Origin of the sequence: Novacetimonas hansenii, from assembly GCF_014843995.1 — a bacterium.
GTDB classification, from domain to species: Bacteria; Pseudomonadota; Alphaproteobacteria; order Acetobacterales; family Acetobacteraceae; genus Novacetimonas; species Novacetimonas hansenii.
Genome location: NZ_CP062147.1, coordinates 57672 through 114876, shown reverse-complemented (window position 1 = coordinate 114876; position 57205 = coordinate 57672). Strand labels below are relative to the sequence as shown.

At 61.9% G+C, this 57205-nt stretch carries 51 protein-coding genes and 1 pseudogene (2 of these 52 only partly in view); 37 read left to right on the top strand and 15 right to left on the bottom strand.

What is annotated here, in order from left to right; all coding sequences use genetic code 11:
* Positions 1-1407 carry the 3' portion of an alpha,alpha-trehalase TreF gene (gene treF, locus IFJ82_RS00485; protein WP_408901707.1) on the top strand. Its footprint begins 1017 nt before the window's first position, so the window shows 1407 of its 2424 coding nt (coding positions 1018-2424); its start codon lies beyond the left edge, outside the window; it ends in the stop codon at positions 1405-1407.
* Between the two features lie 356 nt (positions 1408-1763).
* Here treF and IFJ82_RS00480 read toward each other — a convergent pair whose 3' ends face one another.
* Positions 1764-2864 carry a COX15/CtaA family protein gene (locus IFJ82_RS00480; protein ID WP_062808445.1) on the bottom strand — a complete coding sequence of 367 codons (1101 nt, stop codon included), beginning with the start codon at positions 2862-2864 and terminating at the stop codon, positions 1764-1766.
* A 193-nt stretch (positions 2865-3057) separates the two neighbouring features.
* On the opposite strand from IFJ82_RS00480, the gene IFJ82_RS00475 reads away from it, so the two are divergent.
* From IFJ82_RS00475 to IFJ82_RS00460, 4 genes are all read left to right on the top strand, one after another.
* Positions 3058-3840, top strand: coding sequence for a TVP38/TMEM64 family protein (locus IFJ82_RS00475; protein ID WP_225578720.1), 783 nt, complete (start codon positions 3058-3060; stop codon positions 3838-3840).
* Positions 3841-4031: 191 nt separating this feature from the next.
* Positions 4032-5360: a multidrug effflux MFS transporter gene (locus IFJ82_RS00470; protein ID WP_003616986.1), complete on the top strand. Its 1329-nt coding sequence runs from the start codon at positions 4032-4034 to the stop codon at positions 5358-5360.
* Positions 5361-5541: 181 nt separating this feature from the next.
* Entirely contained in the window at positions 5542-6072 is a 531-nt protein-coding gene (locus IFJ82_RS00465) for an adenine phosphoribosyltransferase (protein ID WP_040511267.1), read from the top strand.
* 157 nt (positions 6073-6229) lie between these two features.
* Entirely contained in the window at positions 6230-8464 is a 2235-nt protein-coding gene (locus IFJ82_RS00460) for an FUSC family protein (RefSeq protein WP_062808447.1), read from the top strand.
* Positions 8465-8857: 393 nt separating this feature from the next.
* Here IFJ82_RS00460 and accC read toward each other — a convergent pair whose 3' ends face one another.
* Genes accC through aroQ form a run of 3 tightly spaced genes read right to left on the bottom strand, consistent with a single transcriptional unit; the run spans position 8858 to position 11123 of the window.
* Positions 8858-10207, bottom strand: a complete 1350-nt coding sequence (gene accC, locus IFJ82_RS00455; protein WP_003616993.1) for an acetyl-CoA carboxylase biotin carboxylase subunit — start codon at positions 10205-10207, stop codon at positions 8858-8860.
* Positions 10207-10671, bottom strand: coding sequence for an acetyl-CoA carboxylase biotin carboxyl carrier protein (gene accB / locus IFJ82_RS00450; RefSeq protein ID WP_003616994.1), 465 nt, complete (start codon positions 10669-10671; stop codon positions 10207-10209). The genes accC and accB overlap by 1 nt, the downstream gene beginning before the upstream one ends.
* A complete protein-coding gene (gene aroQ / locus IFJ82_RS00445) occupies positions 10668-11123 on the bottom strand; it encodes a type II 3-dehydroquinate dehydratase (RefSeq protein WP_003616996.1) in 456 nt (151 codons plus the stop codon). The genes accB and aroQ overlap by 4 nt, the downstream gene beginning before the upstream one ends.
* 327 nt (positions 11124-11450) lie before the next feature.
* On the opposite strand from aroQ, the gene IFJ82_RS00440 reads away from it, so the two are divergent.
* Positions 11451-11981, top strand: a complete 531-nt coding sequence (locus IFJ82_RS00440; RefSeq protein WP_062809741.1) for a septal ring lytic transglycosylase RlpA family protein — start codon at positions 11451-11453, stop codon at positions 11979-11981.
* Here the strand turns inward: IFJ82_RS00440 and IFJ82_RS00435 are convergent.
* Positions 11953-12921, bottom strand: coding sequence for a YihY/virulence factor BrkB family protein (locus tag IFJ82_RS00435; RefSeq protein ID WP_080545487.1), 969 nt, complete (start codon positions 12919-12921; stop codon positions 11953-11955). The two genes, IFJ82_RS00440 and IFJ82_RS00435, sit on opposite strands and share 29 nt — an antisense overlap.
* A 487-nt stretch (positions 12922-13408) precedes the next feature.
* On the opposite strand from IFJ82_RS00435, the gene IFJ82_RS00430 reads away from it, so the two are divergent.
* Together IFJ82_RS00430 and IFJ82_RS00425 are read left to right on the top strand one after the other, a co-directional pair.
* Positions 13409-14539 (top strand): type III PLP-dependent enzyme, encoded by a 1131-nt coding sequence (locus tag IFJ82_RS00430; RefSeq protein WP_192265217.1) that lies wholly within the window; start codon positions 13409-13411, stop codon positions 14537-14539.
* Positions 14540-15137: 598 nt separating this feature from the next.
* Complete coding sequence (locus IFJ82_RS00425; RefSeq protein ID WP_003617004.1) at positions 15138-15533, top strand: copper resistance CopC family protein; 396 nt, start codon at positions 15138-15140, stop codon at positions 15531-15533.
* A 91-nt stretch (positions 15534-15624) separates the two neighbouring features.
* Here IFJ82_RS00425 and ccmB read toward each other — a convergent pair whose 3' ends face one another.
* A complete protein-coding gene (gene ccmB, locus IFJ82_RS00420) occupies positions 15625-16305 on the bottom strand; it encodes a heme exporter protein CcmB (protein ID WP_003617006.1) in 681 nt (226 codons plus the stop codon).
* A pseudogene (ccmA, locus tag IFJ82_RS00415) lies at positions 16302-16916 on the bottom strand (heme ABC exporter ATP-binding protein CcmA); the annotation flags it as partial. The pseudogene ccmA and the gene ccmB, both read right to left, overlap by 4 nt.
* 303 nt (positions 16917-17219) lie before the next feature.
* On the opposite strand from ccmA, the gene acnA reads away from it, so the two are divergent.
* Entirely contained in the window at positions 17220-19913 is a 2694-nt protein-coding gene (gene acnA / locus IFJ82_RS00410; protein ID WP_003617010.1) for an aconitate hydratase AcnA, read from the top strand.
* A gap of 256 nt (positions 19914-20169) precedes the next feature.
* The gene (locus IFJ82_RS00405; protein WP_003617012.1) at positions 20170-21063 is read left to right on the top strand and encodes a LysR family transcriptional regulator; all 894 of its coding nucleotides are present in this window, start codon (positions 20170-20172) and stop codon (positions 21061-21063) included.
* Between the two features lie 399 nt (positions 21064-21462).
* Here the strand turns inward: IFJ82_RS00405 and IFJ82_RS00400 are convergent, their stop codons facing one another.
* The 3 genes from IFJ82_RS00400 to IFJ82_RS00390 form a co-directional block, all read right to left on the bottom strand.
* The gene (locus IFJ82_RS00400) at positions 21463-22401 is read right to left on the bottom strand and encodes a hypothetical protein (protein WP_003617013.1); all 939 of its coding nucleotides are present in this window, start codon (positions 22399-22401) and stop codon (positions 21463-21465) included.
* 168 nt (positions 22402-22569) lie between these two features.
* Complete coding sequence (locus IFJ82_RS00395; protein WP_003617015.1) at positions 22570-23838, bottom strand: AAA family ATPase; 1269 nt, start codon at positions 23836-23838, stop codon at positions 22570-22572.
* Positions 23835-24470 (bottom strand): hypothetical protein, encoded by a 636-nt coding sequence (locus IFJ82_RS00390; RefSeq protein ID WP_003617016.1) that lies wholly within the window; start codon positions 24468-24470, stop codon positions 23835-23837. The genes IFJ82_RS00395 and IFJ82_RS00390 overlap by 4 nt, the downstream gene beginning before the upstream one ends.
* A gap of 216 nt (positions 24471-24686) precedes the next feature.
* Between IFJ82_RS00390 and rimP the strand changes: the two genes are divergently transcribed.
* The 5 genes from rimP to rbfA are packed head-to-tail and all read left to right on the top strand — an operon-like array spanning position 24687 to position 30684.
* Entirely contained in the window at positions 24687-25319 is a 633-nt protein-coding gene (gene rimP / locus IFJ82_RS00385) for a ribosome maturation factor RimP (RefSeq protein WP_003617017.1), read from the top strand.
* A gap of 20 nt (positions 25320-25339) precedes the next feature.
* Positions 25340-26890, top strand: a complete 1551-nt coding sequence (gene nusA / locus IFJ82_RS00380; RefSeq protein WP_003617019.1) for a transcription termination factor NusA — start codon at positions 25340-25342, stop codon at positions 26888-26890.
* On the top strand, positions 26853-27545 hold the full coding sequence (locus IFJ82_RS00375; RefSeq protein ID WP_225578719.1) for an RNA-binding protein: 693 nt from the start codon (positions 26853-26855) through the stop codon (positions 27543-27545). The genes nusA and IFJ82_RS00375 overlap by 38 nt, the downstream gene beginning before the upstream one ends.
* On the top strand, positions 27542-30247 hold the full coding sequence (gene infB / locus IFJ82_RS00370) for a translation initiation factor IF-2 (protein ID WP_192265215.1): 2706 nt from the start codon (positions 27542-27544) through the stop codon (positions 30245-30247). The genes IFJ82_RS00375 and infB overlap by 4 nt, the downstream gene beginning before the upstream one ends.
* On the top strand, positions 30244-30684 hold the full coding sequence (rbfA, locus tag IFJ82_RS00365; RefSeq protein ID WP_003617025.1) for a 30S ribosome-binding factor RbfA: 441 nt from the start codon (positions 30244-30246) through the stop codon (positions 30682-30684). The genes infB and rbfA overlap by 4 nt, the downstream gene beginning before the upstream one ends.
* A 431-nt stretch (positions 30685-31115) precedes the next feature.
* Here the strand turns inward: rbfA and IFJ82_RS00360 are convergent, their stop codons facing one another.
* On the bottom strand, positions 31116-32084 hold the full coding sequence (locus IFJ82_RS00360; protein WP_003617026.1) for an MlaD family protein: 969 nt from the start codon (positions 32082-32084) through the stop codon (positions 31116-31118).
* Positions 32085-32343: 259 nt separating this feature from the next.
* Between IFJ82_RS00360 and truB the strand changes: the two genes are divergently transcribed.
* Together truB and rpsO are read left to right on the top strand one after the other, a co-directional pair.
* A complete protein-coding gene (truB, locus tag IFJ82_RS00355) occupies positions 32344-33264 on the top strand; it encodes a tRNA pseudouridine(55) synthase TruB (protein WP_003617028.1) in 921 nt (306 codons plus the stop codon).
* A 33-nt stretch (positions 33265-33297) separates the two neighbouring features.
* Entirely contained in the window at positions 33298-33567 is a 270-nt protein-coding gene (gene rpsO, locus IFJ82_RS00350) for a 30S ribosomal protein S15 (RefSeq protein ID WP_003617029.1), read from the top strand.
* Here the strand turns inward: rpsO and IFJ82_RS00345 are convergent.
* Positions 33542-33805 carry a hypothetical protein gene (locus IFJ82_RS00345; RefSeq protein ID WP_040510345.1) on the bottom strand — a complete coding sequence of 88 codons (264 nt, stop codon included), beginning with the start codon at positions 33803-33805 and terminating at the stop codon, positions 33542-33544. The two genes, rpsO and IFJ82_RS00345, sit on opposite strands and share 26 nt — an antisense overlap.
* A 64-nt stretch (positions 33806-33869) precedes the next feature.
* On the opposite strand from IFJ82_RS00345, the gene pnp reads away from it, so the two are divergent.
* Complete coding sequence (gene pnp / locus IFJ82_RS00340; protein ID WP_003617031.1) at positions 33870-36002, top strand: polyribonucleotide nucleotidyltransferase; 2133 nt, start codon at positions 33870-33872, stop codon at positions 36000-36002.
* 119 nt (positions 36003-36121) lie between these two features.
* Positions 36122-37540 carry an NAD(P)H-dependent flavin oxidoreductase gene (locus IFJ82_RS00335; RefSeq protein WP_003617033.1) on the top strand — a complete coding sequence of 473 codons (1419 nt, stop codon included), beginning with the start codon at positions 36122-36124 and terminating at the stop codon, positions 37538-37540.
* Between the two features lie 291 nt (positions 37541-37831).
* On the opposite strand, the gene rdgB is transcribed toward IFJ82_RS00335, so the two are convergent.
* Together rdgB and rph are read right to left on the bottom strand one after the other, a co-directional pair.
* A complete protein-coding gene (gene rdgB / locus IFJ82_RS00330; protein ID WP_003617034.1) occupies positions 37832-38449 on the bottom strand; it encodes an RdgB/HAM1 family non-canonical purine NTP pyrophosphatase in 618 nt (205 codons plus the stop codon).
* The gene (gene rph / locus IFJ82_RS00325; RefSeq protein ID WP_003617035.1) at positions 38446-39174 is read right to left on the bottom strand and encodes a ribonuclease PH; all 729 of its coding nucleotides are present in this window, start codon (positions 39172-39174) and stop codon (positions 38446-38448) included. Before rph ends, rdgB begins: the two co-directional genes overlap by 4 nt.
* A 258-nt stretch (positions 39175-39432) precedes the next feature.
* On the opposite strand from rph, the gene hrcA reads away from it, so the two are divergent.
* From hrcA to IFJ82_RS00260, 14 genes are all read left to right on the top strand, one after another.
* Complete coding sequence (gene hrcA / locus IFJ82_RS00320) at positions 39433-40503, top strand: heat-inducible transcriptional repressor HrcA (protein WP_192265213.1); 1071 nt, start codon at positions 39433-39435, stop codon at positions 40501-40503.
* A 246-nt stretch (positions 40504-40749) separates the two neighbouring features.
* The gene (locus IFJ82_RS00315) at positions 40750-41634 is read left to right on the top strand and encodes an aldo/keto reductase (RefSeq protein ID WP_075595134.1); all 885 of its coding nucleotides are present in this window, start codon (positions 40750-40752) and stop codon (positions 41632-41634) included.
* 123 nt (positions 41635-41757) lie between these two features.
* On the top strand, positions 41758-44505 hold the full coding sequence (locus tag IFJ82_RS00310; protein WP_192265211.1) for a penicillin-binding protein 1A: 2748 nt from the start codon (positions 41758-41760) through the stop codon (positions 44503-44505).
* Positions 44506-44604: 99 nt separating this feature from the next.
* Positions 44605-45736 (top strand): peptide chain release factor 2 gene (gene prfB / locus IFJ82_RS00305; protein ID WP_110550018.1). Its coding sequence is split into 2 segments (ribosomal slippage): positions 44605-44673 and positions 44675-45736, totalling 1131 coding nucleotides; the frame shifts between segments, so codons are not numbered across the junction.
* 215 nt (positions 45737-45951) lie between these two features.
* The gene (locus tag IFJ82_RS00300) at positions 45952-46335 is read left to right on the top strand and encodes a hypothetical protein (RefSeq protein WP_081378632.1); all 384 of its coding nucleotides are present in this window, start codon (positions 45952-45954) and stop codon (positions 46333-46335) included.
* A gap of 104 nt (positions 46336-46439) precedes the next feature.
* On the top strand, positions 46440-47207 hold the full coding sequence (locus tag IFJ82_RS00295; RefSeq protein ID WP_003617049.1) for a MotA/TolQ/ExbB proton channel family protein: 768 nt from the start codon (positions 46440-46442) through the stop codon (positions 47205-47207).
* A 263-nt stretch (positions 47208-47470) separates the two neighbouring features.
* Positions 47471-48685: a tetratricopeptide repeat protein gene (locus IFJ82_RS00290; protein WP_062809742.1), complete on the top strand. Its 1215-nt coding sequence runs from the start codon at positions 47471-47473 to the stop codon at positions 48683-48685.
* A gap of 42 nt (positions 48686-48727) precedes the next feature.
* Positions 48728-48862 carry a hypothetical protein gene (locus IFJ82_RS15840; protein WP_275403445.1) on the top strand — a complete coding sequence of 45 codons (135 nt, stop codon included), beginning with the start codon at positions 48728-48730 and terminating at the stop codon, positions 48860-48862.
* Between the two features lie 339 nt (positions 48863-49201).
* Positions 49202-49978, top strand: coding sequence for a response regulator (locus IFJ82_RS00285; RefSeq protein ID WP_003617054.1), 777 nt, complete (start codon positions 49202-49204; stop codon positions 49976-49978).
* Between the two features lie 350 nt (positions 49979-50328).
* On the top strand, positions 50329-51720 hold the full coding sequence (locus tag IFJ82_RS00280) for an ATP-binding protein (protein ID WP_075624805.1): 1392 nt from the start codon (positions 50329-50331) through the stop codon (positions 51718-51720).
* A 180-nt stretch (positions 51721-51900) separates the two neighbouring features.
* Positions 51901-52464, top strand: a complete 564-nt coding sequence (locus IFJ82_RS00275; protein WP_192265209.1) for a NifU family protein — start codon at positions 51901-51903, stop codon at positions 52462-52464.
* Positions 52465-52486: 22 nt separating this feature from the next.
* A complete protein-coding gene (locus IFJ82_RS00270; RefSeq protein ID WP_192265208.1) occupies positions 52487-53071 on the top strand; it encodes a malonic semialdehyde reductase in 585 nt (194 codons plus the stop codon).
* A 3-nt stretch (positions 53072-53074) separates the two neighbouring features.
* On the top strand, positions 53075-53806 hold the full coding sequence (gene tsaB, locus IFJ82_RS00265; protein ID WP_192265206.1) for a tRNA (adenosine(37)-N6)-threonylcarbamoyltransferase complex dimerization subunit type 1 TsaB: 732 nt from the start codon (positions 53075-53077) through the stop codon (positions 53804-53806).
* Entirely contained in the window at positions 53803-54354 is a 552-nt protein-coding gene (locus IFJ82_RS00260) for a GNAT family N-acetyltransferase (RefSeq protein ID WP_225578718.1), read from the top strand. Before tsaB ends, IFJ82_RS00260 begins: the two co-directional genes overlap by 4 nt.
* Positions 54355-54357: 3 nt before the next feature.
* Here IFJ82_RS00260 and IFJ82_RS00255 read toward each other — a convergent pair whose 3' ends face one another.
* The gene (locus IFJ82_RS00255; protein WP_003617068.1) at positions 54358-54603 is read right to left on the bottom strand and encodes a sulfurtransferase TusA family protein; all 246 of its coding nucleotides are present in this window, start codon (positions 54601-54603) and stop codon (positions 54358-54360) included.
* Between the two features lie 90 nt (positions 54604-54693).
* On the opposite strand from IFJ82_RS00255, the gene IFJ82_RS00250 reads away from it, so the two are divergent.
* The 4 genes in view from IFJ82_RS00250 to lnt are tightly spaced (at most 46 nt apart) and all read left to right on the top strand, a layout consistent with a single transcriptional unit that may run on beyond the window.
* Positions 54694-55098: a MucR family transcriptional regulator gene (locus IFJ82_RS00250; protein ID WP_003617070.1), complete on the top strand. Its 405-nt coding sequence runs from the start codon at positions 54694-54696 to the stop codon at positions 55096-55098.
* 46 nt (positions 55099-55144) lie between these two features.
* Positions 55145-55636, top strand: a complete 492-nt coding sequence (locus IFJ82_RS00245; protein WP_192265198.1) for a Fur family transcriptional regulator — start codon at positions 55145-55147, stop codon at positions 55634-55636.
* A complete protein-coding gene (locus IFJ82_RS00240; protein ID WP_003617073.1) occupies positions 55633-56478 on the top strand; it encodes a GNAT family N-acetyltransferase in 846 nt (281 codons plus the stop codon). The genes IFJ82_RS00245 and IFJ82_RS00240 overlap by 4 nt, the downstream gene beginning before the upstream one ends.
* 42 nt (positions 56479-56520) lie before the next feature.
* A protein-coding gene (gene lnt / locus IFJ82_RS00235; protein WP_192265196.1) for an apolipoprotein N-acyltransferase crosses the window boundary here: on the top strand, positions 56521-57205 show its start. The gene runs 899 nt beyond the window's last position; 685 of the gene's 1584 nt are visible here — the first part of the coding sequence; its start codon is at positions 56521-56523; the stop codon falls past the right edge of the window.

Genomic DNA, 57205 nt, shown 5'->3' with positions numbered 1-57205 from the left:
CTGCGGGCCGGGTCGGAAACGGGGTGGGACTTTACCTCGCGCTGGCTGGCGGACGGACATACGCTGTCAACCATCCACACGACGGACCTGCTGACGGTGGAACTGAACTGCCTGATCCCGCATCTGGCGCAGACGCTGTCGCATGCCTATGCCCTGAAGGGGGACAAGGAAGCTGCCGCGCGATATGCCCGCATCGCGGATGAACGGGTCGCGGCCATGCAGCGTATCCTGTGGGATGAACGTCGTGCCGCCTATATCGATTATGACTGGAAGAAGGGCGAATCGACTTCCATCCTGTCGGGGGCGACGGCCATGCCGCTGTTCCTGCAGATGGCGACCCCCGAACAGGCCAAGGCCGTGGCAGAGACGATCCGCAAGAACCTGCTGAAGGTCGGTGGCCTGGTTGCCACCGAACGCACCAACAGCGGGCAGCAGTGGGATGCCCCCAATGGCTGGGCGCCGTTGCAGTGGATGGCGGTCAAGGGGCTGAACCAGTACGGGTACGACGAACTTGCCAGTGATATCGCCGCGCGTTGGATGGGACGTGTGATCGGTACGTACGAAAAATCCGGTGTGCTTTTGGAAAAATATGATGTTTCCAACCCCTATATCAGCCCCAAGGGCGGCAAAGGGGGGGGCGAATACCCGATGCAGATCGGGTTCGGCTGGACCAATGGCACGCTGCTGGGCCTGATGGATCGTTATCCGCAGAATACGCGCGTGGTGCTGGATCATAACCCTGCCGCCGATCTGCCGGATCGTCCGACGGTGCGCGCCCTGCCGCCAATGAACGCCTATGGCGTGCAGAGCGACAAGGACACGATTGATCGTTATAACCTGCCGCTTGTCACGGTGATGCCGCGCCCGGTTGCCCCCACGCCCTCCCTGCCGCAGGTATCGAGTGTGGGTGAAAGTGCCCCAACCCCCCCGTCCAGCGCACCACCGGTGCAGCCGACACCATCCGCCACGGTGGCGGCCACACCGAAACCTGCGATGCCCGCGACCATTGCGACGTCAGGACCTGCCGCTTCCGCCCCGCCACAGTCGCCCGCCGAAGCATCCACTGTGACACCCCACGGGGCCGCCACAGCCGGGGAGGGAACCACACCCGCCGTCGCACATGACGGCGCGCCGCAACAGGTGGAAGCGCCAGCAGCCCCTGATGCCGCCCCGTCCACCCCGACCAGTCCGTCAGTAACAGCGTCGGCACCTGCATCGCAGTCCACAACGCCGCAGCCCACAACGTCCCAGTCCACAGTGCCGCAGCCGCCAGCAGGGGCATCCGCCGTGCCACCGGTTACGGCACAGCCCCGTGCGCAGCATGATGATCCGATGCCAACCCTGCCGCCACATGTCACGGATGCGCCAAAGGAGAGTACCGCCACACCCCAACCTGCCGCGCATTGAGCACGGCAGGGGCGTTACAGACGCAAAAGGGTAAAAATTGCTGGCGAAGCTTTGGTCAGGGAAAACTTTGGAAAAGCCATTGCCTTCGTGGCAGGAAGCTGCCGCCGACGCTGCCATTATCCTGATCGGCGGGTTGGTGTTAAGAGACTGTTTGAAAAGTCAGGATCGATAACATCCTGAAATTATAAAGGTTTTTGGTGAAGCTTTTTCCAAAAAGCTTCAGAAGACGCCGCCTTTTTCGATCAAAAGGCAGCACCCAAAAACTTGTCCTGTTTTTTATCAATGACTTGTTTTCAAACAATCTCTAAGACAGCCCGCCGGATTACCGGGACATGGGACGCCGGGTGATGGGGGGATCAGACCCGGCCAACCCCGCGCAGACGGTGGAGGACCATAATCGCGGTGGTCAGCAGCAGTGCGGCACAGGTCTGGTGGATGGTCGCCGCCCAGACCGGCACCACCAGCAACAGCGTGGTCACGCCCAGTGCGTATTGCACCAGCACCATCCATCCCATCAGCATCAGTGCGTTATGTGCCCCCTGTCCCAATGCCGGGGTACGCAGGCCAAGGAAGATCATCCCGCCGATCATTGCCGCCGTGCAGGTTGCCAGCAGGCGGTGGTCGAACTGGATGGCGGGAATATTTTCGAACCAGTTGAGCCAGAAGGGATGCAGTCGCGCATATCCCGCCGGGATCAGGTGCCCATCCATCAGCGGGAATGTGTTGTAAGAGAAGCCCGCATGTGTCCCGGCGGTAAACCCGCCCGCGATGACGGTGATCCCGATAAAACAGCAGATGGCCCACGCCATGCGGTGGATGCGCACGACCTGTGTTGTGGCGGGGATGAATTGCGCTTCGGGTGCGCGGGCCGAAAGCGCGGTCCACAGGATGGCGATATATAACGCGAACGCGCAGCACAGATGCAGCACAAGACGCACCGGCGCCACGGCGGTACTGTCGGGATTGAACCCCGACGCCACCATGAACCATCCGATCGCCCCCTGAAGCCCGCCCAGCACGAAGAACAGCAGCAACCGTGCGATCAGGCGGCGCGACAGGACACCGGTAATGGCGAACCAGATCAGCGGCAGCAGGAGCACCATCCCCATCAGCCGCCCCCAGAAGCGGTGAATCCATTCCGCCCAGAAAATCTTCTGGAACCCGGCGAGACCGAAGCCGTCATGCAGGATTTTGTATTGCGGGATGGTTTTGTACAGTTCGAACTGGCGTTCCCATTCCGCATGTGACAGCGGTGGGATCATGCCGGTAATCGGCCGCCAGTCCATGATGGACAGGCCCGATCCCGTCAGGCGGGTATACCCACCCAGCGCGATCATGCCGAGCAGCATGAAGCAGATGGCGAACAGCCAGTTCGAGACCCGGCGGCGGTCATGCGCGTTGGCCGGGAAAACGGAGTCGCGGCCCTTGGCGAGGCCAGAGGAAGGATGTGCGGACATATGGCGGATTTAGACTGGCCTTGCACGCCGCCGCAAGGCAATGCTAGGGCGCGGGTAAGGTTTTCGTGTCTGCCGCACGCCCATGGCATGACTGACCGGTCGGGCCATGCCCGGCCCAGGCCACCGGGTCCGCATATGCCGGTCCGTGCGATCCCGCCCGCATGATATCGTAACAGAGGATGTTTTTCCCCGCGTGACGCGATCCTGCCCCCCCCCGACACCCACGCTGCCTGGCACCCCCGATGCCCCATCCCCCACAACGGTTGCGCCGCGCGTGGGCGCGCGGGTGCTGCTGCGTCCTGCATTGATGCTTGCCATGGCGGTGGCATTGGTGGTGGCGGTGCGTTTCATGCCGGTGTTGCATGTGGGGGCGGGTACGGGGCTGGGTAAGGGGCTGGGTGCCGGAATGGGCGATATCGGCATGCTGCGCGACGGGGTGTGGGGCCGGATATGGTTCGTGCTGGCGGGGGCTGCCTTCTGTGCGCTGGGCCTGCCACGACAGGCGGTCTGTCTTGCGGCGGGCATGGCCTATGGCACGGTGCAGGGGATGACGCTTGCCACCTGCGCCACGGTTGCGGGGGGGATGGTGGATTTCCTTGTCGCACGGGTGATGGGGCGTATGGGGGGGACCGCGCGCCTGCCATCGCGTGTGCGTGACATGTGCGCCCGCCTTGGCCGCCCCCTGCGTGAACGGACATTCACCTGCGTGCTGGTGCTGCGCCTGCTGCCGGTGGGATCGGCCATGATGCTCAGTATCGCGGCCGGCCTTGCGGGCGCGCGGGTGGCGGGGTTTATTGCGGCCACGGCGCTGGGCAGCCTGCCGCAGACGGCGGTGTTCGTCCTGATGGGGGGCGGGACAGAGGTGAACCATCAGTGGCAGGTTGCGTTGGCTGTCGGGCTGTTCGTGATTTCGGGCCTTGGCGGGGTCTGGCTGTTGCGTGGGAGCCAGATCGCGCGTGCGGATCGTACCACATGAACAGTTTGAAAAAATGTTTTAGGTATCGTCGTGTTTTTCTGTCTTTACGGATGGTTGACGCGACGCGCATGCACGCGCGATACCTTCAATGAGCGAAATGCTGGAATGCCGGAATAGATGGTGAAAATTCCCGGTGTCGTCGGCTAGATACTTTCGCAATCCTTGCTTCCCTTGATTTCTGGAGTGCCGTCATGGGCTCTTCCGCACTCGCGGCGCAGTCATCCGATGCATCCGTTGGCAAGACAGCCGGCAGGTCCATGGGGTGGATTGCCATCCTGCTGGGGGTCCTGACCGCGGTCGGGCCCGTTTCGACGGACATTTACCTGCCGGCCTTCCCCGAACTGGAAAAGTCGCTGCATGCGCGCGTGGGTTCCGCGCAGATGACGCTGGCGATCTGGTTCGTGGGTCTGGCCATCGGGCAGATCACGATGGGCCCCGTTTCCGACCGGTTCGGCCGGCGCATTCCGATGCTGCTGGGAACGTTCGTCTATACCCTGGCCTCTGTCGGGTGTGCGGTGGCGACGGATATCTATACTTTCTCCGCATTCCGCCTCATCGCGTCGCTTGGCGCTTCGGCCAGCCTGATTATACCGAGTGCGTGCGTGCGCGATATGTCGCATGGCAATGAATCCGCGCGCATGATGTCGCGCCTGGTGCTGGTGATGGGGGTCGTGCCGATCCTTGCCCCCACATTGGGGGGGATGGTGCTGTCATTCACGACATGGCGGTCGATCTTCTGGGCGGCGGCGGTATATGGCGTGGTGTGCATGCTGCTGATCTGGCGTGTCCTGCCTGAAACGCTGAAGCCGGAAAATCGCAGCGAACTGTCCCCCGTGACGCTGTGCAGCCGCTATCTGCTGCTGGTGCGTGACCGTGGGTTTTTCACCAATGCGATGATTGCCGGTTTTTCGTGCTTCATGTCCTTTACCTATCTTTCGGCCGCGCCGTCGGTGTTCATTCACCAGTTCGGCCTGTCCCCCGCGCATTTCGGCATGATGTTCGGCGTGTTCGCCGTGTGCATGATCGGTGCGTCGCAGCTTAACGGCATGCTGGTGGGGCGGATCGATGCGACGCGCATCCTTGGCATTTCGGTGATTGTCGCCCTTGTCGGCACGATCGGCATGACGCTGGTTGCCAGCCTGATTGCGGAAACGACAAAGGCGGGTGGCCATCCGTCCATCGGTCTGATGGTTGCATTGGTGGGGGCGATGATGTTCTCGCTGGGGACGACAGGTATCATCGGACCGAACGCCACGGTGGGTGCGCTGGCGGATCATCCCCGCCTTGCGGGAAGTGCGTCGGCCTTTGTCGGGACGCTGCAATATGTGCTGGGTGCGCTGGCGGGGGCGATCGTTGGCATGCTGCCGTCGAATACGCCCGTCCCGATGGCGGCGGTCATGATGGCGGGTGCGGTGGTCATGCTGTTGATGGTGGTGTTGCGCCCGCGCCGCCCGGCGGAAGGCGCCCTGGCGGATGTCCCCCCTGCGGACGGCGCGGCGACGGGCCGTCCCACGCCATGACATCCGGCGCACACAGGTGCGCCGCGCGACAAAAGAGGTCATGGCGGGGTTGCCGTCCGGCGGCGCGGCGGCTACAGGCGACGTGCATCGCGCGCCCGTTACAACGGGCGTAATTTACGGGACCGGGATGTCCGCAGGACGCCCCGGCCCGGAAACAGGTTTGCGGGAATATAGACAGGCCATGACCACGTCCTCCATCGATCTGAAGCAGTACATCCGGGGCATTCCCGATTTTCCAAAGCCGGGTATCCTGTTCTACGATATCTCGACCCTGATGCGGAATGCGGATGCGTGGCAGATTGCGATGGGACGCCTGACGGCGGCGGTCGCGCCATGGTCGGTCGATATGCTGGCCGCCATTGAATCGCGTGGCTTCCTTACCGCGGCCCCTCTGGCCAGCCGCCTGGGCTGTGGCCTGGTGATGCTGCGTAAGCCGGGCAAGCTGCCGGGGCAGACGATTTCCTATGATTATGACCTCGAATACGGCACGGATTCGCTGCATATCCAGGCCGACGCGATCGTGCCGGGGCAGCGCGTCGTCGTAATGGACGACCTGCTTGCGACGGGTGGGACGCTGGCCGCCTCCATCGCGCTGCTGCGCAAGGTCGGGGCAGAGGTCGTCGGAGCCGCCACCCTGATCGAGCTCCGTTCGCTGGGCGGGCGTGACCGCCTTGACGTGCCGGTCAAGACGCTGGTGGCCTACGACGACTGACCGGTATCGCAGCTTTGCTGGCGTGGCCGTCTTGCAATATACAGTTTCATGAACGCTGATATACCGGACATCACATGTCGGTGTTGCGGCAACACGTGTAAAGTGTACCTGAAACTGCATAGTCGTTTTTCATATCTCAGGGAGCGCGGATGCCGGGATGAATAGTCTTGAGCTCTCCCTGATACAGTTCCAGACCCGGATCGTCGCCTTTCTGCGGCGTCTGTGGCCCCCCGGTGCCGCGATCCGTCAGGATCATCTGCGCTGGCTGTTCGCACCGGGCCTGTTCACCTTCGGCTATGCCCTGCGAACGACCATCACTTCGCTGATTGCGCTGGGTATTGCGCTGTGGTGGGAACTCGGCAGCCCGCAATGGGCTGCGCTGACGGTGTGGATGGTGGCGCAGGGCACACGCGGCAAGAGCGTGGCCAAGGCGCGATGGCACCTGTTTGGCATGGTGGTGGGCACGATCTGTGCCGTGCTGCTGGTGGCGGCATTTCCGCAGGCGCCGCTGATGTTCATCCTGCTGCTTGCGGGCGGGATCGGGATGTTCTGCTTTATCGGCACGCTGCTGCCCGGCCCTGCGACGATGACGAATTATCGCATCCATGGCATGCGGGCGAGCGGGTTTACCTATGCCATCATCTCGCTCGACGGGATTGCCGACCCACAGCATATCTTCATGACCGCGATGTCGCGCGCGACCTATATCGTGCTGGGCATCGTGTTGGAAAGCACGGTTTCCTCCCTGTTCCAGTACCGGTTGGGCGCACGGGCGCAGGACCGTCTGACCGCCAATTTCCTTACGGCCATCAACGGGGCGGGCCAGACACTGGCCTCGCTTTTGTCGGGGGACCGTGACGTACTGCAGAAATCACGTCAGGTCTTTGCCAATATCACCACGCTAAGTGACCAGATCGAGTTCGCCGAGGTGGAGATGGGCGCGCAGCGCGGGCATGAGGGCGACCATGCGCGCGCCGCCCTGGCCCGTGTGGCGATGCTGCTGTCACGTGGGCTGGACCTTGCGGCGCTGTTGCGGATTCCGGGCAACATGCCCGGCGCCGCCTTTAACGCCACATCCGCCAAGGTGCAGGCGTTCTTGCGTGACATGGCGGGGCAACTGGAAACGACGGATGACATCCATCCCGTCCTGGCCGAACTTGCGGCGTTGCAGGCCGAATGCCGGCAGAGTGTCGCCGATTCCCTCGAAGATGAAATGGGCAGTGCGACGCGCGATCCGGCCCCGCCCGCCGTGGCGCATATCCTTGCGCAGCAGCGCATGCTGCATTACGGGCTGGGGGAGATGCTGGACGAACTTGAACAGGCCATCATCCAGTTCGACGCCAGCCGCCATCCGTTGCGTCATGACCATTTCCATTATCGGATCAAGACCTTCCGCGACTGGCAGCAGGCCTTTACCAATAGCCTGCGTGCCTCGGTCACGATATTCGGGGCGGGGCTGATCTGGATTGCGACGGCATGGTCGGCGGGCCTGACCTTCATGATGTTCGTCGCCATCGTATGCAGTCTGTTCGCGACGCTGGAAAAGCCTGCCCTGGCGACCAAGGCGTTCCTTGGCGGTGCGATCTGGGCCAGTGTCATGGCCGGGGTATTGGTGCTGTGGGTGCTGCCAACGCCATCGACGTATGAAGTCATGGCCATGTGCCTGATGATTCCCATGTTGATGGGGGGGCTGGCCTTTGCCTATCCCGCGCTGATCCTGGGGGCGGTGTCGTATAACCTGTTCATGCCGATCCTGCTGGGGCCGGGGAATCAGTCGCGCCTTGACGAAGTTTCATTCTTCAACACGGCGATGCCCCTGATCTTTGGCCTGTGGTATGCGATGTGGGTCTTCCGCCTTGTGCTGCCGTTCGATACCAACGACATGCGCTGGCAGATGCGCACCAGTATCCTCAGCGGCCTGCGCCACGTCGCGCGGGCGCGCACGTTGCCCACCACGTTGTATGTGGTGGAACGTAATGTGGACCGTTTCGTGCGGTTGCTGACGAATGCGGAAAACACGCCTGATGTGATTATTGATTCCTACCTGCAGGGTATCCTGTCGGCCATGACGATCGGCCTGAACATCATACGCCTGCGTGGTATCCTTGAACGCAACCTGTTACCGCCGGGCGCGCAGCAGGTGTTGGGCGAGATGATGGCCCGCATGGCGCAGTTCAGCGGGCGGTATGGGGGGCATTACGGTCGCACGGCGCGTGCCACGAAGTTGGCCATCGCCCATATCCAGAACATGACACAGCAGGAAGAAAACCTTGGCATCCGGCTGGAGATGAACGGGGCGCTGGTGTGCCTGTATGTGATTTCGTACGAACTCGACAACAACCAGAAATTCTTTGATGCCTCGAGCCCGTATCTGGACCCGGTCCTGAGCTGAACTGGAATGCTCAGCATCCGATCAGGACGGTTTGGAAACAGATCATTGATAAAAAATCAGAAAAGTTTTTGGGTGCCGCCTTTTTTCAAAAAGGCGGCGTCTTTCTGAAGCTTTTTGAGGAGAGATTCAGAAAAAAACCTTTGAAATTTCAGGATATTATTGATCCTGACGTTTCAAACAGTCTCTAAAAATTTTGTGGAATATTCCCCAAGATGCGTTCAGGCACGCAGCCTTTGATGGCAGGGTAACATCCAAAAAACCTGGTGGTTTTTATCAGGTGGGATGTTCCTGGTTCAGCCTGGTGACGTGCGGACGTAAAAAGGGCCAGGGGGATTTTACCCCGCTGGCCCTTTGGTCCGGCTTTTGGCTCGGCTGCGTCGGTCTGGGGCGGGGTTATTCCGCCTTCTGGGCCGCGACGAATTTTTCCAGCCAGTGGATGGTATAATCACCCGAGCGGAACTGCGGATCGTCAAGGATCTTCAGGTGCAGCGGGATGACCGTCTTCACCCCTTCGATCACGAACTCATCAAGCGCGCGGCGCATGCGCTGGATCGCTTCAAGACGCGTGGGCGCACGCACGATCAGCTTGGCGATCATGCTGTCGTAATAGGGCGGGACGCGGTATCCGGCATACAGCGCGCTGTCCACGCGCACGCCAAGGCCACCGGGCGGGTGAAAGACACTGATGGTGCCGGGCGTCGGCATGAAGGTCAGCGGGTCTTCGGCATTGATGCGGCATTCGATCGCATGGCCGGAGAAATGGATGTCCTTCTGGCCATATCCCAAGGGTTCACCTGCGGCGATGCGGATCTGTTCGCGCACAAGGTCAACGTCACAGACCATTTCCGTCACCGGATGTTCCACCTGAAGGCGGGTATTCATCTCGATAAAGCAGAACTGCCCGTCCTGATACAGGAACTCCAGCGTGCCGGCATTGCGGTAGCCCAGCTTTTTAAGCGCGGAGGTCGCGATTTCGCCGATTTCGTCACGCTGCTGCGCGTTGAGTGCTGGCGAGCCTGCTTCTTCCAGCAGCTTCTGGTGGCGGCGCTGCAAGGAGCAGTCGCGTTCCCCGAAATGCACGACATCGCCATGGGTGTCCGCCATGACCTGAAGTTCGATGTGGCGCGGCCGGTCGAGATATTTTTCGAGGTAGACCTCGTCATTGCCAAACGCGGCGCGGGCCTCTGTGCGGGCGACGCTCCATGCTTCTTCCAGGTCGTCAGCGGTGGCGGCAACCTTCATGCCGCGCCCGCCGCCGCCTGCCGCCGCCTTGATCAGCACGGGATAGCCGACCTTGTCCGCCACGATACGTGCCTGTTCAAGGTTTTCCAGCGCCCCGTCGGACCCCGGCACCAACGGCACACCCAGCGCGCGCATGGTCGTCTTGGCGGTGATCTTGTCACCCATCATGCGGATATGGTCGGCGGTCGGACCGATGAAGGTCAGGCCGTGGGCCTCCACCGTTTCAGCGAAATCCGCATTTTCCGACAGGAAGCCATAGCCGGGATGGATGGCATCCGCCCCCGTGATGGTGGCTGCCGACAGGATGGCCGCGACATTGAGATACGACTCACGGCTTGCAGGTGGGCCGATGCACACGGCCTCATCCGCGAGGCGGACATGCATGGCGTCCGAATCGGCGGTGGAATGCACGGCAACGGTGGGGATACCCAGTTCGCGGCAGGCCCGCAGGATGCGCAGGGCGATCTCGCCGCGATTGGCGATCAGGATCTTGGAAAACATTACTCTATGATGGCCAGGACTTCGCCGTATTCAACCGGCTCGCCCGAGGGGACGAGGATCTTGGTCAGGGTGCCCGCGCGCGGCGCCTTGATCTGATTGAAGGTCTTCATCGCCTCAATCAGCATCAGGGTCTGGCCGGCAGTGACCTGCTGGCCTTCGGTCACGAACGGCGGTGCGGACGGGTCCGGTGTCAGATAGGCCACGCCGACCATCGGGCTGGTGACAGCGCCGGGATGTTTCGACAGGTCGGCGGGGGGGGCTGCAACCGGTGCCGGTGCCGCGACCGGGGCGGGGGCCGCCACCGGCAGCGCCGCAGGGGCGACGGCATGCGTTGCGACAGGGGCCGCGCGCACGACGCGAACGCGGCTGTCCTTTTCCGCGATCTCGATTTCGGTCAGGCCTGTTTCGGTCAGAATTTCGGCCAATGCCCGAATGGCATCCGCATCCACGAGCAGTCGGCTCATTGATCGTCCTCGTCCAGAATCATGTCGGTCATCGCATGCAGCGCCAGCGCATATCCCCGCACGCCAAGCCCGCAGATGACGCCGATGGCGGCGCGGGAGACGTAGGAGGTATGGCGAAACGCCTCACGGCGATGAATGTTGGAAATATGGACCTCGATCACCGGCAGATCGACCGCCAGAAGGGCGTCAAGGACCGCGATGGAGGTATGGGAATAGGCCGCCGGGTTGATGATGATGCCGCGTGCGCGGCCCCGGCATTCCTGAATCCATGAAACGAGTTCCCCTTCGCCGTTGGTCTGGCGAAAATCAATCGCCACGTCGAGCTGCTCCGCAGCCTGAACGCAGACCTGTTCGACATCATCAAGGGTTGCGACGCCGTACACTTCGGGCTGCCGCAGGCCAAGCATGTTGAGGTTGGGGCCGTTGAGAACGGCAATCAGGGGACGCTCCATAATGACAGGCGCCGTAGCATGCCCTTCGCCGCGATCCAAGCCTGTTCTGCATTCGGGGGCGAATCGAATGTGATCCATCCCTGAACGCATGCCCCATGGATGGGGCCGCGCCATGGGGGATGAACGGTTTTTCCGCGTTAAGGAACCGGGTTAAGGATCTGGGGGATAGGCAATAATTCCTCAATAGATATAAAGAGGACTTTTGCATTCATAATATCATGTGCCCACGCATACCTGAATCAGGCTGGTCGCGTTCATGTATATTATGTAATGGTTCCCGCCATGATTGTCGGACCCACTCCTATACAGCCGCGAATGCGGTGGCGAATGCCGGATTTTCTGGCATGGGGCCTGTCATGTCTGCTGGTGATCTGCCTTGGTCTGTCATGTGGTGTTTCCGATGCCCATGGCGCGTCACGACATATGTCGCGCCATGTCAGGCATGGCGTTCATCATGCCGTGATCCGGCATGGTGTTTCGACCACCCATCGGCACCATCATCCCCTGCGTCGCCTGCCGGGCCTGCCTGCGATGAAAACGGTTTCGTCCACATGGTCGCAGCATGGCCTGGCAAGCTGGTATGGCACGCGTCGCGAAATCGGCCACCGCACCGCGTCGGGGGACATGTTCGATCCGGGCGCGATGACAGCGGCGCACCGGCAGTTGCCGCTGGGGACGCGGGTGCGGATTCGGGCACCTTCCACTGGTCGGTCTGTCGTTGTCACGATCAATGACCGCGGGCCTTATCGTGGCCGGCGGGTCATCGACCTGTCACCGGCGGCCGCGCGTGAACTCGGCCTTCTGGACCGGGGGACGACGATGGTGGATATTACGACCCTTCCCCCTGGGGAGGGGTAGCACGCGCGTCCGCGTCGTGCGGGGCATGGCGTGCAGATCTGCGCGCGATGGACCATCCTTCCATCTGTGGGCCATTGTCACGCAGGCACATCTGGATTTCCAGCCCGGCGTTCAGTTCCGCACCAAGCAGCACGACATAGGCCGAGACATAGAACCACATCATGGTGGCCACGAATGCGCCCAGGGGCCCATAGGTCGCGCCGTAACCCGCGATATGGCTGACATAATAGGAAAACCCGAACGAGGTCAGCAGCCATAGCAGGGTTGCGGCCACCGATCCGGGCAGGATGCAGCGCCATGACGGACTTCGCCGGTTGGGGCCGAATCGGTAAAGCAGCGAACATCCCGACAGTACGAACAGCAGCATCAGCGCCGGTCCCCCCATGCGCACCAGCAGTTCGAGCGAACCCGGTGGCGGCGCGAGGGAGAGTTTTTGCGGCAGGTAATCCAGCAGGATCGGCAGCGCCACCATCAGTGCAAGTGTCAGGATACCGCCACAGATCGCACACAGCGTCATGATCATGCCCATAGCCTGAAACCGCAGGAAACTCCGGGTTTCGGGTGTATTATAGGCCACGTTCATCGCCAGCAGGAGCGAACGCGTCGCCGCCGAGGCCGACCACATGGCGATGGTGGTCGAAACGATCAGGTTAAGTGTCAGCGACGAATGCGATTGCGCCACAAGGACATGGATACGATCGCAGATCAGGTCATACGCGGCGGGCGGCAACAGATTGCGCAGCACCACAAGCTGCGGCTCCACCGTCTGTGGATCAAACAATAGCCCATAGATGGAAATCATCGTGCTCATGGCCGGGAACAGCGACAGCGTGGCGTAGAACGCGCACCCCGCGGCCGCCAGCGTGATCTGGTCGGACGCAATGTTGGTCGCCACCTGTTTCATGACGGGCAGGATGTGACGGTGCAGGGCGTCATTCATGTCCGGGGCATTCTTTGTGGCGCGTCCGGCGACGGGGGGCGCGGGGGTGACGGATGGTGTCACCTCGATCTGGTCTGGGGAAGAAGAGATCAATGCGTTGTCCAGGTTCTGGTCACTTGGGTCCCGGCTGTCGGCACCGGGCGACGCCATTCCCGCGCCCCGGTCCTGCGTCCCTGCCGGGGACGGAAAATGAATCACGACAATATTTTGGTCGGTTTCGCCCACCTTAAACGAAAAAGGTGATGATGAGGCGAATTTTTCTATTGCGTTATGGGCGTATTGTCCTCATATGCGCTCCCTACGCAACAACGCACGTGCCACTGGCCCTCTGAGGTTACGCAACGACGTCAAGCGTTCTGGCAATCGGGGCCTGCTGCTTGGGCCCCTCACTGGTCGCTGGTCCGTTAGACCGTTTCGCAACATCTGTCCGTTTGTTCAGTACTCCATACTTGCATCCGGACGGCAGAACAGAAGGGATTTGGGTGCGATGACTCCCAAAATCGCCCGTTATCTGGCTGAGCAGTCCCCTGCGACGCCTTGCCTTGTCGTCGACGTCGATCGTGTCGAGGAACGTTACAGCGCCCTGCATGCGGCGCTTCCGCTTGCGCGTATCTATTACGCGGTCAAGGCGAATCCGGCTCCGGCCATCCTCGACCGTCTGGTGGGCCTTGGGTCTGCCTTTGACGCCGCGTCGTGGGAAGAAATCCAGATGTGCCTGCGCGCCGGTGCCGCGCCGCAGGACATCTCGTTCGGCAACACCGTCAAGAAGGTGTCGGCCATTGCGCAGGCGTATGAGGCAGGCATCGACATGTTTGCCTTTGATTGCGCCGAAGAGCTGGAGAAGCTGGCGCGTCATGCACCCGGCGCGCGTGTTTACTGCCGCCTGATCGTGGAAAACGAGGGCGCGGACTGGCCGCTGTCGCGCAAGTTCGGCACGACGCTGGACAATGCGCGTGACCTGATGCTGCGCGCGCGCGATATGGGGATGGACCCGTATGGCCTGTCCTTCCATGTCGGTAGCCAGCAGACCGAGACCGGGGCCTATGAAGCTGCGATCGCACGTGTCGGCATGCTGTTCACGGACCTGAAGGCCGCCGGGCTGGAACTGCGCATGGTTAATCTGGGTGGTGGCTTCCCGATCCGCTATCGTGATGACGTGCCGGGTATCGACCGTTTCGCGCTGGCGATCAGCCACGCGATGACAGAGCATTTCGGCAATGACCTGCCTGAAATGATCGTGGAGCCAGGGCGTTTCATCGTGGGTGATGCGGGTGTGGTTTCGTCCGAGGTCGTATTGGTCAGCCGTCGCGGCATCAATGATGGTGTGCGGTGGGTCTATCTCGATATCGGCCGTTTCGGTGGTCTGGCTGAAACCGAAGGTGAGGCGATCCGTTATGGCATCCGCACCCCGCATGACGGGATGGCGACAGGCCCGGTGGCCATTGCCGGACCGACCTGCGACGGGGCGGACATCATGTATGAAAAGACGCCGTACAACCTGCCATTGGGGCTGGAGTCGGGCGACCGGGTCGAATTGCTCTCTACCGGGGCGTACGTCTCGACCTATTGCTCCACCGGGTTCAACGGGCTTGCACCGCTGAGTGAGCATTACATCTGACGGGCCTTAATTGTCCTGAAGATCGTAAAAAACTGTTTAAAAGCCGTATATTACGAGAATCAACGAAATTTTTTGGATGCCGCCTTACTGTAGTAAGGCGGCATCTTTTTTTGAAAAAATTCCACCACGAACTCTGATGCGGCTGCGGGACTGTTTGACGAAACAGGACTGTTAACCTGTTGGGGATAAAAGAATTTCAGGTGAGGCTTTCGCCAGGCAGCCTCACAAAGACAAAGCCTTTCCTGAAGATAAGGCGATATCTGGAAATTGTTGCCCTTTGCTCAAAGATTGTTTGCAAACAAGTCCTTGATAAAAAACAAGAAAAGTTTCTGGGCGCTGCCTTTCGATCGAAAAAGGCGGCGTCTTCTGAAGCTTTTTAGAAAAAGCTTCACCAAAAACATTTATAATTTCAGTATGTTATCGAGGATGACTTTTTAAACGGTCTCTTATCAAGGACCTGTTTTCAGACACTCCCTTGACCTGTTCACGCAGGCCTTGGGGGAGGCGGTGTGGGATGGATCCCCAGGGCTGTCCCTTTTTTATTTCGTGCGGCACGATAGAACATCCCCCGTCTGCTATCTTCTGTCGGGGGCATGTCATGCGTCATTCATTTTCCATCCTGCCAATGTGCCTTGCCGCCGGGCTGTTCTGTCTGGGGCTGGGGCGGTCGGCATGGGCGAATCCGTCGCTGGTGCATGCAATGCCTGCCGCGCATCAGGCCGTGGCGGCGGGAACGGTGACGATCCGGCTGGATTTCAATGCGGTCATTGACCCGTTTCCTACCCGACTCGTGCTGCTTGGGCCAAGCGGCGTGCCGCAACTCCTGCTGGCATCGCCCAAGGATGATGAACAGCAGGTCATTACGGTGGATGTACCGCTGACCATACCCGGCGATTATGTCCTGCAATGGCGGGCCGGGGGGAAAGGAAGCGGTACCAGCCATGGCGACGTGCCGTTTCGCGTTGTCGCGGCCACGGCGGGTGCAGCCCGCTGAACAGATAATGCGGGTTCAGCTACGGCCTTTTACGGCAGGGGGCGTCTTGCGAAGCTTTCTGGACAAAAAGCTTCATCAGGAATTTTATGGGTTACTCCACCGCCGCCCGCAGGCCCGCCCCTGCCGCCAGCGGGCATAGGGGGATCGCCGCCGCCAGGAATGCCGCCAGCAGTTCAAGGTCCGGCCCCCACGACAGCCCTGTCTGTGCCGCATCCAGCGCCGCCGCCCCGAAAATCAGCGCCGGCGTCGTCAGTGGCAGCACAAGCAGCGGCAGCAGCACACCCCCGCGCCGCGCGCCCAGTACGACCGATGCCGCCATCCCGCCGATCAGCGACAGGATGAGCGTCCCAAGCAGCAACCCGATCAGCAGGATCGGCAGGCTGTCTGATGGCATGCCCAGCATGATGCCCAAAGGCGCCGCCGCCGCCAGCAGCGGCAGGCCGGTCGTCAGCCAGTGTGCCAGCATCTTGGCCAGTGCGATCAACGCAGGCGGCAGGCCGGTCATCATCAACTGGTCCAGCGACCCGTCCTCCAGCTCTGACCCGAACAGGCGGTCGAGCGGAAGCAGTGCTGCCAACAGGGCACAGACCCAGACAATTCCCGGCGCCATGTGGCGCAGCAGTTCCGGCGATGGCCCCAGCGCCAGCGGGAACAGCGCGCCCGCCAGGATGAAGAACAGAACGGACCCCAGCGTGTCGGCCCCATGGCGCAGGGCGAGGCGCAGGTCACGTTCAAGGATGGCGAGGATCAGGGTCGGAGTCTGAAGCGTCAAAACAGGTCGTCCTCGGGGAAATCCTCCATTGTCTGGGGGATATCGGATTCGTTCAGTCCCGGCAGCGCCAGCGATTTTGCATCCGGCAGAGGGAGGGGAACGTGAGTAGTTGCGATCACGATTCCGCCAGCTTCGCGATGGGTGCGGAAAAGCGTTTCCAGAAGTCCCATCGTGTTGCTGTCAAGGCCGAGGCTGGGTTCATCAAGCAGCCATAGCGGCGCACGCGCCAGCAGGACACGCGCCAGTGCGGCACGGCGTTTCTGCCCCGCCGACAACATGCGTGCAGGCAGTTCGGACAGTCCGGAAATATTAAGTGCGGACATGCAAGAATATGGATCACCCCCACTGGCCCGCGCCGCAAGCATCAGGTTTTCCAGCAGCGTCAGGCCCGGCTTGAGCGCGTCCTGATGGCCAAGATAGGCCACCCGTTCGGCATGGCGTGAACGGTCGGCCAGCGCATCGACACCTGACCACAGCACATGGCCGCCTTCCGGTTTGCGCAGCCCGGCCAGTACCCGCAGCAATGTGGACTTCCCAGCCCCGTTCGGGCCGGTCAGCAGCAGCGCATCACCCGCGTCGAGCGCAAGTCCAACCTGGTCCAGAACAAGGCGTTCCCCGCGAAAAACCGAGATATTTTCCACTTTCAGCAGGGGCGTGTTCCTGGGGGCAAAGGCAGTGATGGTCGGGTCCTCCGCATGGGTGCGATCGGGGTGGGGCGCAGGGGGGATGAAACCCGATCCCGCGTTCTTGTTACCGGGGCCTTCTTGTGTCGGCCCCGCGTCCGGGTATGTTCTACCACCGTTGGGAGATCAAGCCGGTTATCCACTGAAAGGTCACGCCACGCCTGTCTGTTCACGTGGCGGGAGGGCTTCGGTGGATGGATCGCGGCTGATGCCTCGGAGGAAACAAAGCCAATGAAGACGGTTGGGCACGACTCACTGAAAACGGGCCGCACACTTGAAGTGGACGGCAAGACCTATCACTATTTTTCCATCCCCGAAGCCGAGAAAACAATCGGCGACGTCGCACGACTGCCGGTCAGCCTGAAGGTGCTGCTGGAAAACGTCCTGCGGTTCGAGGACGGCCATTCCTATACGGTTGACGACGCCAAGGCGATCGCCGGCTGGCTGCCGAAGGGCAGCTCCACCAAGGAAGTGCCGTTCAAGCCCGCACGCATCCTGATGCAGGACTTTACCGGCGTTCCCGCCGTTGTCGACCTTGCGGCGATGCGTGATGGTATCCTCAAGCTCAAGGGAGACCCGCAGAAGGTCAACCCGCTGGTGCCCGTCAACCTTGTGATCGATCATTCGGTCATGGTGGACGTCGCGGGATCGCCCGAAGCGCTGCAGGATAACGTCACGATCGAATTCGAACGTAACGGCGAACGTTATGCCTTCCTGCGCTGGGGCCAGGAAGCGTTCGAAAACTTCTCGGTCGTGCCGCCGGGCACGGGTATCTGCCATCAGGTGAACCTGGAATACATCGCGCAGGCGGTGTGGACGGCGCATGTCGGTGGCAAGGACTATGCCTATCCCGACACCCTGTTCGGCACCGACAGCCACACGACCATGGTCAACGGCATGGGCGTCCTGGGCTGGGGTGTTGGCGGGATCGAGGCCGAGGCCGCGATGCTGGGCCAGCCCATCGCCATGCTGATCCCCGATGTCATCGGGTTCAAGATGACCGGCAAGCTGCCTGAGGGCGTGACCGCCACCGATCTGGTGCTGACGGTGACGCAGATGCTGCGCAAGAAGGGCGTCGTCGGCAAGTTCGTCGAGTTCTTTGGTCCTGCCCTTGACCACCTGCCGGTGGCCGACCGTGCGACCATTGCGAACATGGCCCCGGAATACGGCGCGACCTGCGGCTTCTTCCCCGTCGATGACCTGACGCTGGATTACCTGCGCCAGACCGGTCGCGAGGAACACCGCATCAAGCTGACGGCGGAATACCTCAAGGCGCAGGGCATGTTCCGTCATCCCCATTCGGAACACCCCGTGTTTACCGACACGCTGGAACTCGACCTTGCAACCATCGTGCCGTCGATCGCCGGGCCGAAGCGTCCGCAGGACCGCGTTGTCCTCAAGGGTGCCGACAAGGCGTTCGAGACGGAGCTGACCGGTGGTCTGGGCGTGCCCGAAGCCGACAAGAACAAGAAGGCGCCTGTCGCGGGCACCAACTATGAACTGGGTCACGGCGATATCGTGATCGCGGCGATCACGTCGTGCACCAACACCTCCAACCCGGCGGTGCTGATCGCGGCGGGTCTGGTGGCGAAAAAAGCCCGTGCGCTGGGCCTGAAGCCCAAGCCGTGGGTGAAGACGTCGCTGGCGCCGGGTTCGCAGGTCGTCACCGACTACCTGACGCGCGCTGGCCTTCAGGAAGAACTCGACGCGATGGGCTTCAATACCGTCGGGTATGGCTGCACCACGTGTATCGGCAATTCCGGCCCGCTTGAGGACCACATTGTCGACGCCATCGAGAACAACAAGCTCGTGGCCGTGTCCGTCCTGTCGGGCAACCGTAACTTTGAGGGACGCATCTCCCCCAACGTGCGCGCCAACTACCTTGCCAGCCCGCCGCTGGTGGTTGCGTATTCCCTGCTGGGAACCATCCGCGAGGACCTGACGACCGCGTCGCTGGGCACGTCCAAGGATGGCAAGCCGGTGTACCTGAAGGACATCTGGCCCACCAACCACGAGATCGCCGCCCTGATGGGATCTGCCATCACGCGTGACGAGTTCATCAAGCGTTACAAGCACGTCAGCCAGGGCACCAAGGAATGGCAGAACCTGAAGGTCGCGACGGGTTCCGAAACCTATGCATGGGATGCGGCATCCACCTATGTGCAGGACCCGCCGTACTTCCAGGACATCACGCCTGAGCCGAAGTCCCGTGGCGACATCATCGGCGCGCGCATCCTTGCGCTGCTGGGTGACAACATCACGACCGACCACATCTCGCCCGCTGGCGCGATCAAGGAAAGCTCCCCCGCGGGCAAGTATCTTGAAGCCCATGGCGTCGCGAAGAAGGACTTCAACTCCTACGGTTCGCGTCGTGGCAATGATCGCGTGATGGTGCGTGGCACATTCGCCAACATCCGCATCAAGAACGAGATGGTTCCGGGCACCGAGGGTGGTATTTCCAAGCACTATCCCGACGGCAAGGAAGGCTCCATCTACGACGTGGCGATGGAGTACAAGAAGGAAGGCACGCCGCTGGTCGTCTTTGGCGGCAAGGAATACGGCATGGGGTCGTCGCGCGACTGGGCGGCGAAGGGAACCCTGCTGTTGGGTGTGCGTGCGGTCGTTGCTGAAAGCTTCGAGCGTATCCATCGTTCCAACCTGGTGGGCATGGGCGTCCTGCCGCTGCTGTTCAAGGACGGCACGACGCGCAAGACGCTGGGCCTGAAGGGCGATGAAGTCATCGAAATCAAGGGGCTGGACAACATCACCCCGCGCATGACGATGACGATGACCATCACCCGTGCCGATGGGTCCAAGCAGGAAGTGCCCCTGCTGTGCCGTGTCGATACGCTGGACGAGGTCGAGTATTTCCGCAATGGCGGCATTCTCCAGACCGTTCTGCGTGGCATGACCAAGGTCGCCTGATCCACACAGGGCGGCTGCCGGGTTAACCGGCATATGTAAAAAAAGACGGCGGTCCGTTTGACGGGCCGCCGTTTTTTTATGCCCTTCTATGGGAATCCGATCCGGGCAAGGGGACTGAAAACCGCAGAATTTCCCCTCTTTGCAGAACCTTGCAAGAAACACATGTCGGCGGTGCTTTTACGCTATATTGTGTATAAATACGGCATCGTTTAAAACTATATATGATGTAATAACATGCTGCACGTACCGGGGCCCCATGGATCTGCTCTCTGCCTTGCACAGCTTCGTTCGCGTGGCTGCCACTGGATCGTTTTCCGCCGTTTCACGTGAAACCGGGGCAAGCCAGCCTACGATATCGCGTCATATCGCGTTGCTGGAGGCACATTATGGCGCCACCCTGTTCGCGCGTACGACCCGCAGCCTGATGATGACAGAGGATGGGCGCAGCCTGTTGCCCCATGCCTATGAGGTGCTGGAAATACTGGAGACGGCGGAAACCGCACTGGGCCGCCGCCGGGCGTCGGTTTCCGGGTTGGTCCGGCTGGGCATTACGACGGCGTTTGGCCTGTATCTGACCGGCAAGCTGGGAAAATTGCTGGAGGAACATCCCGACCTGTCGGTTGAACTGGTCATGCGTGACGGGTTTGGCGATCTGGTGGAGGAGGGACTCGACCTTGCCGTTCGGGTTGGGTCCATTGCCGAAGGTTCACTGATTGCACGGCGACTCGGGTCGGTCCGGCGTTATGTCGTGGCGTCCAGCGATTATCTTGCGCGGCGCGGTACCCCCGTGCATCCGCGTGACCTGCTTAACCACCCCTGCATTGCCTACAGCTATGGTGGGTCGCGCCATGACTGGCATTTCGATTGCAAGGGGGAAGAGAATGTCGTCGCTGCGAGTGGCCCCTTCCGCGCCAATAGTAGCGAGGCCGTATTGCAGGCGGTACGTTCCGGGCTGGGAATCGGGATGCTTCCTTCCTTTCAGGTGGAGGAGGATGTCGCCAGTGGGCGGCTGATCCATCTGTTCCCTGAATGGACGGTGCCGGAAATGCCGTTTTATGCAGTACATACCGGCCCGCGTACCCTGCCGTTGCGCACCCGCACGGTGCTTGATTTCCTGATCGATATTTCAGACGTGCTGCGACAGGGATGAACCGGTTGCAGGCTGCCCGCCTGATCCCATGACCATGCGCTGCTGTTGGGGATAGGCAGGTTTGTGTGTCCCCGCGCTTGTGTCGTCATCCCTGCCAAAGCAGCCTGTCATAAGGGAAGCCTGCCCATATCAGGGCAGGAGGCAGGCTTATTGCTTAAATGATGACGGATGATGCTTTTTCGCCGTCATGTCGGCGTTTCGGCAATAGCCCTTGGCAGGTAGTTTGAAAAGTCAGGACCAATAACATCCTGAAATCATAAAGGTTTTTGGTGAAGCTTTTTCCAAAAAGCTTCAGAAGACGCCGCCTTTTTGAAAAAAGGCGGCACCCAAAAACCTTTATTGTTTTTTCAATGATTTGTTTCCAAACGCTTGGTTTTCTCTGTCAGTCAGGTCTGGCGCTCAGTCCAGCGAAGTGCTGGCGTCTTTCGTGTCGGTCGGGGCTGCCGGGTCCTGCGATGCGCGGGCACGCTGCTCATCGCTTGAGGCCATCATATCGCTGTTGAAGCCGTCATGCAGGATGTGCGCCCATGTTTCCATCCAGCTATTGCCATGCTGTACGAAGCTGAGGGCCGCAGGATGCTGCGGCAGTGCTTCCTTGGCCCAGTCATCGGGGCTTTGCAGTGTGGCAGTCTTTGCATTGGAAACCGGGTTAAGGAAAATCGTCACCGTTTCGACATTGACTGTATGGTCGGGCGAAGGTGACGCAAGGGTCCAGCTTGCCTTGTACAGGACATTGGGCAGCGTAAAGCCAAGTTCCTTCAAGCGATTGGCGATAAGGGCAGTGCGGGTGATGGAGGTGGGATACACCGCCGCCGTAAACCAGCATTCCGCGCCCGGCGGTTTTGCGGGCATGATATGGGCGGCAAGGTTGCGGTCGTCATGGCAACTTGAATCCATCGACAGCGCGGCGCTTTCCGGCAGGGCCTGTGTGCTGGCCTCTGCCCCGATCAGGCCGGTGACAACATGGTCATGTACCCGGACAAGGATATTTTCCAATATCTCGCCATGTGGGCCGGTAATGACGTTCATGACGGGATGCCACACCCCCGCAGGCAGCGGCAGGATGCGGCCCGCGAACGGGATTGCCTTGGTCAGGCGATCGGTAATCGGCATCATCGTCACGACCCCATCATCGCCGCCACCCGCATTATCGGCGGGAGGGGCGTCATTCATGCCCAGCGCATGATGGATGCGTTGCGTAATGTTCTGCACGCCCGGCCACAGACGCCCGAGATACGCAGGCGGGAAGACCAGCATCAGGATCGAAAAGATGAAAATGGAATACAGGCACAGACGCCATATCGGGGCACGATGCCAGAGGCGGGAGAAAGCAGACATTCCGGGTTTTCATATCCTGACGCGACATCCAACCCGGCCAGAGCAGGGGGGGATGATAGAATAAGGCCACTTGTCGTATGTTGCGGTTGTCCGTGCCCACACGGCGATCAGGGGACGCCACGATCGCGGGTGGTTCCGGCCCCTGGCAACACAGGGGCCGAGGGCGGATTACTTGATGATGCGTGCCTTCTGGGCCTCGCTGTCATTGGCGACTTCGGCGACGACACCATCTTCGTTCGATACGATGCGGACCAGTTTCGCACCCTGCTGCTGCGCGGTGATAAGCGAGTCGCTGATCATGTCCTCGATGGAGCGTGCAAGGTCGCGGGCGCTGGCGGCCGGGCCCATGCGGTCTTGGCGGCGCATGACCTGGAACAGCAGCGACGGGTCGATGCCCCCGGTTTCCACCTTCAGGCCATAGCTGTCGATCATCGCTTCGATCTCCAGCGCGGAGACACGGGCGATATCCAGCCCTTCAAGCGCGCGGAAGACAAAGATCCGGTCCAGACGGTTCAGCACTTCGGGTGCAAAGCCTGCCTGGCGCAGGGCCTCGACAGATTCGGCACGCATCTTGTCGGGCTCGTCACTCAGCCGGTCGGCGATTTCCGAGAGTTCATCCGTCGCGATGTTGGAGGTCAGGATGAAGATGCAGCGCACGGTGGAAATGTGCTGCCCCGTGGAAGCCTCGGTGACATGGCCGTCGTTCCAGGCCGTCAGGAACTTCTTGAACACATCGGGATGCGCCTTCTCGATTTCATCGAGAAGCACGACCGCATCAGGCTTTTCCTTCAGGCCGCCCGTCAGCTTTCCATAGGTGTCGGAGCCGACATACCCCTTGGGAGAGCCGAAAAGCTGTGTCGCGGCATGAGGGGAGCTCATCTGCGTCATGTCGAAGTTCAGCAATGGCCGGTCAAGCTGTCGCGCAAGCTGCTTGGCCAGATAGGTCTTGCCGGTGCCCGGCGGCCCGGCCAGCAGGAAGATGCCCACCGGCTTGCCACGGACATGCAGCGCCAGCCTGCGTCGCAGCTGTGCGGCAATGTCCTCACATACCTGGTCCTGGCCGATGACGCGTGCGCGCAGGCTCGCGGCCAGTTCCTCGGCATCTATGATGGTTTCTTTCTGCTCGCGCGCCAGCATTTCTTCCAGCGCACTACGATTGGTCAGTCTGGCCAGTACGTCCATCATCCATCCCCGTCTGCGTCGGAGTCCCTTTCTGGCCAGTCTCTCTGCACGGTTTTCGAACCAGAGTCCGGCCAGCGTCAAAAATGCGCTACCCACGGCTATGACCGGATAGGCTGGCGCACACCATTCCATGAAATGCCGTATGCTGGCGAGTGAAAGATGCAAGGCCGCGGCGGCCTGTATGCTGCCCAGTATCAGGAATATGACCATGATGACCGGCAACATGCGTTCAAAAGCCGGATACAGCGCCTTCATTGAACGACGACCCCGATAACAAGTTGTCCATCCTTGTACAGCACCGGCAACGGTGTCGGTCCGGGGACGAAGATCGCCCCGGCATGCAATCCCGTGGCCCCCGGGTCGCTGACGGGACGGATCGTGACTTCGCCCGCGATGCGGATCGGCAGGACAACCGTGCGCGGCTGTCCCGTCAGGTGCACCATCTGCGTCAGGCCCATGGATTCCACGCTGACGACCGAACTGCCTGTGCCCATGTCATATAACGGCATTTCCGCAAGGACGATCTCATGGCGTTTCAGCGCCGCAAGGATCGCGTTTTTCTGGTTGATGTCGAACGACGTGAATTGCAGCATGTCCGCCGCGCGGTCCGGTGCGATCATGGGCATTTCACCCAGCAGGTCCGCATGCGCGCGGGTGTGGTCCACCACGGCGCGCAGCCCGCCGCTGGCGCTGTCGCCCCCCTGTCCCGCCAGTGCGGTTGGGGTGCCCCCCGCATTGCCACCATCGCTGGTGCCCGATGCGCCGCCAAGGCTGTGGACGCCAAACCCGCCCGCCACGACAGCCGCCAGCAGTCCCGCCACCACCATGCGGCGGCTGCCGGTCTGGCGTTGTGGCTGGCGGGATGGTTCCGTCGGCGGGGCGGACATCGGCGTCATGTTATTATAATGAGGGGGCCGGCAGGGGGTGGCAAGCGTTTAAGACGCGCACAATGTTACCCATGGCTTAAAAAAGCGTTCACATACGCATTTCCCATCCCTGCATTATATAGAACTTGCGAACTGGCGGATCATGGCCTAAGTATTCGGGCAATTCCTTCAATTTACGATTATTTGGGGGGTGGCCGCAGGGCCGCCTTTTTTGCATTGGACGCAGATCTGCCTTCCCTGACCGGCCTTGACGCCCGCATTGCCGACATGATCGGCCCTGCGCTGGTGGATATGGGGTTCGAGCTTGTCCGCGTTGCGGTCATGGGCCGCGAATCCCCCACGGTCCAGATCATGGCCGACCGTGCCGATGGTTCGCAGATCACCATTAATGACTGTGAACAGATCAGTCACGCGGTCGGTGCAATCCTGGATGTGGAAGACCCGCTGTCGGGGGAGTGGACGCTGGAGGTCTCATCCGCCGGGATCGACCGTCCCCTGACGCGCCCCAAGGACTGGGACCGTTATGCCGGTCACTTGGCAAAGGCGGAGATGAATATGCCCGTCGATGGCCGCAAGCGGTTTTCGGGCATCGTGCTGGGCGCGCGCGACGGGCATGGGCTGATGCGCCTTGACGACGGGGCCGAGGTGGCGTTGCCTTTCGAGGAGATGCGCAAGGCGCGGCTGGTGCTGACCGATGCGCTGATCGAGGCGAGCGCACGTATGGCGCATCCCGGCGAAGATGCGTCGCAGACCGATACTGATGAGGACCCGACGGCCGAGTCGCCGGACGGGATGTTGGAACAGACTCGCGGTCGGCGTGGCGGCAAGCCGTCGCGCAAGGCCCACTGAAAGACGCTCTGGAGACCCTGATGGATACGTCCGTTTCCCGTCCTGAACTGTTGCTGGTGGCGGATGCCGTCGCGCGTGAGAAGTCGATCGACCGCGAAGAAGTGCTCGAGGCGATGGAGCAGGCCATCCAGAAGGCCGGCCGCGCCAAGTACGGCCACGAGAAGGACATTCGCGCCACCATCGACCGCAAGACCGGCGACGTCCGCCTGTCGCGCTGGACCGAAGCGGTAGAGGAAGTGGAGAACGAGGAAACGCAGATCCCGCTCCATATCGCGCGTAAGTTCCGGCCGGAAATCCAGTTGGGCGAACATCTGATCGACCCGTTGCCGCCGATCGATTTCGGGCGCATCGCCGCCCAGACGGCCAAGCAGGTCATTGTCCAGCGCGTGCGCGAATATGAGCGCAAGCGCCAGTATAACGACTTCAAGGACCGCGTGGGCGAGATCGTCAACGGCACCGTCAAGCGTACCGAATACGGCAACCTGATGGTGGAAATCGGCAGTTCCGAGGCGCTGTTGCGGCGCGATGAACTGATCCCGCGCGAAAGCTTCCGCAATTCAGATCGCGTGCGTGCCTATATCTATGACGTGCGTGACGAACCGCGTGGGCCGCAGATTTTCCTGTCGCGTACGCATCCGGCATTCCTTGCCAAGCTGTTTGCGCAGGAAGTGCCCGAAATTTATGACGGGATCATCGAGATCAAGGCCGTGGCCCGCGATCCCGGTTCGCGCGCCAAGATGGCGGTGATTTCACGCGATGCCTCCATCGACCCGGTTGGCGCGTGCGTCGGTATGCGCGGGTCGCGCGTGCAGGCCGTGGTACAGGAACTGCAGGGCGAGAAAATCGACATCATCCCGTGGAGCCCGCAGGCCGCGACCTTCGTGGTCAACGCGCTGGCGCCCGCGGAAGTCAGCAAGGTGGTGATGGATGAAGAGGCCGGCAGGGTCGAAGTGGTCGTCCCGGACGAGCAGCTCAGCCTTGCCATCGGTCGTCGTGGTCAGAATGTGCGCCTTGCCAGCCAGTTGACGCGCTGGGATATCGACATCCTGACCGAAGCCGAGGAATCGGAGCGCCGACAGGAAGAATTCCGCCGCCGCAGCAACCAGTTTGTCGAGGCGCTTGACGTTGATGACGTGATCGCGGGCCTGCTGGTGACAGAAGGTTTCCATTCGATCGAGGAACTGGCCTTCGCCGATGCCGACGAACTGGCCGGGATCGAAGGCTTTGACGAGGATGTCGCCAGTGAACTGGTGCGTCGCGCCGAAGGTTTCCTTGCGCGTCGCGAAGAGGAAATGGACGAAAAGCGCCGTGCCCTTGGGGTATCGGACGATATCGCGGCCCTTGGAGTCTTTACGGTCCAGATGCTGGTGACGCTGGGTGAAAAGGGCGTCAAGACGCTTGATGACCTTGCGGATCTGGCGGGTGATGAACTGGTCGATATCCTTGGCGGCGATGCGATTGACGAGGAGGCGGCCAACGAAATCATCATGGCCGCACGTGCGCACTGGTTCGAGGGTGACGAGTCGGGGGCGGATGAAGCCCCTGAACAGCAGGAGAATTCCGACGTCTGAGGAATATCCCATAGAAGATCACGAGGAGCAGGAAGAGCGCGGCCCACTGCGCCGTTGCGCGGTAACGCGTGAACGCCTGCCCCGTGAAACGATGGTCCGGTTTGTCATTTCGCCAGACCGGATCGTGACCCCCGATCTTTCCGCGCGTCTGCCCGGACGGGGAATTTGGTTGAGCGCACGGCGGGATGTGCTAGAAACGGCACAGACGCGTGGCGCGTTTGCACGTGCCGCGCGCGGACAGGTTGTCATTCCGCCTGATCTGGCCCATCTGATTGAAGATGGACTGGAACGCAGGATGATGGATGTCCTGGGACTTGCACGGCGGGCCGGACAGGTTGTCTGTGGTTTTGCCAAGGTGCGGGAATGGGTCGTGGGCGGTCGCGCAGCACTGGTTGTCCAGGCGGCGGACGGGAGCCCGGACGAGAGGATGAGAGTTTTGTCCGGTGCACGGGATCTTCCGGTTGCGGTGGTTCCTACGGCATTGGCGCTGGGTGCGGCATTCGGCCGTGACCATGTCGTACATGCAGCGATGCTGCATGGCGAACTGGCACGTCGTTTCCGTGTCGAGAATGAACGTTTTGCGGGACTGTCCGGCAGGATGGGACCGAATTCGGCGGATAAGTCCGTCGGACGGTGTGAACAGGCGGGTACATGAGCGAAGGCAACGATCAGGATCAGGGTAAGGGACGCTTGTCCCTGCGGCCGGCGGGCCGGAGGGAGGTCGGACGGACGGTCGATGCCGGTTCCGTCAGGCAAAGCTTCAGCCATGGTCGTTCAAAGGTGGTTCAGGTAGAGGTGCGCAAGAAGCGCGGTGCCGGGACTCCAGGCAGCGGGTCAGGTCCGGCGGGTGGCCGTTCCGGTGGTCGCGCCGGTGCCGGACGGGCGCTGACGGCGGCTGAACTGGCCACGCGCCAGCGCGTGCTCGAAGAGCAGCGTCAGGCCGCGATCCAGCGGGAAAAGGACCGGCGCGAACAGGAAAAGATCACGATCCTGTCCGCCGCCGAGGAAGCACGGCGCAAGGAAGAAGACGCCCGTCGCGAAGCTGAGGAAAGCGAACGCGCCCGGGCCGAGGCCGAAGCGCGCGAGCGTGAGGAAAAGCAGGCCCGCGCCGCCAGTGCGGCACAGGCCCCGGCCCCGGCCGTCACCCCGGTCGCGCCGGTGGTGGAACCTCCTGGCCCGGTCGTGTCGGCCACGCCCATTCCTGGCGAGGTGACGCTTGCGCCGCCGATGGAACGTCTGCGTCCGCTGGCTGAACGTGCAATCATGCCGTCCAAGCCTGTAACGCCGTCGCGTCCTGCACCTGCGCGCACCGCTTCGGCGGCGGCGCCGGCGGAAACGCTGCGCCTGCGTTCAGGCCGTGCCGAAGGGGCGGAGGAAGAACGCCGCCCCAGCCGTCGCCCCGGTGGCAATGTCGCGCCGGGACGCCGTCCATCGGGCGGGGCAAAGAAGAATGACAGCCGTCGTTCGGGCCGCATCGACGTGCAGGCTGCGATCGAGGGTGATGACGACAAGACGCGTTCACTGGCGTCGGTCCGTCGCCAGCGTGAACGTGAACGCCGCCAGGCGGAACTGGAACGCCTGCGTTCGGATCAGGTCCGTGTCGTGCGTGACGTTATCCTGCCTGAAACGATTACGGTGCAGGAACTGGCCAACCGCATGGCCGCCCGTCAGGGCGAGGTCATCAAGGCGCTGATGAAGATGGGCGTCATGGCGACCGTCACGCAGTCGCTGGATGCCGACACGGCTGAACTGGTTGTGCAGGAATTCGGCCATCGTGTCCGTCGTGTCGCCGATAGCGATGTCGAACTGGGCATCGAGGGCATCGAGGACAGGCCGGATGACCTGCGGCCACGGCCACCGGTTGTCACGGTCATGGGCCATGTTGATCACGGCAAGACCTCGTTGCTTGATGCGCTGCGCACCACCGATGTCGCCACTGGCGAAGCGGGGGGCATCACGCAGCATATCGGTGCGTATCAGGTGACATTGGCGTCGGGTGCGAAAATCACCTTCATCGATACCCCCGGCCATGAAGCCTTTACGGCGATGCGTGCCCGTGGCGCGTCGGTGACGGATGTTGTCGTGCTGGTCGTGGCGGCGGATGACGGCGTCATGCCGCAGACGATCGAGGCCATCAAGCACGCCAAGGCGGCAGATGCCCCGATCATCGTTGCGATCAACAAGTGCGACAAGCCGGGTGCGAACCCCGACCGGGTCCGTCAGGAACTGCTGTCGCACGAGATCGTCGTCGAAGGCATGGGGGGCGACACGCAGGATATCGAGGTCTCCGCCCTCAAGCGCACGGGTCTCGACAAACTGGAAGAGGCGATCCTGCTGCAGGCCGAAATGCTCGACCTGAAGGCGAATCCGGATCGCATGGCCGAAGGCGCGGTTATCGAAAGCCGTCTTGATCGTGGGCGTGGCCCGGTGGCCACAATTCTGGTCCAGAAGGGCACGCTGCATCGTGGTGACATCGTGGTGGCTGGCGCCGAATGGGGCCGGGTGCGTGCGATGATCGACGATCGCAACCGTCAGATTCAGGATGCAGGCCCGTCGATGCCGGTCGAGGTGCTGGGCATTACCGGGGTTCCGGGTGCGGGCGAGCAGTTCGTCGTCGTTGACAACGAAAATCGTGCCCGTGAGATTTCGGAGTTCCGTCAGCGCGTGATCAAGGAACGCACCGCGGCAGGCCAGACGGCCGCGCGTGGCACCCTTGACCAGATGCTGGCCCGGATTCAGGCCGGTGCGCAGAAGGAAGTCGCGGTCCTTATCAAGGCCGATGTGCAGGGATCTGCCGAAGCATTGCAGATCACGGTGCAGAAGCTGGAGCATGAGGAAGTCAAGATTCGCGTCCTTAACGCGGGTGTTGGCCAGATCACCGAAAGCGACGTGCAGCTTGCCAAGGCATCGGGCGCGGTCATTATCGCGTTCAACGTCCGTGCAACGGCACAGGCTCGCGAACTGGCGCAGCGTGAAGGCGTGGATATCCGCTATTATTCGATCATCTATCAGGTGGCCGATGATGTGGAGCAGCTGGTGCGCGGCAAGATTGCGCCGAAACACCGCGAGAAGTTCCTGGGGTATGCCGAAATCCGTCAGGTGTTCGACATTACCCGCGTGGGCAAGGTTGCCGGTTGTTATGTCACCGAAGGCGTGGTCAAGCGTGGTTGTGGCGTGCGACTGCTGCGTGACAACGTGGTCATTCATGAAGGCGAGCTGAGCCAGCTCAAGCGCTTTAAGGATGATGTGAAGGAAGTGGCGCGCGGTTATGAATGCGGCCTGTCCTTTGCCGGTTATAATGACCTTCGCGAAGGCGATATGGTCGAGTGCTTTGAAATGGAACTGGTTCCGGCATGAGCCGCCATTCTTCAAGGGACAAGGTAAAGACCACCGGACCGGCAGGGAAACTTGCCGGTCAAGGTGCGTCTGGCCCCTCGCAACGTCAGTTGCGCGTGGCCGAAGAAATCCGTCGTGTGCTGGCGGATATTTTCGCGCGTGTTGAATTCCGTGATCCCGAACTGGTTGATGCCCGCATCACTGTGACCGAGGTACGGATTTCGCCTGACCTGAAGCACGCGACCGTTTTCGTCGCACGGCTGGGACGTAGCGATATTGAGGCGCTTTTGCCTGCGCTCAAGCGGGTTTCATCCTTCCTGCGTTCCCGCCTGTCGCATATGGTGCGCCTGCGTGGGGTGCCGGATCTGCATTTCCAGCCGGATACGGCGCTGGATTATGCAATGCATGTGGATGATCTGTTGCGTGACCCTGCCGTGGCGCGTGACCTTGAAGATTGAGGGGATGCCCTGAATAAGGCAGATCTGTGGATACCCTCAGCCTCACACAGGTTTCCGGTGAGGCTTTTGCCAGAAAGCTTTGAAAGGCGTTACTTTTTAAAAATTCGCCATCTGGAAACCTGTTGTTTTTAGAGACTGTTTGAAAAGTCAGTCTCAATAACATCCTGAAATCATAAAGATTTTTGGTGAAGCTTTTTCCAAAAAGCTTCAGAAGACGCCGCATTTTTGAAAAAAGGCGGCATCCAGAAACTTTTCCTATTTTTGATTAACACCACCCCGGATCGTCATCTCTTTCATGACAAGCCGCAGGTTTTGGGTTCCTGCGGGCCAGGAACCTGTTCCCTATGGGGAAAATCAGGCAGGGGCACTGCTCTGGACCGGCCAAAGGGCATGGCCCTTTGGCAACCATGACATGTCAGTGTTATGCCGCGTCAGTTGCGACGTCCCATCAGCAGAAGCTGGGGATTACGCTCCACATCGGTTGCAAAACCGCGCAGGGCGGATGCAGCGGCGGCCAGGTCACGCAGCGAGGAATCAAGGTTGGCGCGATCCGCCGAACTCGGGGCCGTGATGTCATGCAGCCCCGCCAGTGTCTGGCGTGCCTCTGTCACGGTGTTGTTCGAATTGATCAGCAGGTCATGCAGTTCGGCGCCGCGCGAATCAAGTTGCTGCGTGCCGCTGTTGGCAAGCCGGTCGATCGACGACAGTGTCACGTCCAGCCGCTTGTCGAGATCACGGATCGTATCGGTTGCGGTATCGACGGTCACGCGGCTGCGGTCGGATGTTTCCTTCACGCTTGTCACCAGCGGGGGCAGGTCCTTGTCCAGACGCTCTGCAAGGCTGCGGATGCTGACCAGCATTTCATCGGCGTTGGTTGCGATCGTCTTCAGCGGCAGGGTCGTCAGCGTATCGGTCAGCTTCTGCATTTCCGATTCGCGCACCGGGATTTCCGTCAGGTCCGACATGCCCGGATGCAGGCGCGCAGGTGTCGCGGGGTCGAATGACAGGTCGATTTCCTCCTGTCCCGTGACAAAGCTCTGCATATGCAGTTCCGCGCGCAGGCCATGCTGGATCAGGTCCGGCAGCCCCTCGGCGGTCAGGCCCTGGCTGTGTTCGGTGGATTTCGTGCGGTCCGCGCGCAACTGGATCGTGACGGGGATATACGCCTTGTGGGAGGCGGGATCGAACTTGATCCCGATCTTTTCCACCGCGCCGACCTGTACACCCTCAAGCGTGACGGGGGCACCGATTCCCAGTCCGTTGATGGCCCCGTCGAAAATCACGACGGCGTTGTTGGTGGCGGAAAACGGGTGAAATTTGCCGAACAGGACGACTGCCGCGACCCCCAGCAGCGCACCACCCAACACGAAAGCGCCGACCGTGGTCTGCCGTTCTGCCATGTGTTCAGGTCTCCCTACGACGCAATATTAAAGAGGTTTCAGTCCAATCCGCCTTACGCGACGGGTCATCAAGGATGGCACCGGAACGCCTGTCGCGAAAGCGGGACCGCCGGATGGCTGGCATGTTCCCGCCGGGGCGTTTTATCATACGCGGGCGCAACGGCCATCCCCATGGCGCAAGAATTAGGCCATTGCCCCGTTCCGGCGCGTCGTTTACACGCACGGGCCTTGGTTCTTTGGCAAAAAGGTTCTTGTGCTGATGCGACGCAGGCGTGGACGCCCGATTGATGGCTGGCTGATTGTGGACAAGCCGTCAGGAATGACGTCAACGCAGGTGGTCGGCCGTGTCCGCTATCTGTTTGACGCGTGCAAGGCCGGGCATGGCGGAACGCTGGACCCGCTGGCGACCGGCCTTCTGCCCGTTGCCTTTGGTGCGGCGACAAAGACTGTCCCCTATGTCATGGACGGCACCAAGCGGTATCACTTTACCCTGCGCATCGGTGAGGCACGTGATAGTGATGATGCCGATGGTGTCGTGACCGAAACATCGGACGTGCGCCCCGACAATGCGGCGTTCGAGGCGGCGCTGGCGGCCTTTCGTGGCGATATCATGCAGATCCCCCCGGTGTTTTCCGCGCTCAAGGTCGGGGGGGAGCGCGCCTATGACATGGCGCGTGACGGGCGTCCGCCCGACCTGCCGCCGCGACCGGCGCGTATCGACCGTTTTGAACTGATTGCGCGTCCCGATGCGGATACGGCGATCTTTGAGGTGGAATCCGGCAAGGGCGTGTACATGCGGTCTTTGGCGCGTGATATCGCGCGTGCATGCGGGACCGTGGGCCATGTTGCGGCGCTGCGGCGGCTGCAGGTGGGGCCTTTTGGGGAATCGGATGCGATTGTGCTGGACAAAATCGTCGCCAGCGCCGACAACGCGCCTGCCTCGCCGGATCTGCTGCTTCCGGTCGCGACCGCGCTGGACGACATCCCGGCGCTGGCCCTGACCCCGGAAGAAGCAGAATCCCTGTCGCATGGGCAGGCGCTCAGCCTGCTTGATCTGATGGGCCGGATTCCAGATGCCGTCGATCCCCGCAGCGGGGTCGTGCGCGCGATGGACGGGGCGCGTGTCGTGGGCCTGTGCCGTCCGGTTGATGGATGGTTGCGGCCCGTGCGCATGCTGTAAACCACGACCATCTCTTTTGAACGGAGCATCCCGATGTCGATTACCCCCGAACGCCGCACGGCGCTTATTGATGAATACCAGACCGCAGCCAAGGACACCGGTTCGCCGGAAGTACAGGTTGCGCTGCTGACGGAACGGATCGTCAACCTGACCGAGCACCTGAAGACCCATGCGAAGGATTTCCATTCGCGTCGTGGCCTGCTGATGCTGGTGGGTCGCCGCCGCCGCCTGCTGGATTATGTCAAGCGCAAGAGCCAGACCCGTTATGAAACGCTGATCAAGCGTCTGGGCCTGCGTCGCTGATTTGCGGCATGGCGGGATCGCATTCATAATGCGCCCGCCACGGATATTGCGCGGTTGCGGGGCGGTGGCGTCCCGTGCCGCGCATCCGTGCATTTTCGTGGCATTCAATGGTGGATGTCGCAAACACACGCTGCCGACACGACGGCGGAGACACCCGGACAGGGTCGCAGCGTTTCAGGCCACATGGTGTATTGGCGGCAGGCCCGTCATCGCTCCATGCCGTCCGAGGCGCTGCCATCGATATCCCAATGTTCGGTCCGCTCTGCTCCGTTTGCGGTAGCCAACGGACAGGAACTGTCTGCATGTTTGATTATTTCCGTACTGAGATCGAGTGGGGCGGCCGTCCCCTTATCCTCGAAACGGGCAAGATTGCGCGCCAGGCTGATGGCGCGGTTGTCGTCACCTATGGCGATACGGTCGTGCTGTGCACCGCCGTCGGCGCGAAAAGCGTCAAGCCGGGGCAGGATTTCTTCCCGCTGACGGTCAACTATCAGGAAAAGGCCTATGCCGCGGGCAAGATCCCCGGTGGCTTCTTCAAGCGCGAAGGCCGTCCGTCCGAGGCCGAAGTCCTCAATTCACGCCTGATCGACCGGCCGATCCGTCCGCTGTTCCCCGACAATTTCCGCAACGAGGTGCAGGTTGTCGCCACGGTGCTGAGCCATGACATGGAAAATGATCCGGCGATCGTGGCGCTGATCGGCTGTTCGGCCGCGCTGACACTGTCGGGTGTTCCGTTCTTCGGCCCGGTTGGCGCATGCCGCGTGGGTTATATTGATGGCAAGTATGTCCTGAACCCGACCATCGCGCAGACGAAGGAAAGCGCGCTTGACCTCGTCGTCGCAGGCACCGAGGAAGGTGTGCTGATGGTCGAGTCCGAGGCCGCTGAACTGAGCGAGAAGGTCATGCTCGGCGCGGTGACGTTCGGGCACGAGGCATTCCAGGACGTGATCGACGCGATCATCGAGCTTGCTGAACACGCGGCGAAGGCACCGTGGGATCTGGTCGAGCCGAGTGCAGAAGAAATCAAGCTGCGCAAGAAGATCGAGAAGCTGGGCCGCAAGGCAATCGCCGAGGCGTACCAGGAACGCGTCAAGCAGGTGCGTTACAAGAAGGTTGCCGCTGCGAAGGACGCGATCCTCGCCAAGCTCGACCCGGCAGAAGCCGAAGCCGCGAAGCCGCTGCTCAAGGAACTCGAAGCCAACGTCGTGCGCTCTGCCGTGTTGGAGACGGGGCATCGCATTGATGGCCGCGACCTCAAGACAATCCGCCCGATCGTTTCCGAGGTCGGCATCCTGCCGCGTGCGCATGGCTCCGCCCTGTTCACCCGTGGCGAGACGCAGGCCCTTGTCATCGCGACGCTTGGCACCGGTCAGGATGAACAGGTGATCGACGCGCTTGAAGGTGAATACCGCACCAATTTCATGCTGCATTACAACTTCCCCCCGTTCTCGGTCGGGGAATGTGGTCGCATGGGCTCGCCGGGGCGTCGTGAAATCGGTCATGGCAAGCTGGCATGGCGTGCGATCCACCCGCTGCTGCCGGGTAAGGATACCTTCCCGTACACGATGCGCGTCGTGTCCGAAATCACCGAAAGCAATGGTTCGTCCTCCATGGCCACGGTGTGCGGCACGTCGCTGGCGCTGATGGATGCGGGCGTTCCGCTGAAGCGTCCGGTCGCGGGCATCGCGATGGGCCTGATCAAGGAAGAGGAAGAATTCGCGGTCCTGTCCGATATCCTTGGTGACGAGGATCACCTCGGCGATATGGACTTCAAGGTTGCGGGTACGGAAAACGGCATCACCGCCCTGCAGATGGACATCAAGATCACGTCCATCACGCCCGAGATCATGGAAATCGCGCTTGATCAGGCACGCGGTGGCCGCATGCACATCCTTGGCGAGATGTCCAAGGCGCTGACGGAAGGGCGTTCGGATGTGTCGTCTTCCGCGCCGAAGATCACCACGATTTCGGTGCCGAAGGAAAAGATCCGCGACGTGATCGGGCAGGGTGGCAAGGTCATCCGCGAGATCGTGGAATATTCGGGTGCAAAGATCGACATCAACGACGATGGCACGATCATGATCGCCGCGTCTTCTGACGAACAGGCGGAAAAGGCGATCGAGCGTATCCGCGGCATCGTGGCCGAGCCCGAGATCGGCAAGATCTATAACGGCAAGGTGGTCAAGACGGCTGATTTCGGTGCGTTCGTGAACTTCCTTGGTCCGCGTGACGGTCTTGTCCACATCTCCGAACTGGCGCAGGGGCGTGTCGCGAAGACCACCGATGTCGTCAAGCAGGGTGATGAAGTGAAGGTGAAGGTCCTGGGGTTTGATGACCGCGGCAAGGTGAAGTTGTCCATGCGGGTTGTCGATCAGGAAACCGGTGCCGATATCGGTGAAGCGGTTGGCGCAAAGGCCGGGCGCACCGCGCGCTGATACGGATATCGCGGGCACGACCGACCTGAGGGATCACGGGCGCGGGGCATGACCCCGGGCCCGTGGTTCCCGCGACATGGCCGGTGTGGACCGGTTTTACAGATGACGATGGAATGACGATGAAGGCGATCAACACGATCCGGATGGGTGGGGTGGATATCCTGCCCCTGGTCGAGGGGGGAAAAGGGGTTTCGATCTCCACCGGGGCCTCGTCCGGGCATTGGGCCGGGGCGGGCGGTGCTGGTACGGTATCGATCGTGAATGCCGATTCGTACGATGCCGACGGAAATGTCGTGCCCCAGATCTATCGGGGGCGCACCCGTCTTGAAAAGCATGAGGAACTGATCGACTACGCCATCAGGGGTGGTATCGATCAGGTGCGCATCGCCCACGAGGTCGCGGGTGGCAAGGGACGCATCCACGCCAATATCCTGTGGGAAATGGGCGGGGCCGAACGTGTGATCCGTGGCGTGCTGGAAGGTACGAAGGGCCTGATCAACGGCCTGACATGTGGCGCGGGCATGCCCTATCGCCTGTCGGACATCGCCACTGAATACGGTGTGTATTATTACCCCATCGTGTCGTCGGCACGTGCGTTCAACGCATTGTGGCGGCGTTCATATCACAAGAGTGCGGACCTGCTTGGTGGTGTGGTGTACGAGGATCCGTGGCGCGCGGGCGGGCATAATGGCCTGTCGAACACGGAAAATCCCCTCGCCCCCGAAGATCCGTTGCCGCGTGTGCTGGCATTGCGCAAGCAGATGCGTGCCTTTGGCCTTGATGAGACCCCCATTATCATGGCGGGTGGCGTCTGGTGTCTGGAGGAATGGCAGGACTGGATTGACAATCCCGACCTTGGGCCTGTGGCGTTCCAGTTCGGTACGCGCCCATTGCTGACGCGTGAAAGCCCCATTCCCGATGTATGGAAACAGCGGCTGATGACGCTGAAGAAGGGGGATGTGTTCCTTAACCGCTTCTCCCCGACCGGTTTCTATTCCTCGGCGGTGAATAACGACTTCCTGCGCGAACTGCGGGCGCGTTCCGAACGCCAGATTGCGTTTTCCACCGAACCCGTGGGCGAACACGCGACGGCGTTCAGCGTGGGGGCGCGTGGCCGCGTCGTGTACGTAACCCATCCCGATAGCGAGCATGCCGCCCTGTGGCAGCGTGAAGGCTATACGGAGGGGCTGCGCACGCCGGACAATACGCTGGTGTTCGTCACGCCGGAAAAGGCGCGCGAAATCCTGTCCGACCAGGCGGCCTGCATGGGGTGCCTGTCGGAATGCCGCTTTTCCAACTGGAGCCAGAGGGCCCCGTCCTATACCAACGGGCACAAGGCTGACCCGCGTTCGTACTGTATCCAGAAGACACTCCAGACCGTGGCGCATGCCCATGGTCCCGATGCGGGCGATGTCATGGAACACAACCTGATGTTCGGTGGCACCAATGCGTGGCGTTTTGCGACCGATCCTTTCTATGCCAACGGGTTCGTGCCCACTGTGGCGCAGCTTGTCGAACGGATCATGACCGGACGCTGACGGACCTGCCGTGCTGTCGCCGGACAGGAACGGACCTGAAAAAAAGCCCTGCCACGTTTGCGTGGCAGGGCTTTTTTATTGGCGAGGATGAATTGTGTGACGCAACGGCGTTCCCGGTTGCGTCCCTTGGGCTGCCCCATGGGCTATCCTCATGGACGGCCCGCAGGGTGTCCAGAATTGGGGCGTCCAGAATTGGGACGCCCCGTGTTGACCGGTCGCCTGATGTCAGGGCCGGTGACACGATCCAGCTTTTTCTGGCCCAGCTTTTTTTTAGGCGATGACGCATGGAGATCACGCGGGTTGCAGGCATCCCTCCCGAAAAAGGCGGAAGGCACGGCCCCGGTGGCTGATGGTGTTTTTCTGTGTTTCCGTCATTTCCGCAAAGGTAAGGGGGCTGCCCTCGGGGGCGAAGATCGGGTCATAGCCATGGCCATGTGTTCCGCGTGGCGGCCAGACGACCTGCCCGTCGATGCGTCCCTCGAATGTTGTGCTCTGTCCGTCCGGCCATGCCAGACACAGGACAGAGATGAACCATGCCGTCCGGTCGGGGGTATCGCCCATCAGGTCATGGATACGGCGCATGACGGCGGGGAAGTCCTTGTCCGGACCGGCCCAGCGCGCCGACAGGATGCCCGGATCACCATTGAGCGCACTGACGCAGAATCCTGAATCATCAGCCAGTGCAGGCAGGCCCGCCGCCTGCGCCGCCGCCAGCGCCTTGATTTCGGCATTCCCAGCAAAGGTCGTGGCGGTTTCTTCCGGCTCCGGCAGGTTCAGCGTCGCGGCAGAGATAACCTTGATCCCATACCCGGACAGCAGCGCGGAAAACTCCACCAGCTTGCCTGCATTATGGCTGGCAAGGACGAGGGTATCCCCCCGACGCAGCCCGCGTGCCTGCACGGGGCTCATGCCGTCACCGCCTGCGCCACCGCGTCGCGCTGGATTTCAAACAGCTGTGCTGTCCCCACCTGCGCCAGACGCATCAGTTCGTTGAACTGTTCCTGTGAAAAGGGGGCCTGTTCCGCCGTCCCCTGGATTTCGACGATGCCGCCGGTTTCGGTCAGCACGAAATTGGCGTCCGCCACGGCATTGCTGTCTTCGGCGTAATCAAGGTCCAGCACCGCACCCGCCCCCGTCAGGCCGCATGATACTGCCGCCACCTGCGCCGTGATTGGCAGGGCCGGGATCACATTCGCCCGCACCAGTCCGTCAAGTGCGAGACGCAGCGCAACCCACGCGCCGGTGATGGCGGCACAGCGCGTGCCGCCATCGGCGTTGAGCACGTCGCAATCCACCGTGATGGAGATTTCGCCCAAGGCCCGCAGATCTATCCCCGCACGCAGCGCACGTGCAATCAGGCGCTGGATTTCATGTGTGCGGCCACCCTGTTTCCCCTTTGCGGCCTCACGCGGGCCACGGCTGTGGGTTGCGCGCGGCAGCATGCCATATTCGGCTGTAACCCATCCCTGTCCCTTGCCCCGCAGGAACGGGGGGACACGGGATTCAATGCTGGCGGCGCACAGAACCTCGGTCCCGCCCATGCGGATCAGCGCGGACCCTTCGGCATGGCGGGCAAAGCCGGTCTGTATGGAAACGGGGCGAAGGGCGTCAATGGCGCGGCCGGATGGGCGCATGAAGGAAACTCCCGATGAAATCGTGTCTCGCGGCATAGCGCGCAACCCCCGTTCTTTCCAGTCCCGTCCCCGCCAGTCCCGTCCCCGGCCGGTGTGTCGCGGGCGCGGGCCGGTGTGGGAATTGTGGGGGCGGGGCGCAATCATGTGATTGTCGCAACAATACGTTGTGCCTATCCTTGTCACCGACCCATGCCCGCGCCAGATCAGAAGGCGGGACATCGTGGCTGTTTATATCTGCGCGCAAGGAGGGAGAACGCCATGGATATCGGAGTACTGTCTTCGCGTCCCGCCCTGCCGCCGGGGCTGGATGCGCGTTCCGCCGCGATATTGCGCGAAATTGTGGAGCAGTATGTCGAAACCGGCGACCCGGTTGGATCGCGCACCCTGTCGCGTCGCCTGCCGCTGTCGCTGTCACCTGCGACGATCCGCAATATCATGGCCGACCTGACCGAGGCGGGATTACTGTTTTCGCCCCATACCTCTGCCGGGCGCCTGCCGACGGAAAAGGGTGTGCGCCTGTTCGTCGATGGCCTGTTGCAGTTCGGCAGCCTGAGCGAGGATGAGCGCGAGACGATCACCCGCGCGCTGGAGGTCCGGGGGCGTTCGCTACAGGACATGCTGGGGGAGGCATCGTTGATGCTGTCGGGCCTGTCCTCGGCCGCGGGGCTGGTCCTTGCCCCCAAGAGCGATGGCACCATCAAGCATATCGAGTTCGTCGCCCTCGGTCCGGGCCGCGCGCTGGTCATTCTGGTCGGGTCCGACGGGCAGGTGGAAAACCGCGTGATCGAAATCCCCTCTGGCCTGCCGCCCTCTGCGCTGGTGGAGGCGGGGAACTACCTCAATGCGCACCTGTCGGGCCGGACGCTCGACATCCTGCGTGACAAGGTCAGCGGTGACATCGCGGCCAACCGTACCGAACTCGATCAGTTGACGACAGAGGTGGTGGCCAGCGGCCTTGCCACGTGGAGTGATGCGGAAGAACGTGGCGGGACGCTGTTCATCCGGGGGCAGGCGCGGCTGTTGTCAGATGTGACGGAGATCGAGCGGCTTTCGACCATCCAGATGCTGTTCGACCGGCTGGAAACGCAGGAGACGATGTTGCGGCTGCTCGACCTTGCGTGCGAATCCGAGGGGGTGCGGATATTCATCGGTGCGGAAAGCGGCCTGTTCGGGATGGCCGGGATGTCGGTGGTGATGGCGCCCGCACGTACTGATTCCAACCGCATCGTTGGTGCGATCGGTGTCATCGGCCCGACGCGGATCAATTACGGGCGCATCATTCCCGTGGTGGATTACACCGCGCGCGTGATCGGGCGCATGCTGGGCTGAAACATGAAAATTCTGCGGCCGCCTCGTCCCTGAACAGGGCGGTGCCTTGCAAGGCTTTTTGAAAACAGGCTTCACTTGACACTTCTGACCCCCCCGGTTTTCCCCTGACCCGCCGTACCCTGCATGGGGCACGGGGCAGCGTGCGCACAGGGGAGGGTCCGTGCAGCCCGTCATTTCCCTGCCCGTTATCAGGTGCCCGTCATCAGGTGACAGGCTGTTGCGTGGAAATAGGCAAGGAGTAACGCCATGACCGTATCCCCATCACGTCCCGGCGGCACATTCCGTATTGGCGGTGAACTTGAGGTCGCGCGCCTTGGGTTCGGGGCGATGCGCATCACGGGGCCGGGCATCTGGGGCGAACCCGCCGACCGTGATGCCGCCCTTGCCACGTTGCGGCTGCTGCCTGAACTTGGCGTGAACTTCATCGACACAGCCGACGCCTATGGCCCTTTCGTCAGTGAAGACCTGATTCACGAGGCCCTGTCGCCTTACAAGGGCCTGGTGATTGCGACCAAGGGTGGCCATACCCGCCATGGCCCCGACCTCTGGCGCCCGGTGGGCAACCCTGATTACCTGCGCCAGTGTGTGATGATGAGCATGCGTCGCCTGGGTGTGGAACGCATCGACCTGTGGCAGCTTCACCGCGTCGGCCCCGACACCACGCCTGAACGGCAGTTTGAAGAGATCGCCACGATGCGCGCGCAGGGGCTGATCCGCCATGTCGGCCTGTCAGAAGTCACGGTGGAGATGATCGAGCGCGCGCGGCTGTATTTCCCGGTTGCGACGGTGCAGAACCGCTTCAACCTTGTGAACCGCTATTCTGAGGCGGTGCTTGATTACTGCACGCGCGAACGGATCGGCTTTATCCCGTGGGCCCCGCTGGCGGCAGGGGGGCTTGCGCGGGGGGATAATGTGCTGACACGCGTGGCGCAGTCGCGCGGCGTCACCACGGGGCAGGTGGCGCTGGCGTGGCTGTTGCGGCGTTCGCCGGTCATGCTGCCCATTCCCGGCACCTCCCGCCCCGATCACGCCCGTGCCAATGCGCAGGCCGCGACATTGGTGCTGACGGATGCGGAATTCGACGCGCTTGACCGTGATGGCCGCGCGGAATGGGACCGCCTGCGCGCCTGATCCTGAACGGGCTGTCATGCGTGTGTTGCGGATCGGGGGCGACGTGGGCGCCGGACGGTGCTAGGACAGGGGCAGACCAACAGGGGGCCAGACCACAGTCCCTATTTCCCTATTGGATACCGGATGACGCTTGCTGACGGATCGGGCCGCGATGGCCGGGTGGATGGAACCTCTGACGCCACGCGTGATGGCGGGCGGCCGGACGGGCGGCGTCCGCGTCCCCCCACGGGTGGCCGGCGCCCGCGTTATCGCCTGGTGCGCAGGCTGGCGGGCGGGGTGCTGGGTGTCGTGCTGCTGGCCGGTGGGGTTGGCGGTGTCGTCGCGTGGCAGGAATATTCACGCCTGGCCGAAGGGCTGCCGACTGTTGACGGGCTGCGTACCTATCAGCCCCCGGTGATGAGCCGCCTTTATTCCGGCGATGACCAGATCATGGCCGAACTCGCGGCGGAGCGGCGGATCTTCGTTCCCTACAGCGCGATTCCCGAACGTGTGCGCAACGCCTTCCTTGCGGCGGAGGATCAGAAGTTCTTCACCCATGGCGGGGTGGACCCGCTGGCGATCATCCGCGCGGGCCTGACGGACCTGATGATGCACGGCTCCAAACACCGGCCGATCGGTGCGTCCACCATCACGCAGCAGGTGGCGCGCATCATGCTGCTGGGCTCCAACGCCGTGTCGATGGAACGCAAGGCCAAGGAGGCGCTGCTGGCGATGCGGCTGGAACAGACGCTTTCCAAGCAGCAGATCCTCGAAATCTACCTCAATGAAATCTATCTTGGCGACGGGGCGTACGGCATCGGGGCCGCCGCGCAGACCTATTTCAACAAGCCGCTGGACCAGCTTGACAATGCGGAAGCCGCCTTCCTTGGCGCGTTGCCCAAATCGCCCACCAACTACAATCCCGTGCGCTTTCCGCAGGCTGCGACCGGGCGGCGCAACTGGGTGCTGGAACGTATGGCCGACCTGCATGCCATCACCCCGCAGGAAGCCCGTGCGGCGGAACAGGAACCCCTGATCCCCGCCTCCTTCACCCGTCCCGGCCCGGTTCCCGGTTCCGAATGGTTTTCGGAGGAGGTGCGCCGCCAGTTGATCGATAAATACGGCATCAATTCCACCATGGAAGGTGGCCTTTCGGTCCATACCAGCATGGACCCGCACCTGCAGCAGGTGGCGACGACGGCCCTGCATGAAGGGCTGATGCGTTATGACCGTGCCCATGGCGGCTGGCGCGGGCCGGTCACGCATCTGGACGATGTGGACCCGCATGGGGACTGGGCCAGCGCACTGGCGCGGGTCGGGGCGCCGGCCTCCATGCTGACGACGTGGCGTCTTGCGGTCGTGCTTTCGGCGGCGACGGGGCAGGTCGGCTGGCTGGAGGGCAAGTCCCCCGTCATCCCGCGCACCGGGGAACTTCCGGTGCGTGACCGTTCGTGGATGCGTACGGGCAAGGGGATTGCGACCGGCGATGTCGTGATGATCGAACCGATGGCCGACAGTTCCGGCGTCGCCCTGCGACAAGTGCCCCGTGTCGAAGGGGCGTTGACGACCATTGACGTGCGCACCGGGCGTGTGCTGGCGATGGTGGGGGGATGGTCGTTCCGTGCATCGCAGTTCAACCGCGTGACACAGGCCGCGCGCCAGCCGGGATCGTCGTTCAAGCCGTTCGTCTATCTTGCCGCGATGGAGCAGGGGATTTCGCCATCGCAGAAGTTCGATGATTCGCCGGTATCTTATGGCGAATGGCATCCCAACAATTATGAAAAGGACTTCTGGGGTCCGACCATGCTGCATGATGCCCTGCGGGAATCGCGCAATCTGGTCACGATCCGCCTTGCCGCACAGATCGGCATGAAGTCGGTGGCCGACATGGCGCAGAAACTCGACCTCGTGCATTCCATGCCGCTGGTGTTGCCCGCCGCCCTGGGTGCCGTGGAAACGACCGTGATGCGGGAGGCCGGGGCCTATGCCACGTTGGCGGCGGGTGGCCATCTGGTGACGCCGACGCTGATTGATGATGTGAAGGACCGCAACGGCAATGTCCTGTGGCGCGCGCCGGGGCTTCAGCTTGGTCCCATGCCCGCAACACCCGTGTCCCCGACATCCGTGCCCGCATCGCCCGGCGTCGTATCATCGGGAGGCGTAGCATCGGGGGCCGTATCATCAGGCGCCGCGCCGTCCGTGCCTGTCGCGTCTGCTTTGCCCCCTGGTGGGCCGGATGCCGCCACGGCGTCCGATACCGGGCCTGTGCTGCAAGATACGCGCCCGCAGGTTGTGTCCGCCGACAGTGCGTACCAGGTCGTGACCATGCTGCGTGATGTGATCCGTCGGGGCACCGGTGTGCGCGCTGGCGCCGGGATCGATCAGCCTGTGGCGGGAAAGACCGGTACCAGCCAGGATTTCAACGATGCATGGTTCGCCGGTTTCTCCCCCGATCTGGTGACGGTGGTATGGATCGGGTTCGATACACCGCAAAGCCTTGGCCGCAATGAAACCGGTGGGGTGATTGCAGGCCCGATCTGGAACCAGGTGATGAAGGCCGCGCTGGCGGAACGGCCACGGGTGGATTTCCGTGCGCCGCCTGGCATGCGCCTTGCGCAGTACAATACCGGCATGGGCATGGCGATTGATGCCTTCAAGCCCGACCAGCAACCCGGCATCAGCGTTGATATGGGCGCGGGTGCGATTGGCACGCTTACAGCCGCTGATACAGGGGCGGAGAACATGCCCGATTCCGAAAGCGACATGGCGACGGCCCCCGGCCATGGCCCGGTGGGGAACGGCGTGCCGGGGACGGTGGGGCAGTCTTCGCCCGGTTCGTCCGCGCCGCCCGTGCCATCCGGGGGTGACATCGGAATGGGCGGCCTGTATTGACGCCTGACAGGATTGAGACCTGACACGATGGCCCGGTGTGGCTGCCATGCCCGCCGGTCGCATGTGTCCCTATCACGATGAGCGTAGGAGTAAGCCCCGATGTCTGCCGAGACCGAGGCCCTGAATGACCAGATCAAGCAGTCGGTGGCGCTGCTGAGGAGGCATCTTTGACTGGGATGTCGCAACTGAACGTCTCGCGGAACTGAATAACCGCGTCGAAGACCCGGACCTGTGGAATGATGCCGAGGCCGCGCAGAAACTGATGCGCGAGCGTACGCTGCTGGCGAACCAGATCGAGGGCGTGCAGAAGCTTGAAGGCGACGTGCGCGATACGATCGAACTCGTGGAACTGGCAGAGATGGAAGGCGACGGCGATGTCGTGGCCGAAGGGGTGCTGGCCCTGCGTGCGCTGGCCGAGGAAGCAAAGCGGCGGGAGACCGAAAGCCTGCTTTCGGGCGAGGCTGACGGCAATGACTGCTACCTTGAGGTGAATGCGGGCGCAGGCGGGACGGAGGCGCAGGACTGGGCCGAGATGCTGCTGCGCATGTATACCCGCTGGGCCGAGCAGCATGGGTACAAAGTGACCCTGATGGAAAGTTCCGAAGGGGAGCAGGCCGGCCTGAAATCCGCCACCATTCAGGTCAGCGGCCCGAATGCCTATGGCTGGCTGAAGACGGAGGCCGGGGTCCACCGGCTTGTGCGTATTTCCCCGTTTGACGCGGCGGCGCGGCGGCAGACCTCATTCGCGTCGGTGTGGGTCTATCCCGTGATTGACGATTCCATCGAAATCGACATCAACGAGGCCGATTTGCGTGTCGATACCTTCCGCGCGTCTGGTGCGGGCGGGCAGCACGTCAACAAGACGGAATCGGCCATCCGCATCACCCACATCCCCACCGGGATTGTCGTTGCGTGTCAGACCGACCGGTCGCAGCACCGTAACCGCGCGACCGCGATGGCGATGCTCAAGGCGCGGATGTACGAGCAAGAACTCCAACGGCGCGAGGCGGCGGCGGCACAGACCGAGGCGGCGAAGACCGATATCGGCTGGGGCCACCAGATCCGTTCCTATGTCCTTGCCCCCTATCAGTTGGTCAAGGATCTGCGGACCAACATGGAAAAGACGAATCCGGGCGCTGTCCTTGATGGCGACCTTGATGATTTCATGGCCGCCTCCCTTGCGGCGCAGGTTGGGGCCACCCGCTCGGAAGCCAGCGCACAGGCGCAGTGATCCCCGCGTGTCCGTCCCGTGGCGCGGGCGGGCACGTAAATGGGGGGTGTTTTCGCATCCCCCGGCCATCAATCGGCGTACAGGCCCGCCCTGCACCCCCTTTTCAGGCCGGGTGTGAGGCACTTGCGGGAAAATTGTTCCGTTTCCGGTGCATAACCGCCTTGACATGCGACGGCGGAAACCGCCCAATCCCATAACCGGCATCGTCATGCGTCATGCCCCGTTCCGTCGGGCGGGCAGGCACGCGTTGGCATGCCATGGCACGGGTTTGGGATAAGGGTGGTTCCGGGATGGATTATGTAAGACTGCAACGTCGGCAGACCCCATTCGCGCGGGTAATTGCAGGTGTTGCGGTGCTGCATGTCGTCGCGGTCGGTATTTTTGCCTATGGCCTGCATCCCAAGTCATGGAACATGTTTCCCGCCCCACCCCGGGCGCAATTGATCCCGTTGCGGATCGTCCGTGATGCGCCATCCTTCCTTCCCGCCGCCGTGCCGCCCCATGGCCCTGTCCTTTCCATCCCGGTCGTGCCCCGCATCGCGCCGCCCGATATCGCGCGGATGCTGCATGGGCCTGACCATCCGGTTCATGAAAAATGACCGTTTTACCGTATGGCGGGCCGGTCCCGGCCCTGTCGTCTGCCGGTCCCCTGTATTGCCGGGACCCCGCACCGTTTCTTTCCCGTCAGAGGATCTTGATTACAATGACCCGACAGCATCGTATCCTTCTTACCGCGGCCGTAGTGCTGATGACGGCCGCGCCGGCCATGGCTTTCGCCGCAGGCGGAGGAGGGGCGGAGGCCAACCCGTATGGTCTGGGCGCCCTGTGGTCGAACGGTGACTTCATTGCCCGTACCGTTCTGCTGATCATGGTCGTCATGTCGGTCGGCACGTGGTACATCATGATCAGCAAGTTCCTGGAGCAGGCGCGCATCCTCAAGGATGCAAAGATCATGAAAACCGATTTCTGGACCAAGCCGACCATCCAGGCCGGTTCCGACGCGATGCCCGCCAGCTCGCCCTTCCGCTATATCGCGCAGACCGGCATCACTGCGGCCGAACACCACGAAGGCACGATGCAGGAGGCGATCGACCTGCATTCATGGACGACGATGTCGATCCTGCGTTCGGTCGAACTGGTGCAGACGCGCCTTCAGGGCGGGCTTGCGTTCCTTGGGACCGTGGGTTCGACCTCTCCGTTCGTTGGCCTGTTCGGCACGGTCTGGGGCATCTATCACGCGCTGACGGCCATCGGTATCGCGGGCAATGCCTCGATCGACAAGGTTGCAGGCCCGGTTGGTGAATCGCTCATCATGACGGCCATCGGCCTTGGTACCGCGGTTCCGGCGGTTCTTGGCTACAACCTGCTGGTGCGCCGTAACAAGGGCGCGATGGACGAGGTCCGCAATTTCGCGGCCGATGTGCAGTCCGTGCTGCTTGGCGGTTATCGCCACATTGATCCCAACGGCTGAGTACTGACGTGCGCGGCGGGGATCGGTCGCGTGTCGTGCATCCGTAATGGCAAGGCCGGCGTTGGTCATGACGCCGGCCCGTGCCATTTTACGGGCATGGCGCACGCAGATACCCGCGCGCCCCTCCTTGCGGGGTGGTGAAGATTGCGCTGTCATTCATGCAATGCGCGGCACGGTCCGCGATTACGGGTCATGACCGAATTCATGGAAAGGACAATAAGTTGAAAAGCAGTAAGTTGAAATCGTCGTTCCGGGTGCGTGGCATGCTGTTGGCCGGTGCGGTGACGGCGTTGCCGCTGTCCGTGTTCCTGATGGTGCAGCCCGCGCAGGCCGCAGACGAACTGGGCGAGAAGGTGGGCAAGAACCTCCAGACCGCGCAGACGGCGCTTGCCGCCCACAAATACCCGCAGGCGATGGCAGCCGTGGACGCGGCCGAGGCTGTGTCTGGCAAGACCGAATATGAATCCTATACCATTGACCAGATGCGCGCAGCCGTCGCGGCGCAGTCGGGTGATGTCAACGCGGCGATCTCAGCCTATGACAAGCTGATCGCATCAGGCCGTACACCCGCGGCCACCAAGGAACAGATGGCGCTGGCCGAAGCCTCCATGGCCTATACCGCCAAGGATTATCCCCGCGCTGCGCAGGTTGCGGAGAAATATATCAAGGCGGGTGGCGCAAATCCGCAGATGTACACCATCCTGATTCAGGCCTATTACCTGCAGAAGGATTACGCCAACGCCGCACGCGCGCAGCAGGCGCAGATCAACGTGCAGGCGAAGGCAGGCACGAAGCCCACCGAAAACCAGCTTCAGCTTCTGGCGGCCTGTCAGGCGCAGACGCATGACCAGGCGGCGCTGATGCAGACCTATGTCGCGCTGGCAACCTATTATCCCAAGCCTGATTACTGGGCGCAGGTTGTGCATTCGGTGCTGAGCAACCAGCATATGGCGCCTGCGCTGCGTCTGGACATTGACCGCGTGCGTCTGGCGGCAGGTCTGGTGAAGACGCCGGCGGAATATATCGACATCGCCGAACTCGCGATGCAGGCGGGCCTGCCCCAGATCGCGCTTGACGTGATGAACGAAGGGTATGGCGCGAATGTGCTGGGTCATGATGCGGGCGCCGCGCGTGAAGACCGCCTGAAGCAGATGATCACCCAGACAGTGGCGGACCGCAAGGCGAACATCGCCACGGCGGAAACGCAGGCCCAGCAGTCCCCCAATGGCAACGCGCTGGTGACGACGGGTTATAACTATGTGACGTTTGGTCAGGCGGACAAGGGCCTGCAGGTGATGAATGCGGGCATTGCGAAAGGCCCGACCGACATCAACATCGCAAAGCTGCACCTTGGCCTGGCGCAGGCTGCCGCAGGGCAGAAGGCTGCCGCGATCGCCACGCTGAAGGGCGTCGGCGGCGACAATGGCGCGCGTGATATCGCACAGTTCTGGGTGCTCAAGCTGGGTGCGCCGTCCTGAAGGGACTTTTGTAGAGTCCCCGTTTGATAAGACAGAAACATCATGGATGCCGACTTCTCACGGGAAGGCGGCATCCCCCTGAAATTTTCTGAGAGAGTGTTTGAAAACAAACCTTTGATAAAAACAGGAAAAGTTTTTGGGTGCCGCCTTTCGATCGAAAAAGGCGGCGTCTTCTGAAGCTTTTTGCAAAAAAGCTTCACCAAAAACTTTTGTAATTTCAGTATGTTATCGAGGCTGACTTTTCAAACAATCTCTGGGTTTTCTGCAATAAGCCCTGCTGGGCATTTATGATTATTTTCATGATGCCGGCTGCATGATGTCTGTCAGGCAGGGCTTCTTGCATGACGCGACAGGCGTGCCCACGCCCCTCCCGCCGTGGTAATTTGCGGGCGCGTTGCGCCACCCCCTGACATTTTATGACATATGACGCACCCTTTTGCCCGTTCCACACGTTGGATAAGGTGAAAGCTGCACGTTCAGCGATCAGTCTTGAATTTCAGGGAAATACTGCCAGGCATGACCACACATCCATCTGTTGAACCTGATCTTCCCGCCCGTATCGTTGTTGTCGAGGACGATGCAGGCGTCCGTACCCTGATCGTGCGGGCGTTGCAGGGTGATGGCTATCGCGTGCGTGGGGTGCAGGACGCATCGGAAATGTGGGATGCGCTGGCGGCGCAGCCTGCTGACCTGATCATCCTTGACGTCATGCTGCCGGGGACGAATGGCCTTGATTTGTGCCGTGCCCTGCGTTCGGGCGAGGGCGCGCTTCCCGCAGGTGGCACGGATGTCAGCGAGGTGCCGATCATCATGGTGTCCGCACGGGGGGAAGAACTCGATCGTGTGCTGGGGCTGGAACTTGGCGCCGATGATTATGTGCCCAAGCCATTCGGGCAGAAGGAACTGCTGGCGCGTGTGCGTGCGGTCCTGCGACGGCGTGGTGGTGGCATCACCACACCAAGTGCCGGGCGCCCCCGCAAGGAGACGTTGCGTTTTTCCGGCTGGACGCTGGACCTGCGCCGACGTGAACTGACGGACCCGTCAGGTGCCGCGGTGGAGATTTCCGGTGCGGAACATGACCTGCTGACCAGTTTCCTTGACAATCCGCAGCGCGTGATCGGGCGGGACCGGCTTTTGGAACTGTCACGCACGCGTCTGGGCGATGTGTCTGACCGCAGCGTGGATGTGCTGGTCAGCCGCCTGCGCCGCAAGCTGGGCGCGGATGCGGACAATCTGATCCGCACCGTGCGCGGCATGGGATATATTTTCACATCCGAGGTGGAGCGCGTCTGAGAAGACGGTGTCCAATCGCCAGTTGATAAGAGACTGTTTGAAAATAAATCATTGATAAAAAAACAAGAAAAGTTTTTAGGTGCTGCCTTTTTATCGAAAAAGGCGGCGTCTTCTGAAGCTTTTTAGAAAAAGCTTCACCAAAAATCTTTATAATTTCAGTCTGTTGTCGAGCCTGACTTTTCAAACAGTCTCTAAAATCCATGGAAGTTTCTGGCGGTTGCCTTTTTTCAGAAGGGCTGCCCTCTTTCAGGGTGGTTTGAAAAAGGCTTCACCAGAAACTTCCGGAAATTCGCGCGGTGTTCCTTGGGTGTGTTTGTAAAACGGTCTTCAGGCAATAACGGCAGGCAGGCATGAAGGACGTCCTGTCTGACGCGCCCGCATCACGTCGCATCACGCTGTGGCCACGTGGGCTGGTGGGGCGGGTGATGTTCGTCCTGCTGGCGGCGGTCGCCCTCGTATTCGTGGGCAGCTCGGTTTTTTATGAAGAGGCCGAGACTTATACCATTGATGATGCGCAGCTTGATCAGGTCAGTGAACGGCTGGTGATTGACGCGCGCGTGCTTGCGGCGACGCCCACATCCCAACGCATGGTGCTGGCGGCGATGCTGTCCACCCCCGACCTGGCCATCGACTGGCGCACCAGTGCGCAGGAAGGCATGCTCCGCCCCGAACCCGGTGCGTTACGGGGCCTGCATGACCGGGTGGCGGGCAGCGTTGCGGCGTTGCAGGGGGATGTGCTGAACCTGTCTGGCACGGTAACGGCCACGTCCGACATTCGTGGTGTCCTGCGCCTGCCCGATGGCAGCTTCATGGGATTCAGTGCGCCGGACCTGCTGCAACCGCACCATATGCGCCGGGGTATCGTCTCTGCCGCCGTGCTGGCGGGTGCGGTACTGCTGGCGGCCGGCATGCTGGTGCGTGCGCTCAGCATGCCACTGCGGGCGCTGGCGCAGGTGGCCGACACGGTGGGGTCCACGCGCTGGGTGCCGCTGGAGGATAAGGGACCGAGGGAAGTCCGCTACCTTGCGCGGGCCATCAATGCGATGCAGGAACGCATCGGCCGCCTGATTGCCGACCGGACCGAGGCGCTGGCCGCCGTGTCGCATGACCTGCGCACGCCGCTGGCGCGGCTGCGGCTGCGGGCCGGGTTCTTGGAGGACGCGGCGGCACAGGCGGAAATCGAGGCCGACGTGACCGAGATGGAAGCCATGATCGCGGGGGTCCTTGCCTATCTGGCGGGGGAGAATGATCCCGAACCTGCGCGTTCGGTCAACCTTGCCTCCATCATCGCCACGCGGGTGGATGACGATGCGGACCAGGGGAAACCCGTCACGTATGAGGGACCGCATCAGGTGCTGGCGGTGGTGCGGCCGCTGGCGATGAAGCGTGTGATTGGCAACCTGATCGACAATGCCCTGAATTACGGGGGCAATGCGCATGTCGTGTTGCAGGTCGGGGCGCACAGCATCCGCATCCGGGTGGAAGATGACGGGCCGGGCCTGCCAGAGGCGGAATTGTCGCGGGTCGCCACCCCGTTTTATCGGGTGGAAGGATCACGTTCGCGCGCGACCGGTGGCATGGGGCTGGGCCTTGCGATCGTCACGCGTGAAATCATGCGCGAGGGGGCAAGCCTTCGGCTGTATAATCGCGACAGTGGTGGCCTGTGCGCGGAAATCGTTCTGCCACGCACGGCGCCCGGGGCGTCCCCCGTGACGGAGCGCAGGGGGGTGGTGTCTTCCTGATGGTGGCGATGCGCATGCCCGCAGATGCCGCCGCTGGGGATGCCACACGGGATGCTACAGGGGATATGGAGGGCCTTTATCCTGTGACGGGGGCTTGTGCGGGCGTGGACCACGGCACATGTGGATGCTAACAGGACCGGAGATATCCGCCTTCCTCTATCTGTCGGGAAAGACCGCAGCATGTTCATAGAAACCGAAGATACCCCCAACCCCGCCACCCTGAAGTTCCTGCCCGGGCGTGAACTGATGCCCAATGGTGCGACGGCGGACTTCATCGACGCGGATTCCGTGGCGGGCCGTTCACGCCTGGCAGAGGTCCTGTTCGACCTTGAAGGCGTGTCCAGGGTGTTCTTCGGCGGCGATTTCGTGGCCGTGACCAAGGCGGATACCGTGGCGTGGGACGAACTGAAACCACAGGTTCTGTCGGTCGTGGCCGATTACCTTGCCACCGGACAGGCCCCGGTCGAGCACGAGGCCGTGGTGGTCGAGGATGCGATCGCGCCGGGGGATGAGGAGATCGTCAAGCAGATCAAGGAACTGCTTGATACGCGTGTTCGTCCCGCCGTGGCGGGTGATGGTGGGGATATCGTCTTTCGCGGCTATCGCGACGGGATCGTGCGCCTGACGATGCAGGGCGCGTGTTCAGGCTGCCCCTCTTCGCGCGCGACGCTGAAGCATGGGGTGGAAAACATGCTGCGCCATTATGTCCCCGAAGTGGTATCGGTCGAACAGGTCGAAGCCTGATACGACGGGGTGGGAAAGTTTCATGGTTCTTGATGATGCCGGGCTGGACATCCTGTTCCGTGCCGCGCGGACGCCCGCGGCATGGAACGAAAGTCCCGTCACAGAAGACACGCTGCATCGCCTGTATGACCTGGTGCGGCTGGGGCCGACATCGGGTAACTGCTGTCCTGCGCGTTTCGTTTTCCTGCGTACGCACGACAGCCGCGAACGCCTGCGCCCCGCCTTGTCGGATGGGAATGTCGCACGGGTGATGAGCGCACCGGTGACGGTGATCGTGGCGTGGGACCCGCTGTTTTTTGAACGCATGGATGCCCTGAATCCCGAACCGGGTGTGCGGTCGTGGTTCGCCGCCGACGTGGGCCTGGCGGAGGAGACGGCCATGCGCAACAGCACGTTGCAGGGGGCATACCTGATTATGGCCGCCCGTGCGCTGGGTCTTGATGTGTTGCCGATGTCGGGGTTCGACGCCATGATGGTCGAGGATACGTTCCTGCATGCCCATGGCTGGCGGGCCAATTTCCTCGTCAGTCTTGGTTATGCCGACCACACGTTCGATACGCCGCGTGCGCCCCGCCTGGACTTTGACGATGCCTGTGTGATGGCCTGACGCATGCGGGTTCTGGTTCTCGATGGGGCGCAGGCCGGTGCGCAGGCCCGCGCGCTGGTGGCATGCGTCAGCGTCACGCCAGAAGGCTGTGTCGTCGCACGTGCGCACGAGGTCGAGGGGCGTGGCGGTTCGGAGGGGTTTCCGCTTCTGGCGCGTGATCTGCTGGCGTCGTGTGGGTGGTCCATGCCGATGCTGGACATGGTGGCTGTTGTCGTCGGGCCGGGATCGTTTACCGGCCTGCGTGCCTCTGTCGCTTTTGCGCAGGGGCTTGCGCTGGGGCTGGGATGTGATGTCATAGGGGTCACAACGGGCGAGGCGCTGGCCGATGCCCTGCGCGCGCACGTCGTATCGGCGGACATGCGGGTCCTGTGTTGTTCGGTCGCCCGGCGCGGGCGTGTCTTTGTCGAATCCATCCCGGCGCGCAACGGGGCTGAGATCGGGGAGGTCCGTGCGGTGATGCTCGATGATCCCACCGCCCTGCCGTCTGGGCCGCTGCTGCTGGCCGGGAATGCCGCGGCCGATCTGGCGGCTGCCTGCGCGCAGGGTCGCGATGACGTGCATGTCCTTGCACTGTCGCGGCCCGATGCCTGTGCCATCGCACGGGTTGCCATGCTGCGTCGTGAGGGTGTGCTGGCGCCGCGTGCGGTCCTGCCGCTGTATGTTGACCCACCCGAAGCGAAGCTGCCTGCGGCGGGGTTGCGCCCGCCGCCGCGAAAGGCCGATGGCGGGACATGAACGCCAGCATGGGGACGGGCGCTGATCCAGGGCCGGTTTGCGGGCCGGTCGTCGCCGTGCCTGCCACGATGGCGGATGTGCCGGCGCTGGCGCGGGTCCATGCAGCGTGTTTTGCCCCGGACCAGCAATGGGATGTCCCGGCGTTCGATACGCTGCTTATGATGCCCGGCGTGGCGCTTGGCGTGGTGATGGCGCAGATGCAGGCCGCGGGGCCGCCTGTGGTGGCGGGTTTTATCATGGTCCGCCATGTCGTTGATGAGGCGGAGATCCTGACGCTTGCAGTGGACCCCGCATTCCGGCGGCGCGGGCTGGCGCGGGCGCTGCTGTCATGGATGGGGGACATGGCCGCGCGGCAGGGAATATCACGCCTGTTCCTGGAGGTCGGGGTGGGCAATAGCGCAGCCCAGGCCGCGTATCATAACGCGGGCTTTGGCGAGGTGGGGCGCCGCCGGGGATATTATCCCGACGGGTCCGATGCGCGGGTCATGGCACGTGATGTGATGCCTGCCATGGAGACGGGGGCCGCGGATACGGAGTTGGCGTCATAGGGATCATGACATTTTTTTGATGATCAGCAGGACATGGACCTGCCCATCCGCCTGCGTATCCTGCCGGGCGATTTCATGACCCAGAAGTCTTACGCTGCGGCTGACATTGTCGAGCGGTTCATCCCCCCGCAGGCGTACCTGTAATTGTCCCCCCGGTGGCAAGCGGTCGAGTGCAAGTCGGGTGCGCACAAATGTCATGGGACAGACTTCATGGGTGATATCTATTTCTTTAACATCAATACCGGGCATGTTACCTGACATTCTTTCATGGATATGGTTGCGGTCTTGTCTGGATTATTTATATAAGACACATGTATTTCTACTGACAGGATCAAGTTGATGGCTGACGAAACAGCGGATATCGAATTGCGGGAACTGACCGCAGAGATCGTATCCGCGTATGTTGCACGTAATACGCTGGATGCTGAGACCTTGCCGGATCTGATTCATCAGGTATATGAAACGATCTCCTCGCTTGGTAAGGTCGAGGCCGCGCCTGAGAAGCCGGTACCGGCGGTTCCGCTGAAAAAATCGGTGTTCCCCGATTACATTGTCTGTCTTGAAGACGGCAAGAAGCTCAAGATGCTCAAGCGTCACCTCAAGACAGCGTATAACATGACGCCGGAAGAATACCGCGAACGCTGGGGCCTGCCGCATGACTATCCGATGGTTGCGCCCAGCTATGCCAGCCACCGTTCCTCGCTTGCGCGCAAGATCGGGCTGGGGACCAAGCGTGAAGAATGACGGTGTCGTTGGACAACCGATCTGATGATGGGCTACGCCTGTAACCATGGCAGCAGGTAGTGATGTAATGGAATCGCGCATCGGGCGCATGTGTATCGAACGGGGCCTGAAGATGACGGGGCAACGGCGCGTCATCGCCCGTGTCCTGTCCGAGGCGCAGGACCACCCCGACGTGGAGGAGCTGTACCGTCGTGCGGCGACCCTTGATTCCCGTATTTCGGTGGCCACGGTCTATCGCACCGTGCGCCTCCTTGAGGAAAAGGGCATCCTTGAACGTCGCGACTTTGGTGGCGGGCGTGCCCGTTATGAGGCCACCGAAGAAGGCGACCATTATCACCTGATCGACGTTGAGACGGGGAAGGTGATCGAGTTCGAGGATGAGGAACATGCCGAACTGATCCGCCGTATTGCGCGTGACCTTGGTTTCGACCTCGTGTCGCATCGCCTGGAACTGTTTGCACGCAAACGCCCTGCCGAGACGAAGGAAGCCTCCCCCGCGACCCCGACCGCACGGACGGGAAGCAGGTCAAAGCGATGAGTGTCGAGAAAATCATGCAATCCCTGTCCACGCTGGACCTGGAACGCAACGGCTTTCCCGAACTGCGTGGCGGCAATCTCGGGGTGCGGATTGCCTGCACGGACGAAGAACGCGATGCCGCACAGGCCCTGCGCTATCGTGTTTTTTACGAGGAAATGGGCGCGAAGCCGGACGAGCGCACCCGGCGGCTGCGTCGTGATATCGATGATTTTGATGAATATGCCGATCATCTGCTGGTGATCGACCATGCGATTTCCTCTGGCGCAAAGGGGGTCGTGGGCACCTATCGCCTGATGCAGGGTGATGCGGCGGAAAAGCTGGGGCGTTTCTATTCCTCCAGCGAGTATGACATTTCGCTGCTGACGGAATTCCCCGGGCGGTTGCTGGAGGTCGGGCGGTCCTGTGTGGATCAGGCCTATCGCGGGCGTGCGGCGATGCAATTGCTGTGGCGCGGTATCGCGTCCTATATCTTCCTGCACCGCATTGACGTGCTGTTCGGTTGCGCCAGCCTGCCGGGCACGGATCCCGAACCGTTAAGTAACGAACTGACCTATTTGTATCATAACCACCTCGCGCCGCCTGCGCTGCGTGTGCGGGCGTTGCCCGAACGGCGGGTGGAGATGCTGCGCCGTGATCCGCAACTGCTGGACCATCGCCGCTGCCTTGCGGGGCTGCCGCCGCTGATCAAGGGATATCTGCGCTTGGGTGGATATGTGGGCGATGGTGCGGTGATTGATACGCAGTTCAACACCACCGATGTCGCGGTACTGGTCAAGAGCGAGCTGCTGGCGGACAAATATTATCGCCATTATGAACGCCGCCTGCGTGACGCCCTTGACTGAGGCGTGGGGCCGGGGTGATTTCACACGCTTCCCTGCGCTGCAATGACTTTTCTCGCGGCTTTACGTTCACGGCGTGATGCGGTGCTGGCCCTGACGGGCTGGCGTGCGGATATTGCGATGTTGCTGGTCGGTGCCGTGGCGGCGCTGGCGTTGCCGCCGGTCCACCTTGTTGTGGTGCTGGTGGTGTGTTTCCCAATCCTGATGGGCATGATTGACGCTGCGCCGGACTGGCGCGGGGCCGCGCGACGTGGGTTCATGTTCGGGCTGGGCCTGCATACGGCGGGTCTGTACTGGCTGACTGATGCGATCATGTTGCGTGCCGATGCGTTCTGGTGGCTGGTGCCGCTGGCTTCGCCGGGATGCGCGCTGATCCTGACCCCGACAACCGCCATACCTGCCGCCCTGTCGCGGGGTGTCCCCGCTGGCGTGGCGCGCGGCCTTGTGCTGGCGGGGGCGTGGACGCTTGCAGACATGATGCGCGTCTTCATCTTCAGCGGTTTCCCATGGAACCCGCCGGGCAGTGTCTGGGAATTTCCCGGCCTGTTCGGTGATGTGATGATCCAGCCCGCCGCATGGGTCGGGGTGGATGGACTGACCTTGCTGACGATGGTGGTGGCGCTGGCCCCTGCATGGGGACGGCGGGGATGGGCCTGTGTCGCTACGATCCTTGTATTGTGGGTGGGGGCAGGTGGTGCGCGCCTTTTCCTTGGCCCGCGGGTGCACGATG

Excerpts from the sequence above, each read along its gene's own strand:
- IFJ82_RS00395 (WP_003617015.1), bottom strand. The coding sequence starts at position 23,838 with ATGAAGGCGCTGTATCCGGCTTTTGAACGCATGTTGCCGGTCATCATG.
- pnp (WP_003617031.1), top strand. The coding sequence starts at position 33,870 with ATGTTTGATTATTTCCGTACTGAGATCGAGTGGGGCGGCCGTCCCCTT.
- rbfA (WP_003617025.1), top strand. The coding sequence starts at position 30,244 with ATGAGCCGCCATTCTTCAAGGGACAAGGTAAAGACCACCGGACCGGCA.
- IFJ82_RS00460 (WP_062808447.1), top strand. The coding sequence starts at position 6,230 with ATGAATAGTCTTGAGCTCTCCCTGATACAGTTCCAGACCCGGATCGTC.
- infB (WP_192265215.1), top strand. The coding sequence starts at position 27,542 with ATGAGCGAAGGCAACGATCAGGATCAGGGTAAGGGACGCTTGTCCCTG.
- IFJ82_RS00280 (WP_075624805.1), top strand. The coding sequence starts at position 50,329 with ATGAAGGACGTCCTGTCTGACGCGCCCGCATCACGTCGCATCACGCTG.
- IFJ82_RS00290 (WP_062809742.1), top strand. The coding sequence starts at position 47,471 with ATGCTGTTGGCCGGTGCGGTGACGGCGTTGCCGCTGTCCGTGTTCCTG.
- IFJ82_RS00260 (WP_225578718.1), top strand. The coding sequence starts at position 53,803 with ATGAACGCCAGCATGGGGACGGGCGCTGATCCAGGGCCGGTTTGCGGG.
- rph (WP_003617035.1), bottom strand. The coding sequence starts at position 39,174 with ATGCGCCCATCCGGCCGCGCCATTGACGCCCTTCGCCCCGTTTCCATA.
- IFJ82_RS00405 (WP_003617012.1), top strand. The coding sequence starts at position 20,170 with ATGGATCTGCTCTCTGCCTTGCACAGCTTCGTTCGCGTGGCTGCCACT.
- IFJ82_RS00275 (WP_192265209.1), top strand. The coding sequence starts at position 51,901 with ATGTTCATAGAAACCGAAGATACCCCCAACCCCGCCACCCTGAAGTTC.
- IFJ82_RS00345 (WP_040510345.1), bottom strand. The coding sequence starts at position 33,805 with ATGGCAGCGCCTCGGACGGCATGGAGCGATGACGGGCCTGCCGCCAAT.
- IFJ82_RS00425 (WP_003617004.1), top strand. The coding sequence starts at position 15,138 with ATGCGTCATTCATTTTCCATCCTGCCAATGTGCCTTGCCGCCGGGCTG.
- IFJ82_RS00435 (WP_080545487.1), bottom strand. The coding sequence starts at position 12,921 with ATGAATGACGCCCTGCACCGTCACATCCTGCCCGTCATGAAACAGGTG.
- IFJ82_RS15840 (WP_275403445.1), top strand. The coding sequence starts at position 48,728 with ATGGATGCCGACTTCTCACGGGAAGGCGGCATCCCCCTGAAATTTTCT.
- IFJ82_RS00400 (WP_003617013.1), bottom strand. The coding sequence starts at position 22,401 with ATGTCTGCTTTCTCCCGCCTCTGGCATCGTGCCCCGATATGGCGTCTG.
- IFJ82_RS00430 (WP_192265217.1), top strand. The coding sequence starts at position 13,409 with ATGACTCCCAAAATCGCCCGTTATCTGGCTGAGCAGTCCCCTGCGACG.
- rpsO (WP_003617029.1), top strand. The coding sequence starts at position 33,298 with ATGTCGATTACCCCCGAACGCCGCACGGCGCTTATTGATGAATACCAG.
- IFJ82_RS00270 (WP_192265208.1), top strand. The coding sequence starts at position 52,487 with ATGGTTCTTGATGATGCCGGGCTGGACATCCTGTTCCGTGCCGCGCGG.
- IFJ82_RS00315 (WP_075595134.1), top strand. The coding sequence starts at position 40,750 with ATGACCGTATCCCCATCACGTCCCGGCGGCACATTCCGTATTGGCGGT.
- IFJ82_RS00245 (WP_192265198.1), top strand. The coding sequence starts at position 55,145 with ATGGCAGCAGGTAGTGATGTAATGGAATCGCGCATCGGGCGCATGTGT.
- IFJ82_RS00470 (WP_003616986.1), top strand. The coding sequence starts at position 4,032 with ATGGGCTCTTCCGCACTCGCGGCGCAGTCATCCGATGCATCCGTTGGC.
- tsaB (WP_192265206.1), top strand. The coding sequence starts at position 53,075 with ATGCGGGTTCTGGTTCTCGATGGGGCGCAGGCCGGTGCGCAGGCCCGC.
- IFJ82_RS00255 (WP_003617068.1), bottom strand. The coding sequence starts at position 54,603 with ATGCCCGGTATTGATGTTAAAGAAATAGATATCACCCATGAAGTCTGT.
- IFJ82_RS00310 (WP_192265211.1), top strand. The coding sequence starts at position 41,758 with ATGACGCTTGCTGACGGATCGGGCCGCGATGGCCGGGTGGATGGAACC.
- IFJ82_RS00390 (WP_003617016.1), bottom strand. The coding sequence starts at position 24,470 with ATGTCCGCCCCGCCGACGGAACCATCCCGCCAGCCACAACGCCAGACC.
- acnA (WP_003617010.1), top strand. The coding sequence starts at position 17,220 with ATGAAGACGGTTGGGCACGACTCACTGAAAACGGGCCGCACACTTGAA.
- IFJ82_RS00285 (WP_003617054.1), top strand. The coding sequence starts at position 49,202 with ATGACCACACATCCATCTGTTGAACCTGATCTTCCCGCCCGTATCGTT.
- accC (WP_003616993.1), bottom strand. The coding sequence starts at position 10,207 with ATGTTTTCCAAGATCCTGATCGCCAATCGCGGCGAGATCGCCCTGCGC.
- IFJ82_RS00250 (WP_003617070.1), top strand. The coding sequence starts at position 54,694 with ATGGCTGACGAAACAGCGGATATCGAATTGCGGGAACTGACCGCAGAG.
- aroQ (WP_003616996.1), bottom strand. The coding sequence starts at position 11,123 with ATGGAGCGTCCCCTGATTGCCGTTCTCAACGGCCCCAACCTCAACATG.
- truB (WP_003617028.1), top strand. The coding sequence starts at position 32,344 with ATGCGACGCAGGCGTGGACGCCCGATTGATGGCTGGCTGATTGTGGAC.
- accB (WP_003616994.1), bottom strand. The coding sequence starts at position 10,671 with ATGAGCCGACTGCTCGTGGATGCGGATGCCATTCGGGCATTGGCCGAA.
- IFJ82_RS00480 (WP_062808445.1), bottom strand. The coding sequence starts at position 2,864 with ATGTCCGCACATCCTTCCTCTGGCCTCGCCAAGGGCCGCGACTCCGTT.
- IFJ82_RS00465 (WP_040511267.1), top strand. The coding sequence starts at position 5,542 with ATGACCACGTCCTCCATCGATCTGAAGCAGTACATCCGGGGCATTCCC.
- IFJ82_RS00440 (WP_062809741.1), top strand. The coding sequence starts at position 11,451 with ATGCCGGATTTTCTGGCATGGGGCCTGTCATGTCTGCTGGTGATCTGC.
- rdgB (WP_003617034.1), bottom strand. The coding sequence starts at position 38,449 with ATGAGCCCCGTGCAGGCACGCGGGCTGCGTCGGGGGGATACCCTCGTC.
- hrcA (WP_192265213.1), top strand. The coding sequence starts at position 39,433 with ATGGATATCGGAGTACTGTCTTCGCGTCCCGCCCTGCCGCCGGGGCTG.
- IFJ82_RS00335 (WP_003617033.1), top strand. The coding sequence starts at position 36,122 with ATGAAGGCGATCAACACGATCCGGATGGGTGGGGTGGATATCCTGCCC.
- IFJ82_RS00300 (WP_081378632.1), top strand. The coding sequence starts at position 45,952 with ATGCCCCGTTCCGTCGGGCGGGCAGGCACGCGTTGGCATGCCATGGCA.
- IFJ82_RS00360 (WP_003617026.1), bottom strand. The coding sequence starts at position 32,084 with ATGGCAGAACGGCAGACCACGGTCGGCGCTTTCGTGTTGGGTGGTGCG.
- IFJ82_RS00240 (WP_003617073.1), top strand. The coding sequence starts at position 55,633 with ATGAGTGTCGAGAAAATCATGCAATCCCTGTCCACGCTGGACCTGGAA.
- IFJ82_RS00375 (WP_225578719.1), top strand. The coding sequence starts at position 26,853 with ATGAAGCCCCTGAACAGCAGGAGAATTCCGACGTCTGAGGAATATCCC.
- nusA (WP_003617019.1), top strand. The coding sequence starts at position 25,340 with ATGGATACGTCCGTTTCCCGTCCTGAACTGTTGCTGGTGGCGGATGCC.
- IFJ82_RS00295 (WP_003617049.1), top strand. The coding sequence starts at position 46,440 with ATGACCCGACAGCATCGTATCCTTCTTACCGCGGCCGTAGTGCTGATG.